The following is a 54516-nucleotide window of genomic DNA, read 5'->3' as shown; positions in this document are numbered from 1 at the left end:
GGAATTGGGCAACCACACATATTCGCACGAATCCCCCAATGCGGTGGGGGCGGCGGCTTATATCGCCGACATCGTGCGCGGCGAGCCGGTCCTGCGCGCGCTGCTGGCACGCCACAAGCGGCGGATCGTCTGGTTCCGCCACCCCTATCTCGAAACCGGATCTCCCACGCCGGTGAAGCGCGAGATCGACGACTGGCTGGCGGCGCAGGGCTATCGTGTCGCACCGGTGACGATCGACGCCGAGGACTGGGAGTTCGCCGAACCCTATGACGACGCGATCGCGCGGCGCGACGTGGCGGCGCAGCGGCATATCAAGGCATCCTATCTCGCCTATAGCGCGACGCGGATCGCCTGGGCACAGCGCAGCGCGCGGCTGCTGTTCGGGCGCGACATCGCGCATGTCATGCTGTTGCACGCCACGCGGCTCAATGCCGATACGCTTGACGACATCGCGCTGTTGCTGCGGCGCGCGGGGCTGCGCCCGGTCAGCCTGGCGACGGCGCTTCGCGACCCGGTTTATCGCGAAGCCGACGATTATGCCGGCAAGGACGGGATCGACTGGCTCGAACGCTGGGCGATCACGCGGCATCGCGACCTGCCCGACAGCGGTGACGAGGACCCGCCGGCCGACATCAAGGCAGCCTATGACCGGGTCGACAACGACCGGCCGTGAGGAAATCGCCCGGATATCCCGCCTTGCCCGTCGCCAAACCGGGTCGTGCGGCATAGAGAGGCGCGCGTTGCTGATTGAGGATATATCGTGCGCTTGTTGCTGCTTACCCTGGTCGCGCTGTTGCTCGCCGCCGCCGCCCCTGCCCCGCCGCGCGAGCCCGCCGTCGTACGGGTCCGGCTGGAAACCTCGGCCGGGGCGATCGTTCTGGCCATCGATACGCGGCATGCGCCGAAGACGGCGGCGAATTTCCTTGCCTATGTGGATGACGAGCGGCTCGACGGGACGCGCTTCTACCGCGCGGCACGGCGCGACGGGCAGCCGGGCAAGGGCTTTATCCAGGGCGGGATCGACACCGACGCGCGGCGCCGGCTCGACCCGGTCGAACTAGAGCCGACCAGCCGGACGGGGCTGCGCCATGTCGTCGGCGCGATCTCGATGGCGCGTTATGCCAGCGAGAATTCGGGGACGTGCAATTTCTCGCTGCTGACTGACCCACGCCCCGACATGGACGCGCGGCCGGGGCGTCCGGGCTATGCCGTGTTCGGGCGCGTGGTCGGCGGGATGGACGTGGTGAAGCGCATCCTGGCGCTGCCGACCAGCCCCGGCGGCGAGGGCGCGTTCAAGGGCGAATTGCTGCTGCGCCCGGTGACGATCGTCCGCGCGGTGCGGCTCGACGGGACGGCGCGGCCGACCGGGCAGGTCAAGGTGTGGAAGCTGCTCAAGGGGGTTTGAATCTCACCAGCCTGCCGTCGCGCGATGCGACGGCCTTCGCCGCGACCCCTAGCCGGCGATCGCAACCAGCTCCGGCATCTTGAGCGCCTCTGCCGCACCCGAATCGCCCTGGGCGGCGGCTTGGCGGAACAGCGCAAGCGAGCGCGGCAGATCCTTGGGAACGCCGTCGCCATCATGATAGGCCCAGGCGAGACACGCAGTGCCGCGCGCACTGCCCGCCGCCATGGCAAGGCGCGCGTAGCGAACACCTTCGGCGGAATTCTTCGCCACACCCTGCCCGGTCATCAACCGCACCGCATAGGTGCCCAGCGCATCGACATTGCCGTCGTCCGCCGCACGCTTTTGCCAGGAGACCCCGGCTGCCTCGTCCTTCGCCATGCCCTGGCCAGCGAACAGGGCGATCGCGTAGTTCTGCTCGGCATCGCCGTCATGCGATTCAGCGGCACGGCGCAGCGCGATTGCACCGGCATTGGCATCCTGCGGCACGCCGATGCCCTGTTGCAGCATGACGCCATAGATGCCTAGCGCGGCCATGTCGCCGGCATCGGCTGCCTGTTTGATCAGTGCGCCGCCACCTTCGGTATCGCGCGGCACGCCGCGACCCTCGAGCATCATCCGGCCGAGCATGCCGATCGCGCTGACGTCGCGTTGCGCCATGGCCTTGCGCAGCCACGATACCGCGAGCGCGTCGTCGCGCGGCACGCCGTTGCCGAAAATATACATGCGGCCGAGCAGCGCCTGGGCGAGCGGAAAGCCCTGCTCGGCGGCCATGCGGGTGTAATGCGCGGCCTTGTCGCGATCGACCGTCGCGCCATGGCCGAGCGCATAGACGACCGTACCCAGTGTCGCCTGCGCGAGCAGCTGACCGTGATCTGCGGCGTCGATGAGGAGCGCGACCTCCGGCGCGAGATCGACCGTGGCGCCGTCCGGGATGCCGGCGATGCGGTAATAGCCGTAGAGCGCCTTTCCATAGGGATCGCCCTGTTCGGCCGCCTTCCTGGCCCAGGCGACGCCGGTCGCGACATCCACCGGACCGCCAACGCCGTCATGAAGCATATAGGCGAATTGCGACTGCGCACCGGCATGGCCCATTTCCGCCGCCTTGCCGAACCAGCGACGGGCCGCGCCGTCGTCGCGCGGCACGTCATTGAAGCCCGTATAATAGACGCGACCGAGGTTGAACGCCGAGACGGAGTCGCCTGCCGCGGCGTCGCGCTCAAGCCGGGCTGCCAATGCGGCGGGCGTCTCCTGGCGATGAATGGTGAAGGTGTAGCTCCGCACGACGCTTTGCGGACCCGATGATGCGGACGACCCGCTGCCAGCGAAGCCGGCGCCCGCGCGCGACGGGGTCGCCGACCCACCGGAGCTCGAACCGGCACTGCGCTCACCGAGCGAGCGCGCAGCGTTGTCGTTGAAGCGTTGTTGCGATGCCTGATTGGCGCGATCGCTCGCCGCGGCGGAAGCGCGCATGTCCGCCATCATGCGTTGGCGGTTGGCCTCGTCATTCGCCTGATTCCAGTCGGCGTGCGCCGAGACGGCAATACCCAGAAGCGCGGCGAACGCCATCGTCCGGCGCAATGTCCGCAAGTTCATGATCCTGTCCCTCGACGCAATGTGTGGCCAATGATCAGAAATGCGATGGCGAAAAGCGCCGAAAGGTCCCGCGCGTACATCATCACGTCTCCGGCCGTCCCGGCGGCGTAGGCCGGCGCAAACCACCGGCCTTGGACATAACAGACCGAATTCCAGCTATTTTCGAGCCATGGCCCGGTACGCCCTAACGCAAACAGGGCGCGGCAGCTTTCGCTGCCACGCCCCGCAAAGCTGTTGGCCGAAACCCGCGCGCTTATTCGGCGGCGACGGTGCCCTTGGCCGGACGCGTGTCGCGGCGCTCGGCGATACGGGCCGACTTGCCGGTACGGCCTCGCAGATAATAGAGCTTGGCACGCCGCACGGCGCCCTTGCGGACGACTTCGATCGACTCGACGTTGGGCGAGTAGAGCGGGAAGACGCGCTCGACGCCCTCACCGAAGCTCATCTTGCGGACGGTGAAGTTGGAGCCCATGCCCTTGTTCGAGCGCGCGATGCACACGCCCTCGTAATTCTGCACGCGGGTGCGCTCGCCTTCGACGACCTTGACGCCGACCTTCAGCGTGTCGCCGGGGCGGAATTCCGGAATCTTCTTGGTCTCGTGGAACTTGGCGATCTGCTCGGCTTCGAGCGTCTGAAGCAGGTTCATATGTCGTCCTCTGACGTTGTTCGCCGCGCGCCAGAGGGCGACCCGACCCGAGCGCCCTCATGACGCTCCCAAAGGTCCGGCCGCCTTAACCGTGTATCGGTCTCGGCCATCGACTTTCGCCAGGCCGCGATCCGCGCATGATCCCCCGATCGCAGCACTTCGGGGATCGTGCGCCCTTCCCACGCAGGTGGTCGGGTGTAGTGCGGATATTCGAGGAGGCCGCTTTCGAAGCTTTCCTCGTCTCCGCTGGAAGGGGCGCCCATTACGCCGGGCAGCAGCCGAATGCAAGCGTCGAGCAGGACGAGCGCCCCCATCTCGCCGCCGGACAGGACATAGTCGCCGATCGACACTTCCTCGACGTCGCGCGCGGCGAAGATGCGTTCGTCGAATCCCTCGAAGCGGCCGCACAGCACGATCGCGCCGGGGCCTGCGGCGAGCGTGCGCACGCGGGCCTGGGTGAGCGGCGCGCCGCGCGGCGTCATGGCGAGGATCGGGCGACCATCGAATACGCTGTCGATCGCGGCGGCGAGCACGTCGACACGCAGCACCATCCCCGCCCCGCCGCCGGCCGGCGTGTCGTCGACGGTGCGGTGCTTGTCCGCCGCGAAGTCACGGATGTTGACCGCGCCAAGCGACCATTTGCCCTCGGCCAGCGCCCGGCCCGCCAGCGACGTGCCGAGCGGGCCGGGGAACATGTCCGGATAGAGGGTGAGGATGGTGGCGGCGAAGGTCATACCGTCCAGTTCTCGACCTTGAGGCCAGGAATGTCGGCAAAATCGGCGAGATTGTCTGTAACGACTGTCAGGCCTTCCGACAGCGCATGGGCAGCGATGAGCCTGTCGTAGCTGGCGCGCCGAAATGGCAACGTCGCATAAGCACGCGCCGCTTTGTGATCGAACGGAAGCACCAGTGCCTCTTCGACGAATGCCTGTAGCTTCTCGAAAGAAGGCGCTCTACCCCGAACCGAGCCATAAGCGACTTCGGCATAGGCGATCGATGACGTCACGATATCGCCCTCCTCACAGGCTGCGAGGCGCCTGCGCAAGGGATCTCCGATTCCCATCACCGCACGAATGATCATATTGCTATCGAAGAGATATTTCACTCTTCACCCACCTCCGGGACGGCGATCAGGTAGCGCGGTTTGAATAGCCGGTCTTCGGGAGCGATCAATGCGAGACCTTCAGCAGAGCCCCAAACCTTGTCGATCGCGAATTTGCGCTTCGCACGTTCGACAGGTTCAATAATATATCTGCCGCGTTCCTCGCGCAGGGTTACTTCAGCGCCAGCTTCGATGGCGAAGCTGCTGGGCAGCCGAACCGCCTTTGAGTTCCCCGATTTAAAGACTTTCGTCGTGACGGGCTTGTCCATCTACCATACTCCGTATATACGCAACGTATATACTAAATGACAAACGCCGGGTCAACGAGCAGGCGCTCGGCATTCCATTCCGGTACCGCGTCGGGGTTCATCGGGATCATGAAGCGTTTGCCGTCGGGACGCTCGATCTCGATCACGTCGCCGGCACCATAATTGTCGATCGCGACGACACGGCCGAGCGGCGCCCCGTCTGTCGAGACGGCGGGGAGATCGAGCAGGTCAGCGTGGTAATATTCGCCTTCCGCGAGCGGCGGGAGGTCGGCACGGGGGACGGTAATCTGGGTGCCGCGCATGGCCTCGGCGGTGTTGCGGTCGCCGATCTCGGCGAAGCGTGCGATCTCGCCGTTCGAGCCGTGGCGCAGCGACTTGAGCGTCAGCTTGCCATCGTTGAAACGCTTATAGGCCTTGAGGTCGTCGGCGAAGACCTTGAGGCGCACCTCGCCGGCCACGCCGTGCGCGCCGATGATGGCGGCGACGACGATCGGTTTTTCAGTCCCGCTCACGGTATCAGGAGAGTTCGGGGGAGGGCTCGTTCCAACCATATCGTTCGGGCAGCGCCCTCCCCTGGCCCCTCCCGCAAGCGGGAGGGGGACTTTTCGTTCAGGCAGCGGCCGGCGGTGTCTCTTCCGAAACGGCCTCGGCAACGGCTTCGGCTTCCGGGGTCGGCGCTTCGGTCGCGGCTTCGATCTCGGCAGCGACCACGGCTACGGCTTCCTCGTTCGAGTCAGCGGCAGGCGCTTCGGCAGCGGGGGCTTCTTCGGCGGCCGGCGCGGCTTCCTCGGCGACGGGAGCTTCATCGGCGACCGGGGCTTCCTCGACGACCGGGGCTTCCTCGACGACCGGGGCTTCCTCGACGACGGGCTCGGGTGCCGGTGCGGCAGCGGCCTCGGCGGCGGCTTCCTCGGCGGCCTTCAGCTTCTCGGCCCGCTCTTCGGCGCGCTCGGTTGCCTTCTCGCCGGGCTTGCCCTTGTTCGGGTTGCTGCGCGCGGCGCGCTCACGCACCCCGAGCACATCGAGGAAGCGCGCGACGCGGTCGGTCGGCTGCGCGCCGACGCTCAGCCAATGCTTGGCGCGCTCGCCGTCGAGCACGATGCGCTTGGCGTCGTCCTTGGCGAGCAGCGGATTGTAGGTGCCGAGCTTCTCGATGAAGCGGCCGTCACGCGGGGACCGCGCATCGGCGACGACGATGCGGTAATAAGGCCGCTTCTTGGAGCCGCCGCGCGACAGGCGAATGGAAATTGCCATTTAACTTCTTCCTTCTTTCTAAACCGGTTATTTTTTCTTGTTGATGAAATTCTGAAATCCTGGCGGCAGATTGGGCATGCCGGGGCCGGTCATGCCGGGCAGATTGCCGGTCATCTTGCCCATTGCCTCGCCGAGATCGGGACCGCCGATCGCATTGCCGAGGCCGCCCATGCCGCCACCGCCCTTGCCGAGCATCGCCATCATGCCCTTGATGCCGCCCATCTTCTTGATGCGCTTCATCGCGCTCGACATTTCAAGGTGCATCTTCATCAGCTTGTTGACGTCCTGCACGGTGGTGCCGGAGCCCTTGGCGATGCGGATCTTGCGCTTGGCGCTGAGGATTTCGGGCTTGGCGCGCTCCTTCGGGGTCATCGAGCCGATCATCGCGTCCATGCGCAGCAGGATCTTCTCGTCGACCGCACCCGAGGCCATCGCCGCCTGTGCCTTCTTCATGCCGGGGATCATCCCGGCCAGCGCGCCGAGCCCGCCCATGTTGCGCATCTGCTGCAGCTGGCCGCGCAGGTCGTTCATGTCGAACTGCCCCTTGGCGAGGCGCGCCGCCATCTTCTCGGCGTCTTCCTGCTGGATCGACTCCGCGGCGCGCTCGACCAGGCTGACGACGTCGCCCATGCCGAGGATGCGGCCGGCGACACGGCTCGGGTGGAACGCCTCGAGCGCGTCCATCTTCTCGCCGGTGCCGGCGAACTTGATTGGCTTGCCGGTGACGGCGCGCATCGACAGCGCGGCACCGCCGCGTGCATCGCCGTCCATGCGGGTGAGCACGACGCCGGTCAGCGGCACCTGCTCGGAGAAACTCTGCGCGACATTGACGGCGTCCTGGCCGGTGAGCGAATCGACGACGAGCAGGATTTCGGCCGGGGTGGCGATGTCGGCGACAGCGCGCATCTCGTCCATCAGCGCCTGGTCGACATGGAGGCGACCGGCGGTGTCGAGCATCAGGACGTCATAGCCCTGCAGCTTCGCGGCATTGAGCGCGCGGCGGGCAATGTCGACCGGCTGCTGGCCCGGTACGATCGGCAGCGTCGCGACGTCGATCTGCGTGCCGAGCGTGGCGAGCTGCTCCTGCGCGTTGGGGCGATTGACGTCGAGCGACGCCATCAGCACCTTCTTGCGTTCGCGCCCGGCGAGGCGCTTGGCGATCTTGGCGGTGGTGGTGGTCTTGCCCGAGCCCTGCAGGCCGACCATCATGATCACGGCCGGCGGGGTGACGCCCAGATCGAGCTCCGACGCATCGGCGCCGAGCATCTCGACCAGCGCGTCGTTGACGATCTTGACGACCTGCTGACCCGGCGTGATCGAGCGCAGCACATTCTGGCCGACAGCAAGCTCGGTCGCCTTGTCGACGAACTCACGCGCGACCGGCAAGGCGACATCGGCCTCGAGCAGCGCGACGCGCACTTCGCGCATCGCTGCGCGGACATCGGCTTCGGTAAGCGCACCACGACCGCGCAGGCGATCGAAGACGCCGCCAAGCCGGTCGCTCAGACTGTCGAACATCACATCACTCCGTTCCCGACCGCTGCCGCCAGACGCAAACGCAAAACACGCCGGCGGACGAAACCTCGTCGGCCGGCGTCGCCCTTGGGCGGCAGTTTCACGTGTCCTGACGGAAACGATCGCACCGGTCCTTAGTCGAGCACCGCGGAAATGGCAACCCGCGGGCGAGCGCAACCGCCGTTAACCGCCATTGTTCGCGCTGCGGGCGATCGTTTCGCAGGCGCTTAACCCCTTCTATACCGCGCTCGTGGCAAAGACGTCGCTTCGGGACAAGGCGATGGGGCAAAGCCGTGATGGCGAAAGACAGTAGCGACGACACGATCAGCACGAGCTCGCCCGCTCACCGCGACCTGGTCAGCGGGGCGATCAACGTGTCGGCGATCCTGTTGTTCGTCGGTACCGGCAGCTCGGTGCTGTCGACGTCGATCCAGCACTATTTCGCGGGTGGCCAGGGTCCGGACCAGTCGCTGGTTATCGCCCTGCTGCTCAATGTCGCGCTGATCCTGTTCGGCTGGCGCCGCCACCGCGAGCTCGCGCACGAGGTCACGGTGCGCACCGCGGCCGAAGAGCGCGCCCAGCAGCTTGCCTCGAAGGACCCGCTGACCGGCTTCCTCAACCGTCGCAGCCTCGCCGAAGAAGGCGCGGCGATGTTCGTGCGCGCGCAAAGCCGCGGCAAGGCCATGGCGCTGCTGATGCTCGACCTCGATCATTTCAAGACGATCAACGACATGCACGGCCATGCCACCGGCGACGCACTGCTGCGCGAGGTGGCGCTCAAGATCGCCGAGGCGATGCCGTCGGTCGCGCTGACCGCGCGCTTCGGGGGTGACGAATTCGCCTGCGCCTTCCTGTTCGATGCCGAGCATCCCGACACGGTCGAGCGCATCGCGGAGAAGCTGATCAGTCGGATGGCGCAGCCGCTCGCCTGCGACGGGCTGCAACTGCACATCAGCGCATCGATCGGCATCGCGCGCTCGGATTTCGACTGCGGCAGCATCGACGCGCTGATGCGCGCCGCCGATATCGCAATGTATGCGGCCAAGAATGCCGGCCGCAATCGCCTCGCCTGGTTCGATCGCTCGATGGAGCGCGAACTCCAGGCACGCAACGAACTCGAACTTGGCTTGCGCGGCGCGATCCCGCGGACCGAGATCGTGCCCTATTTCGAGCAGCAGATCGACCTGACGACCGGGCGGCTCGGCGGCTTCGAGATGCTCGCGCGGTGGGAACATCCGCAGCGCGGACTGATCGAGCCGGCACAGTTCATCCCGATCGCCGAGGAAACCGGCATCATTTCCGACCTGTCGCTGTCGATCATGCGCCAGGCGTTCCTCGCCGCCAAGGACTGGGACCCGGCGCTGTCGATCTCGGTCAATATCTCGCCGTGGCAGCTCAAGGATGTGTGGCTGGCGCAGAAGATCATCAAGGTGCTGACCGAAACCGGCTTTGCCGCGACGCGACTGGAAATCGAGGTCACCGAGGTGGCGCTGCTCGACAATCTCAGCCTGGTACAATCGATCGTCGGCAGCCTCAAGAACCAGGGCATTCGCCTCGCGCTCGACGATTTCGGTACCGGCTATTCGAGCCTCGCGCACCTGCGCGCGCTGCCCTTCGACCGGATCAAGATCGACAAGAGCTTCGTCATGTCGATCAACGAGAATAGCGAGAGCGCCGCGATCGTCACCGCGATCGCGCGGCTCGGCGAGAGCCTCAACCTGCCGATCACCGCCGAGGGAATCGAAGACCAGGCCATCGAGGAGCGGCTGCGTGCGCTCGGCTGCGCACAGGGCCAGGGCTATCTTTATGGCCGGCCGACCAGCATCACCGCGACCCGGCGGCTGTTGGCGGAACGGCGTTTGCTGCGCCAGCCTGCCACCCGGCCGACGGCGCCGACCGATTTCGGCACGGATCAGCGCCAGGCGGGCTGAGCCGCCGCGCCGTGCGAGGCGTGGACTTCGCTGCCTCCCGACCCTAGATCGCGCGCATGCATGCTCTTTCCGGTCGGCGACATGGCTGACCCCGACATCATCAGCCTGGGCTGCCGCCTAAACATCGCCGAAAGCGAGACGATCCGCACGCTCGTCGCCGGTCGCGACACGGTGGTGATCAACAGTTGCGCGGTGACCAACGCCGCGGTGGGCGAGACGCGCCGCGCGATCCGCCGCGCGCGACGCGCCCGGCCCGAAGCGGAAATCGTCGTGACGGGATGCGCCGCGCAAATCGATCCGACGAGCTTCGCGGCGATGCCCGAGGTCGACCGGGTGATCGGCAATGCCGAAAAGCTGGACCCGGCCGCGTGGTTGTCACCCGAAGCGGTCATGGTCGGCGACATCATGGCGGTGCGACAGACAGCGCCGCATCTCGCCCATGCCTTTGCGGCGCATGCGCGCGCCTTTGTCGAAGTGCAGAATGGCTGCGACCATCGCTGCACCTTCTGCACGATCCCATTCGGGCGCGGCAACAGTCGCTCGGTGCCCGCCGGCGCGGTGATCGCGCGGATCGCATCGCTGGTCGCGGCGGGCCATCGCGAGATCGTGCTGACCGGGGTCGACCTGACGAGCTATGGTCCCGACCTGCCGGGCGCACCGAGCCTGGCGTCGCTGGTCGAACGGATCCTCATCCATGTCCCGGCGCTGGAACGGCTGCGGCTGTCGTCGCTCGATTCGATCGAGATCGACGACCGGCTGTTCGACCTCATCACCGGCGAGGCGCGCGTCATGCCGCACGTCCATCTTTCGCTGCAGGCCGGCGACGACATGATCCTCAAACGGATGAAGCGCCGCCACTCGCGCGCGGAGAGCGTCGCGCTCGTCGCGCGGCTCAAGGCGGCGCGGCCCGACATCGCCGTCGGCGCCGATTTGATCGCCGGCTTCCCGACCGAAACCGCGGCGATGTTCGGCAACAGCCTTGCGCTGATCGACGATTGCGACATCGTCCACGCGCATATCTTCCCTTATTCGCCACGCGCGGGCACGCCCGCCGCGCGCATGCCGCAAATCGAGCCCGAACTGCGCAAGGCGCGCGCGGCGGCACTGCGCGATGCCGCGCAGGAGCGGAAGCGCCGCTGGTTGCGCGGCTTGATCGGCAGCACGCAGGCAGTACTGGTCGAGCGACCGGGCACGCAGGGCCATGCTGGTAATTTTGCGACCGTTCTTTTCCCCGAAACACCCGTCGGCACGATCGCACATATCGCGATTACCGCCTTCAATGACGACCAGCTGATCGGCAAAGCACTCTGATGGCATCCTGGCACGAAAAACTTCTCGGTGGCTTCAAGCGCACCTCCGACCGGCTGGTGGGGAATCTCGCCGGGCTCGGCACCGCGCGGCTCGACGAGGCGACGCTCGACGATATCGAAGAGGCGCTGATCGCGTCGGACCTGGGACCGGAAACCGCGGCACGGATCCGCACGCGGCTCGCCGAGGGCACGTTCGAGCGCGACATGGAGGAGCTCGGCATCCGCCTGATCGTCGCCGAGGAAATCGAGAAGGTGCTGGCAAAGGTCGCGCGGCCGCTCGAAATCTCGGCCTTTCCGCGGCCCCATGTGATCCTGGTGATCGGCGTCAACGGCTCGGGCAAGACGACGACGATCGCCAAGCTGGCGCACTGGCTGAAGGAGCAGGATTACGGCGTGATGCTTGCCGCCGGCGACACCTTCCGCGCCGCCGCGATCGGGCAACTCGCCACATGGGCCGAACGCGCCGGGGTACCGCTGGTCAGCGGCAAGGAAGGCGGCGACGCGGCCGGGATCGTCTATGAGGCGGTGAAGCAGGCCACGGCACAGGGCATCGACGTGCTGATCGTCGACACGGCGGGCCGGCTGCAGAACAAGCGCGAGCTGATGGACGAGCTGGCCAAGATCCGGCGCGTGCTGGGGCGCATCAATCCGGAGTCGCCACACGACGTGGTGCTGGTGCTCGACGCGACGACGGGACAGAATGCGCTGAGCCAGATCGAGGTATTCCGCGACCTTGCCGGGGTGACCGGGCTGGTGATGACGAAGCTCGACGGCACCGCGCGCGGCGGCGTGCTCGTCGCGGCGGCGGAGAAATTCGGTTTACCGATCCACGCCATCGGCATCGGCGAAGGCATGGGCGATTTGCGGCCGTTCGATGCGAACGAGGTTGCGCGGATCATCGCCGGTGTGGAAAGGCCGCGCTGATGGCCAGCAATCCCAACCCCAGCCGCACCAAGGGCAGCCCCGGCTTGCGCATGGCGATCGATTACGCGCCGCTGCTGACCTTCTTCGCGGTAAATTTCTTCGCGCCCGGCGCACAGCTCGAACGACTGCTCGCGGCAACGGCGGCATTCATGGTCGCGAGCGCCATCGCGATGATCGTATCGCGCTGGAAGACCGGGCACATCTCGCCGATGCTGTGGATCAGCGGTGTGCTGGTGCTCGTGTTCGGCGGCCTGACGCTCTATTTCCACGATCTGCGCTTCATCAAGATGAAGCCGACCTTCGTCTATGCGATCTTCGCGCTGACGCTGATCTTCGGGTTGGTGACGGGTCGGCCGCTGCTGCGGCAATTGCTCGAAGCGAGTTATCCGGGCCTGTCGGACAAGGGCTGGCGCCAGTTGACGATCAACTGGGCACTGTTCTTCATCGGCATGGCGGTGCTCAACGAAGTGGTCTGGCGCCATTTCAGCGACAATGTATGGGTCAATTTCAAGGTGTTCGGGGCGATCCCGCTGACGGTGCTGTTTGCACTGGCCAATATCCCGATGCTGATGAAGCACGGTCTCAGCGTCGAAGCACCCTTAGAGGTCCCACCCGAGGGTTGACACTTTCTTTCCTCCCCATGCTTGCATGGGGAGGGGGACCGCGCTTGCGCGGTGGAGGGGGATGCCACGGGTGTAGCGCTCGTGGCCTTTCCCCTCCACCAGCTTCGCTGGTCCTCCGCCCCATCTGCGATGGGGAGGAATGAGGTTAGGCGTCGACGTTCTCGCGTTGCTCCGCCAGCGCCGCATCGTACAGGCGGCCCGCTTCTTCCCAGTTCACCACGTCCCACCATGCCTTGAGATAGGCGGCGCGGTCGTTGCGATAGGTCAGGTAATAAGCGTGCTCCCACACGTCGTTGGCGAGGATCGGCGCGCCCTTGTCCTTGGCATCATCCATCAACGGATTGTCCTGGTTGGGGGTGCTGACTACCTTCAGCTTGCCGTCGCTGTCGGCGATGACCCAGGCCCAGCCAGAGCCGAACTGGCCTGCGCCCTTGGTGTTGAACTCTTCCTTGAGCTTGTCGAGGCCGCCGAACGCCTCGATCGCTTCGGCCAGCGCACCCGATGGCGCGCCACCGCCCGGGGTCATCAGCTTCCAGAAAAAGGCGTGGTTCCAGAAACCGCCGCCATTGTTGCGTACCAGCGGCGGCTGCGAGGAGATCATCGCGAAGATCTCCTCGATGGTCTTGCCGGCGAGCGCGGGATCCTTGTCGACGCCTTCGTTGAGCTTGTCGGTATAGGCCTTGTGGTGCTTGTCATGGTGGAGCTTCATCGTCTCCTCGTTGATGGTCGGCTCAAGTGCGTCATAGGAATAGGGCAAGGGAGGCAGTTCGAACGCCATCACGGGTCTCCTTTTGAGGGTCGGCACAACAACGTGCGAACGGCCGATCGGTTCACCCGTCTTGCAACGCTTCACCGCATCAGGTCGTTTCGTGTGACAAACGATTTGCGCCGGATTATGCAGCGCCCAACGGGACCGTGGGGGTCGCAGGGGAGCAAGAGTGATGGACAAGTTTTTCGGCAATCTGAACGCGGTGCTCGGGGTAGGTTTCCTGCTCGCGGTGGGGCTGATGTTCGCACCCTATTTCGAGCGCGACGTCGCGCTGTCGGCGGCGCAGTGGGTGCACGTGTTCTTCGGCATCCTGTGGATCGGCCTGCTTTATTATTTCAACTTCGTGCAGATCCCGACCATGCCGTCGGTGCCCGCCGAGCTGAAGCCAGGCGTGACCAAATATATCGCGCCCAAGGCATTGTTCTATTTCCGTTGGGGCGCCTTGTTCACCGTGCTGAGCGGCCTGGTACTGGCCTATATGTACGGCGAGCTGCATGAGGCGATGACCCTGCAGCCCAGCGCGCGGCTGATCGGCGTCGGCATGTATCTCGCGCTCGTCATGGCGTTCAACGTCTGGTTCGTGATCTGGCCAAACCAGAAGAAGGCACTCGGGATCGTCGAGGCCGATGCCGACACCAAGGCGAAGTCAGCCAAGACCGCGATGATCTTCTCGCGGGTCAACACCTTGCTGTCGCTGCCGATGTTGCTGTGCATGGTGAGCATGCGTTGACGCTTTTGTTCCTCCCCGCGTCGGGGAGGAACAACATTGCAAGGCGGGATCAGCCCGGCATCAGATCATGCTTGCGCAATGCGTGGCGGAACTGGTCGTAACTGAGCCCCAGGGCCTTGGCCGCGGCGCGCTGGTTGAAGCGCGCATCGGCCAGGGCCTTTTGCAACAGATCACATTCGAACCGCGCGATCGCGGTCTTGAAATCGCTCGGTCCTTCGGGCTCTGCGCGCTCAACCGCCTCCTCGCGATCAACCGGGGCGGCGGGCAAGGCGGCCGGTGCGGTCGCGCTCGCCGGCCGATGCGGCGACTGAAACGGGTCGAATTCGATCGCATCGATCGGCCCCGATTGTTCCCAGCGATAGACGGCGCGCTCGACGACGTTACGCAGTTCGCGGACATTGCCGGGCCAGTCATAGGCCACCAGCGCCTCGGCCGCCGCGCGGCTGAACCCTTCCCAATCATCGCGGCCCATCTCTGCCGCCATGCGCCGCCCGAAATGATCGGCCAGCACCATCACGTCGCCAGGGCGCGCGCGCAGCGGTGGCAGCGTGACCACCTCGAAACTGAGCCGGTCGAGCAAGTCGGCGCGGAACTGGTGACGCGCAACCTTGTCGGGCAAATGCTCGTTGGTCGCAGCCACGATGCGCACATCAACGCGCAGCGGGCGCGACGAACCGATGCGGGTGATCTCGCCATATTCGACCGCGCGCAGCAAACGGTCCTGCGCGGCCATCGAAAGCGTCCCGAGTTCGTCGAGGAACAAGGTGCCGCCATGCGCTTCCTCGAACCGCCCGGTACGTGCCTTAGTCGCGCCGGTGAAGGCACCGGCTTCGTGGCCGAACAGTTCTGCCTCGATCAGCGTCTCGGGCAGAGCGGCGCAATTCATGATCACCAGCGGCTGGTCCCAGCGCGGCGACAGGCGATGAAGCCGCTCGGCAACGAGTTCCTTGCCGGTTCCGCGCTCGCCGATCACCAGCACCGGGCGGTCGAGCGCGGCCGCGCGGCTGGCACGCTCGAGCGCGTCGAGAAACGGACCTGACTCGCCGATGACCTGGGAAGCGCGCTGCATTCCCAACGATTGGCGTAAATTACCAAGCCTTGGCAACGAAAAAGTTGCGCCCCGGACCTACCTTATCGAAGAAAACCCCAGAAATCCGCCATTTGCTGCATTTGGCACGGTCCGTGCTGAGTACCGAACAACGCCGACATGGCGCGACACACAACCAGCACTGACGGAGCCTAACAATGACCTCGACCACCAACCTCTTCGCCCGGACCTTCGCCGCCGCTGCCGCGATGGCGATCAGCGCCGCGCTCGTCGTGGTGGCGGTCGGGCCGATCGCTCCGGCTATCCAGGCCCCCCTCACGCAGGTTGCGTGAGGCCTACCGCCGGGGCGGGAATACCCTTGCCCGCCCCGGCACCCCTCTTCTCTTCCCAACTTCGCCGTATCCTTCAGGAGTATCACCATGGGCATCTTTTCCCGAACCCGCGACATCATCGCCGCCAACTTCACCGACCTGCTCGACAAGGCAGAAGACCCCGCCAAGATGATCCGCATGATCATCCTCGAGATGGAGGAGACATTGGTCGAGGTGCGCGCGTCCGCCGCCCGCACGATCGCGGACCAGAAGGAAATGCGCCGCCACATCGCCAAGCTCGGCGCGCTCCAGGAGAGCTGGACCGAGAAGGCCGAACTGGCGCTGTCCAAGGGCCGCGAGGACCTCGCCAAGGCCGCGCTGGTCGAGCGCCAGAAGGCGGTCGACATGGCCGAGCAGCTCTCGTCCGAGATCACCGTGCTCGACGATGCGCTGAAGGGCGCCGAGGAGGACATCGCCAAGCTGCAGAACAAGCTGCGCGAGGCACGTACCCGCCAGAACTCGATCGTCACCCGGCTCGAAAGCGCGCATAACCGCGTCAAGCTGCGCGAGATGTATGCCGGCCCGAAGATCGCCGATGCCTTCAGCCGCTTCGAGATCATGGAGCGCCGTGTCGATCTCGCCGAGGGCCGCGCCGATGCGCTGGGCCTGGGTCAGCCGACCAAGAGCCTCGAAGAGGAAATTGCCGAGCTGCGCTCGAGCGAGAAGATCGACGCCGAGCTGGCCGCGCTGAAGGCGCGCGTCGGCAGCACCAAGGCCTGACGCGATGGGCGACATGCTCCCCGTCCTGGTCTGTGCCATCCTGTTTATCGGGCTGCCATGGATCATCCTGCACTACGTCACCAAGTGGAAGCAGGCGCCGAAGATCACCAACGAGGACGAGAAACTGCTCGACGAGCTCTACTCTCTCGCCCGTCGCCTGGAGGATCGCCTGGGAACCGTCGAACGGATCATCGCCGCCGACAACCCCGACTGGCGCACCAGCCTTCCGCTCGCCGAACCCAACAACAACGACCTCATCCGGAGGAACTGAAATGTCCGCCAGCCGCACCAAATTCTACCTCGACAAGAAGAACGCCAAGCTGATGGGCGTTTGCGCGGGGATCGCCGATTACACCGGCGTCGACGTCACCTGGGTCCGGGTCGGCACCGTGTTGCTAACCTTCGCCACCAGCGGATGGGTATTGCTCGCTTATTTCATCACCGGCTGGGTTGCCAACAACCAGCCCGCCGGCCTGTACGAAGACGCCGATGATGCCAAATTCTGGCAGGGCGTGCGCACCAACACCCGCCGCTCGACCGCCGAAGTCCGCTCGGCCTTCCGCGACATCGACCGCCGGCTGGCCGACATCGAGATGATGTACACCAGCCGCAACAGCCGCCTCGCCGACGAAATCGACAGCCTGCGCTGAGACGCCGACTGCAACAGGGAAGAAAGCAATGTCGAACCTCGGAATTCTGATCCCGGTCGCGGCGATCACCATCGGCCCGGCGAGCTGGGCCTTCACCACCTGGGTCCGCGCCAAGCACGGCTATCCGCTGAGCGATCGCAAGGGGCGGATGCTGGTGACGCGCGACGGCGACCTGACCGTCAACCGCCAGACCGAATTGCTCAAGAGCGAGAATGATCGCCTGACGGGCCAGGTCTCGCGGCTCGAGGAGCGGATCGCGGTGCTCGAACGCATCGCTACCGACCCGGCCGAGCGCACCTCGCGCGAAATCGAAGCCCTCCGGACCAGGGATTGATCATCATGGAACAGCCCAACGGCTTCGCCATCTTCATGGTTTCCCTCGTCGTGGTCGGCATCCCCGTCATCTTCGGCGTCGGCTATGCAATGCTCAAGACCGTGCTCAAGCACAAAGAGAAGATGGCCAGTGCGCTCAATGCCCAGGCGGCAGAAAAGGCGGCGCAATATGCCGCCCATACCGAACGTCTTGAACAGCGGATGCGGGTGCTGGAGCGCATCGTCACCGACCGAGGCATCGACCTCGCAACCGAAATCGAAACGCTGCGCGACGAACCGCTGCAGCTCAACTGAAGGACTTGTTTGAAATGATCGTGATCTTCGTCGTGCTGGCCGTGATCGCCGCCGTCGGCACCTATCTTACCGAACGCGTCGACCGCCCGCGCCGCCGCCTCGAGCGGATGGCACAGCACCCGGCCGAATAACCCCTCCCCCATCGCTTACGGAGAAGTTCAGATGAACCCGTTCGAAATGGTCGTTGCCATCGTAGTCATCGTCACCATCGGCGGCGTGCTGCGCGCCCGCTACGGTGTCGGCAAGGACTGGCGCGGCAACGATGTCCGCTTCGCCGACGACGCCGGCGCCGCCGAGAATGAAAGGCTGCGTGACGAACTCAAGAGCCTCAAGGAACGGCTCGCCGTTCTCGAACGGCTCGCCACCGACAACAACACGAGCAGCGCACAGCTCGATCGCGAGATCGAGAAGCTGCGCGACCGTAGCTGAACGAAAGGACTGGGATCATGACCGACCCGACCTTCTACATGACGATGGCGAGCGCAGGGCTCGCCGGCCTGGGGATGCTGGTGTTTGCCGGCCTGACCGGATGGCGCGGCTGGCTCTCGCTCAAGGAACAGGAACTGCACGTCGCCGGCGAGATGCACAGCGGCCCGTCGCTCCCCAATGCCAGCGCGCGGATCGAGATCGCCGACCTCAAGGAGCGTATCCGCAAGCTCGAAGCCATCGCCGCCGGGGTGGACCTGTAGGGCCCACCCGGCTAGCGGGCTGGCGATGACCAGCCTTACCGACCTGCAAGAAGAATATGGCTTTCTCGATCCGGACGACCGTTACCGGCTACTGATCGAACTGGGCCGCGACCTCGAACCGATGCCGGAAGCGCTCAAAACCGATGCGACGATGGTCAGGGGCTGCTCCGCATCGGTTTGGGTCTATCCGACTACCCGGGATGACGGCACCTTCCATTTCCTCGCCGATTCCAACGCCGCGATCACCAAGGGTATTATCGCGCTGGTGCTGCTGACGGTGCAGGACAAGACGCCGGTCGCGATCCTGGCCAGCGACATCGACGCGGCGCTGGCGCCGTTCGATCTCAAGAAGCAGCTCAGCTCGAACCGTACGCAGGGCATTCCCAACATGATCGCGCTGATCCGGGAGACCGCCGCACGCTATGCCGACTGAAGCCGATCCCGCGCTGGTCGCGATCTGGGCGCAAGGCTGGGCGTTGACCCGGGAGGTTGCGCCGCCGGTCGCGATACCCGGTGGGTGGCGCATCGAGGTGGGCCTGCCCGATCAACGTCGCCGCTTCGTTTATCCGCATGCCGGCGACGCGGTCGCGGTGCGCGCCAAGGCAATCGACCAACCTTTCGAATTCATCAAGGTCGCCAGCTCGGACGACAAGGTGCGACCGTTGCTCGGCGCGGCTTGGGCGATCGGGCCGCCAGGCTATATGATGACCTCCGCGCCCGTCGATACGGTGCCTTTCGATCATGCGCCCGCCTATCGGATTGTCCTCGAAAGCGTTGTTGATCACGTCACGGTCGCAACGATCCTCTCGGCGGCGGGCGAGCTTGCCGCCACAGGCCGGGTCGGTCTCGTTGGCGACGTCGCGATCTATGATCGTATCCGGGTGCAGGACGCCCATCAGCGGCGCGGCCTCGGACGCGGGTTGATGATGGCGCTTGGCGGCATTGCGAACCGCGCGGGCGTATCGCGCTGGGTGCTGGTCGCGCCGCCCGAGGGTCGTGCTCTCTATGAGACGCTCGGTTGGACCGTGCATGTTCCCTACACGACCGCGTTCATTCCGCCGGTTTGACAGCGTCCAGCCCGAGCGCGTCTGCTACCTCGGCCATGGCAGTCCCTTCGCGGACCAGGATCCATGCGCGCGGCGACGCACCGTCGATTACCGTCACGGCGCCGCGCGGACACACGCCGAGGCAACGTGTCTCGACGATGCCGATCGTCGCCTTGCGATTCCGCTTCACGCCGAGAAACGTGCGCAGTGCCTTGGCGAGCGCTGTCCGCCGCTTCTCACCAAAGCCGCCACCAAGTCGTTTGGAACATTTGCCGCACACCAGGATGGAGCGCTCCCACCCTGCCCTGACGGTCGGGGTCACGCGCCCGGTTTCCAGCTCCGTGCTTCTTCGGCGGTCCTGAGCACGTCATAGGCCGCCTGGATCGCCTGGAACCGCTTCGCAGCCTCGGCATCACCGGGCCGCAAATCGGGATGATGCTCCTTGGCGAGCCGACGCCACGCCACGCGCACCGCGTCGAAATCGGCATCGCTGTCGAGTTCGAGCATTTCCAGCGCGCGCATCTCGTCGCGCGACCGCGTGCCGTCGCCCGGGCCGCCCCAGCTATAATGCTTCGCTTCGGCAAAGCCGTTCGCGGCACGCGTTTCGTTCGCCTCGCGTTCGGCGGCTTCCTCGGCGGTCAGGCCTTCGAAATAATTCCAGCCGCGATTATATTCGCCGGCATGTTCCTGGCAGAAATACCATCGCTCGGGGCTGTTGGGGGATTTGGGTGCCGGGCAATTGCCGGGCTGGTCGCAGCCATGGCGATCGCACATGCGCACCTGCACCGCCTCGCGCGCGCTGCCATAGCCACGCCAGCGGGGAAAGCCCCAGTCTGCGGATCGGGTCGAACGCGTCATCGCGCCCGAGATAGAGACCATGCCGCGCGAAGCAAGCGCGCGATGGCATTTAGGGCAGGAGAAAGCGAACGCGATTGGTACTGCCCCCACAGGCCAACGCACCATTCGGGCGGTAGGTCGATTCGAAACGCGCCCCGCCGATCACCCCGGTTCCCGCCTTGGTGAAGACGAAGGGCGGATAGGCAATTACTGCCCGGGGTGCGAGTACTTTGCCATCCGCTGCGATATCGAACTGAACCTGGGTCCAACCTTCGAACCCCCAGCGCATTGCTTCCATCGGGAAACTGTCGCCACCACCGGCGTGCAGCAGGTGCGGCGGCGAATCGATCAGCGCGCATTGTTTGGCGTCCAGACCGGATTTGTCGAACGTCGCCCGCGCGGCGGCAACATCACCCGTCCGAACTTCGAGCGAGGCAAGCCGCATCAGCGCCGCTGCCCGTAACGGCGACGTCTGCTCCAGCGCGGAATCGCTGGCCACCGCCTCGAGCGCGCCACGCGCCGCGGCCCGATCATGTCGCCCGACCGCGCTGGCGATCGCGAGGCGGATCGCGGCCCGCGCCTCGGGGCTGGCGTTGAAGCGAGCGTCGCCAAGGGCGCGATTCGCCTGATCGACATAGCCATGCCAACCCGAGCGCGAATCATATTCCTCACCCCATAACAGCCGGGCAAAGGCAAGCCGCGCGAGCGGCGGCGCGTCGGCGCCGTCGAGCAATGCGAGACCACGCCGTGCCGCTGCCACAGCCTCCTCGTTCGGCACGACCCGATTGGTCGCGATGGCATATAACAGGGGTACCGGCGCCAGGGTGTTGGCGCCCTTGCCGCTCTCGACGGCGGCGAGCCGGACGCGCAGCTTGGGCAGGATGGCAGCGTCAGATCCGCTCACGTCCATGACTTCCTCGGCGTTGCGGTCGGCCAGCCAGGCGGCAAGACGACCCGCGACATGCGTCGCGACCGAAGGCGCAACGAACGCCGTCGAACAACGCATCTCCACCCGCACACGATAGCGAAAGAAGGACGGCAGGCCCTTGGTCTGTTCCGGTGTCCAGGACCAGTCGCGTACGGCGCGGGCGAATTCCAGCGCCGCCGCGCCGCCGCCTGCCGCATAGATCGGTGCAACGTCGATGACGGCACCGTCGTCGCGAATCGAGAATTGCACGACGGCGGCATCGTCAGGCTTCAAGCCCGCATCGCCGCCACAAGGCGGCGGCAGCATCTGTACACCGGGGTCGAATTCGCCCTTCGGCAACCGCCCGGCACCCGTCATCGCCATATATTCACGCGCCGCATCGGCATTGCCGAGCAGCAAGGCGGCGATCGAATAGTCAGAGCGCGCCGCGACATCGTAGAGATCGGTCTTCGCGGTCAAACCGCCGAGCAATTTCACCGCTTCGCCCGCCTTGACCCGTGCCGCCTTATAGTCGCCGCGGTTGAGCATCAGTCGGCTTTCCGCCGACCGGACGATCGCAATGCTCTTGGCGTCGAACGCGCCGGCCGAGATCACGGCCTCGGCACGCGTCATGTCCGCTACCGCCGCATCGCTATCGACGAACGTGCCGGTCGTCACCGCACCCCGCAGCGCCGCCAGCGTCGCGCTGGGCGCGGTCGTGAGCGAGACCGCCTTGCGATAGGCATCGACGGCGGTGGCATAATCGAGCTGCGACTCGGCGATCTGCCCGATCGTGAACCATGACCAATAACGATCCTCATCGAGGCTGTTGTCGCCGGTCGGCAGCGCGGCCAACCCGGCACGTGCTTCGGCCGCCGCCTCCTCGGGCCGCCCGAGATGGAACAGCGTGCGGCTCTTGCGCAACCGCACCAGCGCGAGAGTGCGTCGCGACACACCGGGCCGCTTTTCGAACGCGAGCCACGCCGCGAGCGCACCGGCATGGTCGCCATCGCTGTCGAGCTTGGTCGCCGCGTCGAAATCCTGCTGCAACGTAGTCGCGGGTCGGGTCTGCGCCGTGACCGGTGCCGCCAGCACCAGCGCCACCCCGGCGACGCATCGTCCAAACCGTTCCATTGCCCGCCCCTAAATCATATGATTGCAGCAACATGCGGTACGGACGGGGAAAATACCAGAGGGCCTGTAAGCCGGGTTCTGTGCCGCCCTTGCGGACGGCGGCGACCATTCCTCTAGGCCGGCATTTGCATGCCGGCTCAAGCAACCAACCCGGGCGACGAGCTGAAACGAAGCCCATATGCCGCCCCTATTCGGTCTTGCTCCCGGTGGGGTTTGCCATGCCGCTTCCGTTACCGGTCGCGCGGTGCGCTCTTGCCGCACCCTTTCACCCTTGCCGCACCCCGAAGGGCGTTGGCGGTCTGCTCTCTGTGGCACTTTCCCTAGGGTCACCCCCGCCGGGCGTTACCCGGCACCGTCGTTTCGCGGAGCCCGGACTTTCCTCGCGGTGCCGAAACACCCCGCGGCCGCCCGGCCCTCTGGTGAGATCCGCTTACGCGTCACCCTGGGGTTTTGGCAACAGCAGTGCGAGCAGGATACAGCGGCACTCGCCGTCAATCGTGCCATCGATCAGCTCGGGGCGGTAGCGGCGCTGGAACGCGACGATCGCGGCGAGCTTGTCGGTGACGTCGTAGCCGAAGCGTTCGAGCGCGACGAGAAAGCCGGCGTCGCTCCAGCCCGGATCCATGAGGTTCTTCGTTGGGCGCGGCAGCGCGAGGCGCACACGGGCAAGCCGGTTCCAGGGAAACAGCTCACCCGGATCCTGCTTGCGCATCGGCGCGATGTCGGAATGGCCGACAACATTGCCGCGGGTAATGCCGTGCCGTTCCTTGATCGCCGACAGCAGTGGCACCAGCGCGTCGATCTGTTCCTCGCTATAGGGGCGATAGCCGAATTCATGGCCGGGATTGACCAGCTCGATGCCGATGCTGGCCGAATTGACGTCCTCGATGCCGCGCCAGCGCGATTTGCCGGCATGCCAGGCGCGCTTCTCCTCGGCGACCAGGCGGTGGATCGTGCCGTCCTCATCGATGAGGTAGTGCGACGACACTTCGGCGACCGGGTCGCACAGACGCTCCAACGCAGCGCCGCCGTCGACCATGCCGGTATAATGCAGCACGATCATCGACACCGGCAGCCTGCGCTCGTTGAAATTGGGCGAGGGCGTCTCGATGATCGTCATGGCCCCCTTCTCGTCCGGCATCGCGCGACAATGGGCGGCGTCGCGACGAAACACAACGCCGACGTGCGTCCAAGCCCCGCTCAGGCGGCCGCCGCGTCCTTGTCGATCACCCCGGTCGGCTCGTACAGGCCGCGATAGGTCGGGCTCGGGCGGAACGCCTCAGTCTGGCCGATCACCGTCTCGCCCGCGCCGAGCACGAGCAGGCCGCCTGGCCGCAGCACCTCGGCAAGCCGCGCAAAGACATGGCGGCGCATCGCCGGGCCAAAATATAGCAGCACGTTACGACACAGGATGACGTCGAAGCGCCCGATCGGCAGCGGGTCGGCGACGAGATTGAGCTGACGGAACTGCACGCGGCGCACCAGCTCTGCGCGCGCGACCCAGTCATCGCCGACCGTCTCGAACCAGCGCATCATGCGCCGTACAGACAGGCCGCGCTGAATCTCGAACTGCGAATAACGCCCGGCCCGGCCACGCGCGATCGAAGCTTCCGAAATATCGGTCGCGATGATCTCGGGAAGCTGGTCGTCGTCGCCCGTCTGCTCGGCGAACAGCATCGCCAGCGACAGAGGCTCCTGACCGGAAGAACAACCCGCCGACCAGATTCGGATACGACGATTGAGGTCGGTGCCACGCAGCGTCGCGACAGCCTGTGCGACGAGGTCCAGCACAGCCGAATCGCGGAAGAACGAGGTTTCCTGGTTGAGCAGCGCATCGACGATCTGATCAGCAACCGCCTTGTCGGGCGCCGCGAGCAGCGCTGCGGCAAGCTGATCGAGCGAATCGAGGCCGCGTTCGCGCAGTACCGGTTTGAGTGCGGTTTCGATGCGCCATTCGCGACCCGCATCGAGCTCCTGCCCGGTACGGGATTCGAGCAGCGACGCGAAGACACTGGCGCCACCGCCGGCGCGCGGACGCGGAACCGGATTCAACATCCTGGCCGCCGGCGCGCCGCGATGAGCTTGCCGATATCGACCGGGGCGAGAATGGCGCTTGCCGCGCCGCTCGCCGCGACCGCGCCGGGCATGCCCCACACGACCGAGCTCGCCTGATCCTGCACCACGACGCTCGCGCCGCGCGCGATCATGCGCTGCGCGCCTTCCGCCCCGTCGCGTCCCATGCCGCTCAGCACCACCCCGAGCGCGCGCGCGCCGTAAACTTCGGCCAGGCTGTCGAACATCGGGTCGACTGAAGGAAGACAACCGCTCCGGACGGGCTCGGTCGAAAGACGGATCGCCGCGCCCTCGCCGCTCGCCACGACGCGGATATGCGCGTCGCCGGGGGCGATCACCACGCGGCCCGGTCGGATCCGCATATGATCGGTCGCGACATCGCACGGGCGGGCCGCGAGCACCGACACTTGCGCCGCAAAATAAGGCATGAAGCTCGCCGGCAAATGCTGGGTGACGAGGATCGGCAACGGAAAGCCGGCGGGAATTTCGCGCAGCAACAGGCTCAGCGCGTGGATCCCCCCGGTCGAAGCGCCGATCGCGACGATGTCGAAGCTGGTCGCGGGGCTCCCGGCGACCGCTGACATGATTGCCACGCCGGTCGGCGCGGCCTCGAACAACCGCGCGAGCTTCTCGCCGATCGCGGCCGAGAAGCCGCCGGTGAATCCGCCCGCCTCGGGCTTGACCAGCGTATCGGCCGCGCCGAGCGCCAAAGCCTCGATCGTCGCAGCGGCACCTTCGCCGCACGACGATGAAACGATCAGGACCTTGGCGCCCGCACCGGCCTCGATCAGATCGGGCAGCGCCGCCAGGCCACTGATGCCGGGCATCTCGATATCGAGGATGATCGCATCGACGCGGTGCTGGCGCAGAAAGCCGAGTGCAGCGTCGGCGTTCGGCTCCGCGCCGGCGACCGCGAATCGGCCGCTGCTTTCGACGGCACGCGCAATGACCGCCCGCGCAACGACCGAGTCATCGACGATGAGGATGCGTGGACTGTCCTGGCGGCTTCGTGCCGGCGCGTCAGCCCTGAGCGAGATCAATGACATGGCGACGCGAGCCGATCAGGCCATTCCGACGATCTGCAACTTGCTTTCCAGCGTCTCGCGATCGAACGGTTTCATGACATATTCGTCGGCGCCGGCCTCGATCGCCGCCCTGATGTGCGCCATGCCGTTCTCGGTCGTGCAGAACACCACCTTCGGTCGGCTGGCGAGTGCGCTCTCACGCAGGGCACGGAGAAAATCCATCCCGCTCATCACGGGCATGTTCCAGTCGAGCAGGACGACGTCGGGTGCCGAGGCGAGGCACGCGTCGAGCGCCTCGCGACCGTCGCCCGCCTCGCTGACCTCGAAATTGAGCGTCTCGAGAATGTGGCGCGCCACCTTGCGGATCACCTTGGAATCGTCGACCACGAGGCACGTCTTCATCGTTCAACATCCTGCTACACGGACTATCGGGCGGGTTTGCCGCAAATGGGTGATGTTCTCGTTAATGGCGGTTGATTATGCCGCGACCGCGACGGCGCCCGGGATGAGCGCACGCAGGTCGATCACGAGCACCGGTTCGCCGTCGCGTTCGACGATCCCGCAGCCGGCGGCACGCCACCCGGCATCGAGCACGATGCCCGACGACAGCGGCGCATGGTCGAACGGTGCGACATCCTCGAGCACGTCGACCAGAATCGCATAATTGTGCCCGTCATGCTGCGTGATGACGGCGCGGGTCGCATGGCTGGCGGCATGGTCGAGGCCCAGCGCAACGCGCGTGTCGATCACCGTGACCACGCGGCTGCGCAACGCGGCAAGGCCATGAATCTGCCGACCGGCACCGGGCACGGGGACGATCGTACCGATATCGACGACCGATTCGACCTGGGCGGAATCGATCGCCACGGCGCGGCCGGCGATCTGGGCGATCAGAAAGAGTCGGGACATTAGCGGCCTCCCGCCGAATGCGCGAGCGCGGCCAGCAAGCCTGGCCGATCGTAGCGATAGATGCTGGCGTCATTCGCCGAAGCGTTGGCGTCGCGACGCAAACGAATGACCGGCGCCGTCGTCGCGGCATCCGACGGCGCGCTATCCATCGTCAACACGACCGCCGCGCTCTCGTTCTTGCGCAACTTTGCCGCCACGCGGTAGCCGGCGCCTTCGAGAACGGGCTTGAGGAACGTCATCATCCAGGCCTGATCCGCACCGTCGATCAGGCAAACCGGCGGCGTCGCGGGCGATCGGTCGGCGCCGTGATGGGCGAACAACCAGTAGAGATCGAGCAGCTCGACCTGCTCGCCATCGAGCGCAACCACGCCGGCAACCGGCCCAGGTTCCGCGGCGGGAACGAGCTCGGTCGGCAGATCGAAGATGTCGAGCGCCTCGCCAATCGCATAGCCGATCTCGCATTCGCCATCGCGCAGGCGCAGCACGGCGACCGCGCCGCGATCCTGCCAGGTGCCCATCGCCACCAGCGGCACGATCCCATTGTCGGTGGTGAGCCGCAGGCGGCCCGCCGAGAAGCGGATGGCGTCGGTCGGAACCAGCTCGATCCGGTCGATGATCGCCAGCGGCACGAGCCGGCGCGCGCCATCGAGATCGACGAACAGCAGCGCCGCCGTCTTGTCCTCGACCTCCGCGACCTCGACTTCTTCGACATTGGCGGTACGCGTGAAGTGCAGGCCGGCAACGGCGGCGATGCCGGCGCAATCGAGCAGCAGCATTGGCAGCCCGCTGTCGGGCAGTGTCTGGCCGGCATAGACGCCCGCCGCCATCACGGCCGGCGCCGCCGGCTTGATGACCAGCTCCTCGGTGTCGAGCACGTCGTCGACCGCCAGCGCATAGCTGCCGCCCGAAATGCTGACGATCGCGAGCATCGGTACGGTATGCGCGTCGCGCTTGAAGCCGAGCACCTTGCCGAGATCGACAAAGGGCAGACGGCGATCGCGCACCGTCGCGGTAGGCGTGTCGCCGAGCATGTCGATGCGGATCGCGTCGCCACCGACGCGCACGATTTCCTCGATCGACTGGCGTGGCAGCGCGAACCGCTGTCCTTCCACGCCGACGCCGATGGTCGAAATGATCGATAATGTCAGGGGTACGTGGATCGCGATGCACAGCCCTTTGCCGGGCGTGTTGAACAGATCGATCCGCCCGCCAATCTGTTCGACATTGGCGCGCACCACGTCCATCCCGACGCCGCGCCCCGAAATCGCGGTGACGACGTCCTTGGTCGACAGGCCGGCCTCGAACACGAGGTCGAGCTTTGCCTTATCGCTCAGCGCGCGAAGCTCGGCCTCGCTGCGCAATCCTTGCGCGGCTACCTTGCGAACGAGCCGGTCGGTATCGATTCCCCGCCCGTCATCGGTGATCTCGATGATGATCTGATTGCCCGACTGACGCGCGGCAATTTCGAGCCGGCCGGCCTCGCGCTTGCCGGCGGCGCGGCGCTCGACCGGCGCCTCGATGCCATGGTCGATCGCGTTGCGGACGATGTGGACCAGCGGATCACGCATCATCTCGATCATCTCGCGATCGAGCTCGACATCGGCACCTTCGATGTGGAGCGTGACGCATTTGCCGACCTCGGCCGCGGTATCGCGGACCATCCGCGGCAGCGCCGAGAACAGCGCGTCGATCTTCTGCATGCGCGTGCGGGTAACGGTGTCGCGCATCTCGGCGACGGTCAGCGACAGCCGTTCGAGCGCAGCTTCGACGCCGGGATCGACATCGTCGTCGCGCAGTCGCCGCGCCAGCTCGTTGCGCGCCAGCACCATGTCCGACATGCCGCTCATCATGCGGTCGAGCAAATCGACGTTGAGCCGCACGCTGCGGCTAGCGTTGCGGGCGGCGGTTCCCTGGCTGGCCGAGAGGGCGGGCGATGGAGCGAGCGGACCCGCGTCCTGACCGCCGCCATTCGCTTCCCCAACATCCTTGTCGAGCGCGGCGATCAACAGATCCTCGCCCGAATCGTCGAGCGCCGTGCCGACGTCGATCGCTTCGACGATCTCGCCGATGCGATCGACGATCGCCAGCACGGCGTTGACGAGTGCGGTATCGGGGGTGCGGCGCCCATCGCGCACGGCGGCGAGCACATCCTCGGCGGCATGGCTGAGGCGGGCGAGGCGCGGCAGGTCGAGAAAACCGCAGCTGCCCTTCACCGTGTGGACGAAGCGGAAGATCGCATCGAGTCGGTCACGGTTTTCCGGCGCCGATTCCCACGCGACGATCTCGCCGGAGAGCGCTTCGAGCGTCTCGCGCGTCTCGGCGATGAATTCCTGTAGCAGATCGTCCATGGTGCCCCGCCAGAGCATCGTCCTGAAAATGGGTACCGGTTTTCAGCGATAACGATGCGACCACAAATGCCCTGCCACGCCGCGCCCGACCGAGATCGGGTGCGATGCATCAGGGCGCAGGTCAAAGCATGGACAACAAAGCGTTAAGGTGGCGTTTAAGCCTTGAAGGTTGCGCCGAACAGCAACACCGGCTCGCCGGCCTCGGAAACCTGCACGGTGCCGCCACCCTCAGCGACCAGCGCATGGACGAGATAGGCCGCCGCCGCCCGTGGCGTGACGACGGCGTCGCCGGTTTCACCGAGCAGCGCCTGCCGCAGTTCCGCATCGAGGATGATGCGCGGGCCTTCGGCCCGCACGACGATCTCGACCTGACCATTTTGATATTCGGCGCCGATGTCGAGTTGCCCGCCGCGAATCAGCGCGTCGCCGGCCAGCAGCGCGAGATTGAGCAGCACCTTGATCCCGCCCTTGGGGAGCGTCGGATCCTCGATCAGCCAGCCGAGATTGACGCGGTGGTTTGCGCCGAACAGCCCCTCGATCGCGGCGCGCGCCTCACGCGTATCGATCGTCTCGCCGAAGCCGCCGGCGGCACCGAACGCGAGACGGAAGAATTTCAGCTTGTTGGCCGAAGCCTTGGCACTTTCGCCAAGCAATTCGAGGCAGCGCTGGCGCATCTCGGGATCATGCTCGTCGGCGAGCAGTTCGAGCCCGTTATTGAGCGCGCCGACCGGGCTGAGCAGGTCGTGGCACAGGCGCGAGCACAGGAGGCTGGCGAAATCGACGGGACTGATGGACATTAAGGACGGGTCTTTCTAATTATCGGCCGCTTCTGACGCAGCGAAGCGCGGCTCGCAACATGCTATGGGCCTTATTTGTCCAGAGCGGCCAGAATTTTCCGCGCCTCAACATTGACCTCTTCATCGCGATCGTCTTCACTCGGTCGCTCGGCCAATCTCCGCAGGTCGTCACGAAGCCGCGCTTGCGCGCTTCGCGGAAGCTCCGGGACCATACCTTTCAGACACACCGACTTGTGACCGCCATCGTCGCCGCGCAGCACAAGTCGGATCGGTTCGACCATCGGCGCGCCCAACGTCACCAGATAATCGATCAGTGGGACGCAGATTGGCCAGTTCGGATCGGCAGTCCATGCTAACAGGTCGTTGAGAATGGGTGCAATCGCGGGATAACCCGCTTCGGCGATCGCCGGCAGCAAATCCAGATCCGATTTGCTCCGCGGAACCAGATGGCGAATTTCCCCGGTCAAAAGCGGAACATGCCAAAAGCCCTTGCTGGTGGCTCCGCTCGATATCATGTTCCAAGTGGTGCCTTCCTCGACTGTGTCGAATATCTCACTGATCACCACGTGCCACGCCGCGACATCTTCGCCCGCGACAATTACCCAGAATCTGCCATCGTCCTCCGCCGCGGCTAGATCGCGTGAAGAGGGCCAGACGTTGCCCGACGGATGCGAGTGCCAATAGCCTATCAGGCGCGGACCGTTCGCCCGCTCGGCACGCTGAGCCGCGAAAAGCGCGGCAGGATCAATTTCAAACTCGGTTTCAGGATGCGTCGCGACATTGTTCGCAACCTGCCAGCCATTTATCCGGTCCGCATCACCGAACAAGAGACCACAAGCTTCCAAGGGAAGAGCGGCAGCAGCTTCAGCGCGAATTCCCGCTAACGCGTCTCTTGAAATTTCCAGCTTCATTCCCATTTCTCTAGCCGAATGACCCGGGGGGTTTCCACTATCGAAGCGCGGATTTCGGACGAGGCCAAGGGCTGGCGTCTGGATCGCGCACTAGCCGACGCCGTGCCGACCATGTCGCGCGAGCGATTGAAGGCGCTGATTTCCTCAGGTGCGGTTAGCGATCCTGCCGGCAACCTCGCCCGCGATCCCGCGCGCAAGATCGATGGCGGTCTGCTGTTCACCATCGTCGTGCCCGAACCGACTCCGGCGCATAACGAAGCGCAGGACATTGCGCTCAACATCGTGTTCGAAGACGAATATCTCATCGTCATCGACAAGCAGGCCGGGCTGGTGGTGCATCCGGCGGCGGGCAATTTCGATGGTACGCTGGTCAACGCGCTACTGCACCATTGTGCGGGTAACCTTTCGGGCATTGGTGGGGTAGCACGGCCGGGTATCGTCCACCGCATCGACAAGGACACGTCAGGCCTGATGGTCGCCGCCAAGACCGACCGTGCGCATGAGGGCCTCGCCCGGCAGTTCGCCGCGCATTCGATCGATCGTCGCTACAAGGCAATCGTCTCGGGCCGGCCGATCCCTTCCGAAGGAAGCGTCGATGCGCCGCTCGCGCGCAACCCGCAGAACCGCAAGAAGATCGCGATCGTCGCCGGCGGCAAGCGCGCGATGACGCATTACAGCACGATCACCCGACTTAAGGATGCGACTTTGGTCGAATGTCGGCTGGAGACCGGCCGGACTCACCAGGTGCGCGTCCACATGGCTTCGCTCGGCCACCCCTTGATTGGCGACCCGGTTTATGGTAGAACAAAACCAGTCCACAAGCCGATTCTCGAAACGATCGGTTTCCGCCGTCAGGCCTTGCACGCCGCGCGGCTGGGGTTCATCCATCCTGTGAAAAGTAACGCTTTGGCGTTCGATAGCGAAATGCCTGCGGACATGCAGGAACTGTTCAGTAGACTCACGGTATAGGTATCGGCGCGGACGTCGCTAGGAAGCGGCAACCGGGCCAAGGAAAGGGAGACACGATCATGGCAAACCGCAGCAACGTCCCCGCGACGATCCCTGCTCTTGGCGGCGAGGCAAGCCTCAACCGCTATCTGTCCGAGATCAAGAAATTTCCGATCCTCGCGCCCGAGCAGGAATATATGCTCGCCAAGCGCTTCGAGGAACATGGCGACACCGATGCGGCAGCGCAGCTGGTGACCTCGCATCTGCGCCTCGTCGCCAAGATAGCGATGGGTTATCGCGGCTATGGTCTTCCCGTGTCCGAGCTGATTTCCGAGGGCAATATCGGGCTGATGCAGGGCGTGAAGAAGTTCGAGGCCGATCGCGGCTTCCGCCTCGCGACCTATGCCATGTGGTGGATCCGCGCCTCGATCCAGGAGTTCATCCTGCGCTCGTGGAGCCTGGTGAAGATGGGCACCACCGCGGCGCAGAAGAAGCTGTTCTTCAACCTGCGCCGGATGAAGTCGAAGCTCGATGCGTTCGAGGACGGCGATCTGAGCCCCGAGCATCTCGCCAAAATCGCGACCGACCTTGGCGTGACCGAGGACGAGGTGACCAGCATGAACCGCCGCATGGCGATGGGCGGCGACACCTCGCTCAACGTGCCGATGCGCGAGGACGGCGAGGGCCAGTGGCAGGATTGGCTGGCCGACGACTCGCCGCTGCAGGACACGGTCGTCGCCGAGGCGCAGGAAGCCGATGTCCGCCACGACATGCTGGTCTCGGCGATGGACGATCTCAACGAGCGCGAGAAGCACATCCTCACCGAGCGCCGCCTGACCGACGACCCCAAGACGCTGGAGGAGTTGAGCCAGGTCTATGGCGTCAGCCGCGAGCGCGTCCGCCAGATCGAGGTCCGCGCCTTCGAGAAGCTGCAAAAGGCGATGATGCGCATTGCCGGCGACCGCCGGATGCTCGTCGCGGCGTAACGCCGACGGCCGCGTCGTCCTGTTCGCGACGGCGCGGCCCGCCGCCCTGCCCGCGCTTGTGGACATGTATGACGCGAGCGCGATACGATGCCCGTCGATGATGGGACCGGAGATCTTGGTGCGGCGCTCGATTGAACTTCCCGGCCGCAAGGTGGCGCGCTGATTTGGCGACGGTAGGATCAATGGCGAGCCCGCCCCGGCGCCGATCGCTTGCCGTGCGCATTGTCCGCGGCGTCCTTGCGTCGTTGCTATGCTTTGTCCTGGGTTCGATCCTGTGGGTCGCGCTCTATCGCTTCATCCCCCCGCCGATCACGCTGACGATGGTAGGTAACGCGATCGAGGGCAACGGCCTTACCAAGAGCTGGATGCCGCTGTCGCGGATCGACCCCGACATGGCGCGCGCCGCCATCGCCGGCGAAGATGCGCGCTTCTGTATCCACCATGGCTTCGATTTCGACGCGATCCAGCAGGCGTTTCAGCGCAATGCGCGCGGCGGACGGATTCGCGGCGGTTCGACGATCAGCCAGCAGACCGCCAAGAACGTCTTCCTGATCCAGGGCGGCGGCTATCCGCGCAAGGCGCTGGAGGCGTGGTTCACCGTGCTGATCGAGACGATCTGGGGCAAGCGACGGATCATGGAAGTCTATCTCAACGTCGCCGAGACGGGCATCGGCACTTACGGCGCCAACGCCGGCGCGATGCGCTATTTCGGACACGACGCCTCCACGCTGTCACCGGCCGAGGCGGGGCGCATCGCCGCGATCCTGCCGCTGCCCAAGAAGCGCGATGCTGTCGATCCACACGGCTTTACCCGCCGTCACGGCAACGCCATTACCCGCTGGGTGGGCGTGATCCGCAACGACGGGCAGGACAGCTGCCTACGCTAGAGAATCGAGCGATAAACCTCGACCGTTCGTGCTGAGCTTGTCGAAGCACTGTTCTTCCTGTCTACGGTCGAAAAGAAGAACAGCCCTTCGACAAGCTCAGGGAGAACGGAAATAATAAGACGATCCCGACTTAACGCGCGGAGCTTTAAACGTCAGTTCTTGGTCGCGCCATCAGCCGCTTTCTGGGCCGAATCGCCGACCTTCTGGGCTCCGTCACCGACCTGCTTCGCAACCTGGGTGACCGCGTCCGTTCGCAGATTGTCGTTCTTGCCCTGATTGAGCAGGAAGTAACCGCCGATAAGCACAGCAAGCAGCAAGACGATGCCAATGAGCACGGCACCACCGCTGCCGCGGCGCTCGATAACGGTGGTGTGCGGGGTTTCGGTGATCTGATCGGCCATGGTGTTTCTCCTCTTGATGAGGAGCGAAAACGAGGCGATCGGCCAGAACGTTCCGTCAGAAGGGCAGCTTGAACCCCGGCGGCAGCGGCAAGCCGCTGGTCATCTTGGCCATTTCGGCGCTCGATGCGGTGTCGGCCTTGCCCTTGGCGTCGTTGAACGCGGCGACGACGAGATCCTCGAGCATCTGCTTCTCGCTGGGCACGAGCAGCGAATCGTCGATCGAAATGCCGATGATCCGGCCCTTGGCTGATGCGGTGACCTTGACCAGACCGCCGCCCGCAGCGCCCTCGACCTCGATCGTGTCGAGACCGGCCTGGGCCTTTTGCAGCTCGTTCTGGACGTTCTGCGCCATGGCCATGATGTCTTCGAGGCCCTTCATGATGCTTTGCTCCTCAGCGAGACCAGACGGTCCCATTCTTCCTTGGGGATTTCGGCGTCGGGGAAAGCCTCGAAGGCCGCCCTTACCACCGGGGTGGCGAGTATCTGCTGCTTGATCGCCTCGGCCCCGGCTTCGAGCCGTTCGCGGATCGTCGGGTCGCCGGGCACCTGTTCGGTGGTGATCCGCCACACGCGATCGGTCAAACGCTTGAGCGTGACGCCGAGTTCGGCGACGAAATCGGCGGGCAGCGGCCGCATTGCGCTCAGCACCAGTTCGCTACCCGACAACCGTACGAGGCTGGCGTGATAGGCGAGACGCGAGGCCAAGGCCTGCTCGGCCGAATTCTCCAGCAGCTCGGCGATTTCGTGAATCGAAGCCGGCAACGGTGCTTCGCCCGGCTTGGCCACGAGTGCCGGCGCCATCGGCGCGGCAGCGGCCGGCATGCCGTTGGCGAGCATCCGCGCCAGCTCGCCCGGGTCGGGCAGCGTCGCCGCGTGAACGATGCGCAGCAGCACCATCTCACATGCCTCGATCGGCATCGCGGCACGGGCGACCTCGTCATGACCCTTGAGCAGCAACTGCCACAGGCGGTGCAGCGCGGCGAAGGACAGCGACGCGGCCCAGCCGGTCAGTGCCTCGCGCTCCTCGGCGGCATGACCCGGATCGGGCGCCGCGCCGAGCTTGATCAGTGTCGTCGCGTGGATCGTCTCGAGCAGCGAGCGCAGCACGCTGAGCGGGTCGACCCCTAGATCATATTGCCGTCGCAGGCCGGCAAGAGAACCCTGCCCGTCGCCCGCCAACAACCGCCCGAGAAGGTCGCGCATCGCGCCGCGATCCGACAGGCCGAGCATCTCGCGCACCGCCATGGCGGTAACGCCGCCGCCCTCGATCCCGGCATGGGCGATCGCCTGGTCGAGGATCGACAGGCCGTCGCGCGCCGAGCCTTCCGCCGCGCGCGCGATCAATGCGAGCGCCTCGGGCTCGGCCGTCACCTGTTCCGCCCCGGACACGCGCGCGAAATGCGCGGCGAGCGTCTCGGCCGAGATGCGGCGCAGGTCGAAGCGCTGGCAGCGCGACAGCACGGTCACCGGGACCTTGTTGACCTCGGTGGTGGCGAACAGGAACTTCACATGCGCCGGCGGTTCCTCGAGCGTCTTCAGCAGCGCGTTGAACGCGTTCTTAGACAGCATGTGGACTTCGTCGATGATGTAGATCTTGAAGCGCGCCGACACCGCCGAATAGCGCGACGCGTCGATGATTTCGCGCACGTCGTCGACGCCGGTATGGCTCGCCGCGTCCATCTCGATGACATCGATATGGCGACCTTCGGTGATCGCGCGGCACGGCTCGCACACCCCGCACGGATCGATCGTCGCGCCGCCATGCCCATCGGCGCCGATGCAGTTGAGCGCCTTGGCGATGAGTCGCGCCGTCGAGGTCTTGCCGACCCCGCGCACGCCGGTGAGCAGAAAGGCATGCGCCAGCCGGCCGCGCTTGATCGCGTTGCCGAGCGTGGTGACCATGGCATCCTGCCCGATCAGCTCGCCAAAGGTCTGCGGGCGATATTTGCGCGCCAGCACGCGATAGGCGTCGCCGCGCGGCGGCTGGGGCGGTTCGCCAAGATCGAAGGAGTCGGACATTGTCACCCTATCTAGGGTGCGTCGGTCGGATTGTCGAAGCCCGTATCGCTTGCCGATCGCAAAGCGCGAGATAGAAGGGAAGGCCGCGAACGCCGCTTGCTCGGGCGCCGCGATATCGGGGATCAGACAATGAAGCGACTTTGCATACTGGCACTGCCGGTCTTCGCTGCCATCTCCAGCCCGGCGAACGCGCAAGCGGTCGATGCCGCACTGCTCGCCAAGGTCGATGCGTTGCCGATCGAACGCATGTGCAGCAAGGACGGCGTCTATCAGTACCGTTTCGGCAGCACCGATTTACCCCCAAGTCTGATATCGATGCCCGGCTTCGATCAGCGCCCTTTGCCAGAAAGCGCCCGGCCGTTCGAACGCGTTGCTCTCAGCGCCACAAAATGGTCGAATCGCTTTTACGGCGCGGACTTCGAGGCGCATTTCGCAAACCAGACCACGGCGCTTTCCGTCATCGACCATCTCGCGAAACGGTTCGAGGCACTCGGCTGGACGGCCAGGCGGCGTGTCGCGGGGAGCGAGATGACAGCCGAGGACATCTCGCTCCTCGACCCCGCGCCAGCGGAGGGCGACGTGCATCTCTATGCGGACGCGGCGAGCATGAAAGCGGACCCACCGATGGGGGTTCGCGCCAATTTCGATCGCCTCGGCACCGCAGTGACCTTCTCATGCGATAATGTCGCCCTGCTCTCGATTCAAATCCATGAGGCGCTGGGAGACCTGCCGCCTGGCACGCCGAAGCCCTTACTCCCTGCAATGCCGCGCCCAGTCGCCCTCAACCCCGCCTTGTGCGCCACGGCGGCAGGGCAAAGCCAAATCGACGGAATCGCAGGCGGCACGCCCGACGCCGCGACCCGCTTCGTCGCCTCGGTGATGGGGTATCACGAACGCATTGTGGTATGGAAATCCGATCGCCTGACCAAGTCCGGGAAAGTTTCCGCCGCGCGCATGGCGGACATCGCGATGTCCGGCCTCACCGCTGGCGGCAACCTCATGCAAGGCCTCACCTCGGCAATGAAGATGCTCGACGACGCTAACCGCTATTCGAGCAAGTTAGCGGCAGGCGACAAGCCAGGCGCGTGCCGCGCGATCGTCACGATGATGGGCAGGCTGGCAACAGTCGAAGCCGCCACGCGACCCCAATGGCACAGCATTGAAGCTGCGCTTGACGCCGAAGCGAAGCGCATCGGCGTCTCGTTCAATTGATGTAATCAGCGCGGTGCGACCATGGGCAAGTCGCACCCATGAACGACCAGGGGTGGGAGCCGGGACGACCCGCGGCGAAATCGTTGCGGCTGCTTCCTTCCGGATCTGACCGGGTTGGCGACGACCACGTCCGCCCGACTCCCGCGCCGCATATGGCGGTGCCGGGCGACGCGATCAAGTCAATGTTGGCGATGTACGCGCATGTTGCGGCACCATGTGCCCTTATGGCCATGATAATAGCGGGTCCGACAGACCTTCTTCCACTTCCAGGCATGGGACTTTGCATAGGCGTGATGGCGGCCGCCATGCCAGCGATCGGCGGTGGCCGGCGTCGCGGTCAACGCGGCCGTAGCAACGAGCGCGGCGGCAACAAAAGCGATGAGTTTCATGGTCCTCTCTCCTGCGAGCAATCCTGGATCAAGTCGCCTCGATGATCGAGGCTACCATGTCGCAATCGAAAGCCAAGCCCCGGCGAGGCTAGCGACCCTGCATGTTGCGGACATCGCCCGGGATGCGGACGGTAAGTCCGTTTAGCGCATCGTCGAGCCAGATCTGGCACGCGAGCCGGCTGGTCCGCGTCGCCCCGGTGGCGAGGTCGAGCATGTCCTCTTCCATCTCGCTGGCCGGGGGCAGGCGTCCGAAATCCTCCGCCGCGACGATGACGTGGCAGGTCGAACAGGCCATCTGCCCCTCGCACGTGCCTTCGAGCGCCTGGCCATCGGCCTGGGCGATGTCGAGCAGTCGATCGCCAGCATTCGCCGTGACCTCGCGGATCGAACCGTCGGTGGCGATGAAACGTACCAGCATCAAGCCGCAAGCCCCTGTATTGCCGTCGCGGCGACGATCAGGTCGATCGCGCGCGCCAGTTCGTCCTCGCCGGTATAACGACCAAAGCCAAGCCGCAGACTCGACCGCGCCGCCGAATCATCGAGCCCGATCGCGCGCAGCACGTGACTCGGACGCCCCGAGCCGCTGGTGCAGGCCGACCCGGCGGAGAAGGCGATATCGCGCAGGTCGGACATCAGGCGCGCGACGTCGAGCTCATCGTGGCGGATGTTGAGATTGCCGCGATAGCGCTGCTCGACCGAACCGTTGATCGTCCAGCCAGGGCCGAGACGCGACACGATGATGTCCCACAACCGCGCGACATGGGCGGCATCCGGATCATGCTGCTCGCGCATCAAGGCCGCCGCCACGCCGAAGCCCGCGCACAGCGCCGGCGAAAGTGTGCCCGAGCGGCCGGCTGTTTCCTGCCCGCCCCCGTGCAGCAGCGGCGCCAGCGTGACGCCGCCTCGCGCCCACAGCGCGCCGATGCCCTTGGGCCCATGAATCTTGTGCGCTGACAACGCGACGAGATCGCAGCCATCGGGCAAGGCGACGCGGCCGATCCCCTGAACGGCATCGCACAGCATCAGCGCGCCGGCCGCATGGGCGAGTTCGGCAAGTTCGGCGATCGGCTGGATGACGCCGATCTCGTTATTGACCAGCATTGCCGCGACCAGCCCGGTGCCGGGGATGATCGCCTGTCGCGCGCGATCCAGATCGACGATGCCGTCGCGCTGCACCGACAGGGTCGTCACCGCGCGGCCGGCGCGACGCTCGGCTTCGACGGTGTCGAGAATAGCGGCGTGTTCGGTGGCGAGCGTGACGATCGGCCCGGTCGTGCCCTTGATCGCCCAGTTGAGCGCCTCGGTCGCGCCGCTGGTGAAGCTCAGCGTTCCCTCGGCGGGCAGCAGCGCGGCGATCTGGTCACGCGCATATTCGACTGCGGCGCGTGCAGCGCGGCCCTCGCGATGCGCCGAGTGCGGATTGGCATGCTGGCGTTCAAGCCAGGGCAGCATCGCGGCCAGCGCTTCAGGCGCGAGCGGGGTCGTCGCCTGATAATCCAGATAGGTCATGCCGCCCGGGCCCGCGCTTCGCGCGCAATCGAGCGCCACGCCGCGATGAAGGCGTCGATCTCGGCGTCGGTGGTCGACGCGCCGAAGCTGACCCGCACCACCTCGCGCAGCGCAGGCTCGACCCAACCCATCGCAGCGAGGACGTGGCTCGGCTTCATGCTCCCCGATGAGCAAGCGCTACCCGCTGACACGGCAATGCCGGCAAGGTCGAGTCTGATGAGCTGCACCGTCGAAGCGACGCCTGGCATGCGGTATGATCCAATCGCCGCGTGACGCGGCGCATCGGCGCCGACCACGACACCGCCCGAACGCTGGATGGCATCGTCGAGCCGCACGCGCAGCGCCGCCCAGCGCGCCAGATCGGGCGCCTTACCAAGCGCGGCGGCATAGCCGAGTACGCCGGGGACATTCTCTGTGCCGGCGCGATAGCCACGCTCCTGCCCGCCGGTCGGTTCGATCGTGGCGAGATCGCGCACCAGCAGCGCGCCGACGCCGGGCGGCCCGCCGCGCTTGTGCGACGACAGCGCGATGAAATCGGCCTGATCGGCAAGCGACTCGTCGGCGCCCGGTGGCATCTGTGCCGCGTCAACCAGCAGCAGCCCACCGGCGGCATGGACGATCGCGGCGATCGCGGCGATCGGCTGGCGCACGCCGGTCTCGCTGTTGGCCCATTGCACCGCGACCAAAGCGCGCGGCTGGTCGCTCAGCAAAGCACCGAGCCGATCGAGGTCGATCACACCCGAATCGAACACCGGAACGACATCGGCACCCGGCGCGGTGCGGATCACCGCATCATGCTCGGTCGCGCCGATCAACCGGCGCGGCAGCGTGGCCCGACCGAGCGCGATGGCCAATGCCTCGCTCGCGCCGCTGGTCAGCAGTGTCTCGCCCGGCCAGCCATAGGCGGCGGCGATCTGCGCGCGCGCCTGTTCGAGCGCGGCGCGCGCCGCGCGCCCCTCGCTGTGCGGCGACGACGGGTTGGCCCAGTGCCGCATGCCCGCGTCGACCGCGGCGATCGCGTGCGGCAGCATCGGCGTCGTCGCGGCATGATCGAGATAGATACGCGTGGCCAAGTCCAAGGTCATCCCGGCAGAATGATTGCGCCGAAGCGCGGCGTGCCTATATAGCGCGCAATTCCGCGGCGTGCGCGCTCCCAATCCATTTTCGTCAGCAGGTCCGATGCCAGAAGTAATTTTCCCCGGCCCCGACGGTCGTCTCGAAGGCCGTTTCGCTCCCGCACCGCGCCCGCGCGCACCGGTTGCGATGATTCTTCATCCGCATCCCTCGTCGGGCGGCACGATGAACAATCGCATCGTCCAGGAACTCTACAAGACCTTCCAGCGCCGCGGCTTTGCAACGCTGCGCTTCAACTTTCGCGGCGTCGGCAAGAGCCAGGGCACGTTCGACAATGGCGTCGGCGAACTGAGCGATGCCGCGAGCGCGCTCGACTGGGTGCAGAGCTTTCACCCCGAGGCCTCGACCACCTGGATCGCCGGCGTCAGCTTCGGCGCGTGGATCGGCATGCAGTTGCTGATGCGCCGGCCCGAGATTCGCGGCTTCATCTCGATTGCCCCGCCGGCCAACATGTATGACTTCACCTTTCTCGCGCCCTGCCCGGCCTCGGGCATCATCATCCAGGGCGAGGCCGACGAGGTCGTGACGCCCGGCGCGACGCAGAAGCTCGTCGACAAGCTGCGCACGCAGAAGCACATCACGATCCATCACGATACGATCCCCAAGGCCAACCACTTTTTCGAGCATGAGATGCCGGAGCTGATGGGCAGCGTGGACAAATATCTGGATATGCGGCTCGATCCCAACTCACCGATCAGGTGAGGCCAGCCGCGCGAGATTGGCGTCTGTAAGCAGCATGACCGGCAGCGACAGCAGTGCCGGTCAACGCTGTCTGCTATACTGGCTGTGCCCGGGGCTTGGCGCGTGCACGAGCTCCGTCACCAAACTTACCCCTTATAGTGTCCAGATCGCGACATTGGCGACCAGCACCACCGTCATCACCAGCATCAGCGTGCCCTTGCGCCGCTCGCCGCGCCTGATCATTGCACCGCCGCCGATCGCACAGGCAAAGGCGGCGATCATCGCGATCGCCAGGATAGCAGGGTTGAGGTCGGTCATGTCTCGAGCTGGCTGAGCGCCGGGCGCTCCCGCTCGGCCGCGGGCTCGTTCGCCAGCACCCTGGCATAGGCCGCGCGATCGACATTCCCACCCGACAGGATGCAGAGCGTGCCCGGCTCGATCGCCACCTTGCCGGCAAGCAGCGCGGCGAGTGCAACCGCGCCGCCCGGTTCCACGACGATCCGCAGCCGCTCGGCCGCCCAGCGCTGCGCCGCCGCGATCTCGGCCTCGCTGACCGCAACGCCGGTAGCATCACGGCGCGACAGCACGTCGAATGTCAGCGGCGAGACACGCGGCGTCTGCAGTGAATCGCAGGCGGTCGGCGGCGGATTGGGGCCGACGGGCTCGATCCACGACGCTTCGAGGCTGCGACGCATATCGTCCCAGCCCTCCGGCTCGACCACGGTGATCGCCGCGTCGGGCAGTGCCAGCGCGATGCCGGCGGCAAGCCCGCCGCCGCCGCACGGCACGACGACGCGAATCGGCTTGCCGAGCCCCGCCGCGGCCATCTGCGACGCCGCCTCGATCCCCGCACTGCCCTGCCCTTCGATCACCCAGGGATCATCGAAGCTCGGCACCAGAGTGGCGCCGCGCGCCTCGGCCAGCGACGCGGCGATCTGTTCGCGGCTTTCGGTCGCGCGGTCATAAGTCACGACTTCGGCCCCTAGCGCGAGCGTCCCCTCGCGCTTGGCCACCGGCGCGTCGGACGGCATGACGATCAGGGCGGGCATGCCGAGCCGCTTCGCCGCCCAGGCGACACCCTGCGCATGATTGCCGGATGAGAAGGCGACGACGCCCTTCGCGCGCATTTCCGGGTCGATCGCGGTCAGCCGATGCCATGCGCCGCGCAATTTAAAGGCACCGATCGGCTGCAGCGACTCCGCCTTGAACGCGACGGGCACTCCTTTGATTTCGCTTACAAATAGCGGCGATGGCGGCAGGATCGCGGCGATCTTGGCAGCCGCGTCGCGTACCCCGGCCCGGGTCGGCTGTCGTAAAATCGTCACGGAACACCTCCTGCCGTCGCTATTCCCTTTACATAGAGGAAAGTCGATCCTATTTCGCCCGTCCGCTGCCCCATGGGACTTCCAACCGCAAGGCAGCTTTTTTCACCGTAGGCGCAAGCCACTTGGAGGTCCCTTGAGTTGCACAAGCATCATAACGCGCTGGGGCTAGCGACGGCCCACACGAACGCAGCTGGCGGCGTTGACATCGCCAGGCAGGGTCCGGTTCAGCCGGTCACCCTCGTTCGACCGCACGCCGCACGGCGCGCGGCCCGTTTCTTCGTGGAGAAGTTTCCGGGTCGCTCGATGTATGCGGTGAAGGCCAACCCTTCGCCCGACCTGCTCCGCATTTTGTGGGACAGCGGGATCACGCATTACGACGTCGCCTCGATTGCCGAGGTACGGCTCGTTGCGCGCACGGTTCCCGGCGCGACCCTGTGCTTCATGCACCCGGTCAAGGCCGAGGAGGCGATCGAGGAAGCCTATTTCACGCATGGCGTGCGCACCTTCAGCCTCGATTCGATCGAGGAACTGGAGAAGATCGTTCGTGCAACGCGTGGGGCGGAAGACCTTACGCTGTGCGTGCGGCTGCGCGTCTCGTCGGAACATAGCAAACTGAGCCTCGCGTCGAAGTTCGGCGCGGCGCCGGGCGAGACCAAGGAACTGCTGTTCCGCACCCGCCAGGCGGCGGATGCGCTCGGCATCTGCTTCCATGTCGGCAGCCAGGCGATGACGCCCGAAGCCTATGCCCAGGCGATGGAGCGCGTGCGCACCGCGATCGTCGAGGCGGCGGTCACGGTCGACGTGATCGACGTCGGCGGCGGATTCCCGTCGAGCTATCCGGGCATGGAACCGCCCCCGCTCGAGCATTATTTCCAGACGATCCACCGCGCGTTCGAAAGCCTGCCGGTGAGCTACTCGTCGGAATTGTGGTGTGAGCCGGGTCGGGCGCTTTGCGCGGAATATTCGTCGATCGTCGTTCGCGTCGAGCGGCGTCGCGGCACCGAACTGTACATCAACGACGGCGCCTATGGCGCGTTGTTCGATGCCGCGCATATCGGCTGGCGTTTCCCGGTGACGTTGCTGCGCGAGCCCGATAGCCGGGCCCGCAACATCGACTTCAGCTTTTACGGCCCGACCTGCGACGACATGGATCACATGGCAGGCCCGTTTGCCCTTCCGGCAGACGTGCAGGCCGGTGACTATATCGAGATCGGCATGCTCGGCGCCTATGGCTGCGCGATGCGCACCGCGTTCAACGGCTTCGGTTCGGACGAGACGGTGATCGTCGACGACGAACCGATGGTGTCGCTCTATGTTGCCGACGAGCGCAAGGTCGCGTCGAACGTCGTCACGCTGTAACTAATGACCAGTATCGCCTTCTTCCTCCCCTTCCGCTTGCGGGAGGGGACGGGGGAGGGACTGTATTCAATCGGAGTGGCAGACCGCCCTCCCCTAACCCCTTCCGCTAGCGGGAGGGGAATGGAGAAGAAATATGACCGAAGCCATCAACGACACGCGCAAGGCCGAGCTGCTCTCGACCACCGTCGAGCATATCGACATCACCAGCTTCGACGCGCGCCCGATCGTCGACGCGATGAAGAAGATGAGCTTCACCAGCCGCGATCTCGGCCGCGCGACCGACATCTACAACCAGATGCTCGCCGACCCCGATTGCTCGATCTTCCTCGTCATCGCCGGCTCGACCTCGGCCGGCGGCTGCATGGACCTCTATGCCGAGCTGCTGCGCAACAACATGATCGACGGCGTGGTCGCGACCGGCGCGTCGATCGTCGACATGGATTTCTTCGAGGGCCTCGGCCACAAGCATTATCAGGCGCTCGAAGTGCCCGATGACGACACGCTGCGCTCGCTGCTGATCGACCGGATCTATGACACGTACATTGACGAAGAGCAGCTGCAGGACTGCGACCATACGATCTACGAGATCGCCAATGGCTTGGAGCCGCGCCCTTATTCGAGCCGCGAGTTCATTCGTGCGATGGGCAAATATCTCGTCGAACATGGCAAGAAGGACAACAGCCTGGTCAAGCTCGCCTATGAGCATGACGTGCCGATCTTCTGCCCGGCGTTCGTCGACAGCTCGGCCGGCTTCGGGCTGGTCAAGCATCAGGTCGACCGCGCCAAGGAAGGCAAGCCGTACATGGTGCTCGACGCGATCGCCGATTTCCGCGAGCTGACCGACATCAAGATCAAGGCCGGCACCACCGGCCTGCTGATGATCGGCGGCGGCGTGCCCAAGAACTTCATCCAGGACACCGTGGTCTGCGCCGAGATCCTCGGCCATGACGATGTCCAGGTGCACAAATATGCCGTGCAGATCACCGTCGCCGACGTGCGCGACGGCGCCTGTTCGTCCTCGACGCTGCAGGAAGCGGCGAGCTGGGGCAAGGTCAACACCGGGATCGAGCAGATGGTCTTTGCCGAGGCCGGCTCGGTGATGCCGCTGCTTGCCAGCGACGCCTACCATCGCGGGCTGTGGAAGAACCGCGTCAAGCGCCGCTGGGGTGCCAGCTTCGACTGAAGTTAAGGTGCGATTGCGATTAACGCTTGCGACGCGCTGAAAATTGACGATGTTCCCCCCGGTTGATTTCCGGGGGGAATATCGTGTTTGGGCTGCTTCGTCTTCTGTTTGGCTTGCCGTGGTGGGCCTATATCCTTGCTTCGCCGGTCATCCTCGCAGCCGGCATTTTCGGCTATTTCAGCGACCAGGATAACGAAGCGGCGAAGATGCTGGCGCGCCATCGGCCGCCGCCCGCTGCCGTCGCGATCGAGCAGTTCGATGCCAAGCGCAATGTCGGCCCGGCCAATGAGATTGTGCTGGTCGGGCAACTCGACATGGCCCGCGCGATGGAACTGACCGAGACGAAAAGCGGCCGCGAGATCCATCACTGGACGGTTGCAGCGGTCTATCCAGCGACGGCCACCGACACCTCGCAGCCGGCGCTCGGCGCAATGGTCAAGGACGGTGCGATCAGCGATCGTGATCTGGCCGCTTTCGTCGTGGGCGATGGCGCGTTCGGCCCGATCATGAAGCTGGACGGGCTGCAGAAGACCGAATTCGCGGCGCAGGAGGCGGTGCGCAAGACGGTCGAGGGCAAGGTCACCATGGCACCCTCGCCGGTGCTGATCGATCCGTTCGACAAGGGCCGCAAGGCCGGGCTCGCGGCGAGCGACGATGGCAAGGTCTTCGCCGGCGTCGTTGCCGCCATCGCTCTGCTGTGCCTCGGCTTCGGCCTGTACCGGCGGTGGATGAAGCGCTCTAGCGAGGAGCCCTACATCTAGGCGGGGATCGTTCAGGGCTGCGCGGCGCCACGACCCTATTTGCGGTTTGGTTGCGCGGTCACAGGCGCCGCGTTATAGCCTCGCGCGTGATGCCGCCGGGGCGCGGCAAACAAAGAAAATCGGGGGCCAATGCCATCTTTGCTGCTGCCTTTGGGCGTACTGCTGACGACCTTCTGGGTCAGTCGCGGTTTCCTCGCACTTCTCCGTCGAACGGGTCTCAACGCCCTGCAACGCCTGCTGCTCGCTCATGCGGCGTCGATCGTGCTGCTTGCGGCGTTCCTGATCTATATCAAGGTTAATGCCATTTTCTCGCCCATCCCCTATGTCCCCGCGCAAATCGCGTGGCTGAGCTTCGACTGGTTGCGCGAGAAATATGCCTCTCCGCAGCCCGTGACCTCGCGCAGTCGGCGACGTAACTCACGCAAGCTGCCGCAGATCGTCATTCCCGAATGGGTCGTGCTGGCAGCGCTGGGCGCGGTCACGATTACGCATGTCACGCTCGGCTGGCTCACCTATCGTTATGATGTTGCTACCTATGACAATATCCTGATCGGCGACCCTTTGCAGAACGTCATCTACGCGGTCGGCAACCCCGAGATGGTCCGCGACAGCGACACAGCGCCCTGGGTCCATGCCCAGGGGGCTCCGCATAGTGCCCAGTGGCTCTACACCAATCCGTTCATGGTGGTGAGCTTCACGCCCGAGCAAACCGCCAAGAACATCGTCTGCAGCAATGTCGACAAAATATCTCACGGCGCGTGCGGACCGACGCTGAGGGTCAACATCGGTGACTATCAGACGGCCGTATTCCATAAACTCGGCTTCCCGACGAGCTATCTGACGACCGACAGCGGCAAGCGGATCTACAGCTATCCCGAGATCGGCCATGATTTCGTACTTGAGCAATTTTCGGTGCGGACGATTCGCGTCTATGCGACCAACGGTGACGAACTGGGTTGGTGGTGGCGCTTTTTCCTCTGGCTGCTTCCCTGACCCCAGAACGTAGACCGACGGTTCGACGTTAGGCGCCTTCCTGCGGAAGGCGCGGACCGCTCCAGACGACCCGTTGCCAAACGCAACGCAATACGGCAGCCTGCTCCGACAATGTGGAGGGGGATAGCCGATCATGACCTACAGCCCGATTTTGCAGCCCGTCGTCGTCCTCATCGCCTGGTCGCTGGTGATGCTCATATGGATGGTGGCGGTGCGCTTGCCCGCGATGAAGAAAGCCGGCATCGACCTCGGCAAGGTCGTCGGGGGGCGACCCGGCGGGCTCGACGGTGTCGTCGACGAAAAGGCGCAGTGGCCTGCGCATAACTATATCCACCTGATGGAACAGCCGACGCTGTTTTACGCCGTGGCACTGGTGTTGGCGATCATCGGCCTGGGGGGCGGTCTCAACGCCACCATCGCCTGGGGTTATGTCGGCCTGCGCATCGTCCACAGCCTGATCCAGGCGACGTACAACAAGGTCAGCATTCGCTTCCTGGTGTTCGCGCTTTCGACCCTCTGCCTGGTGGCGCTGACGCTACACGCCGCGATGGCGGTGTTCGGCTGGCATCATTAAGGAAACAACCGCGCCACCGCGCGATCGAGCATGACGAGCTGCCACAGCGTCCGGCCGTGCTCGGCGCGGCCGGCGCGGTGGTCGGCGGCGAGCGTCGCGATCGTTCCAGGATCGAACCAGCCGGTGTTACCCAAGGTGCGCGACGTCGCAAGGCGCGCGGCTTCATCGGCGAGCGGGCCGCGAAACCATGCACTCACCGGCGTGACGAAGCCCATTTTCGGCCGGTAGAGAATGTCACGCGGCAGATAGCGCTCCATCGTCTTCTTGAGCAGCCATTTGCCCTCCCCGCGTCGCAGCCGGAAATGGTCGGGCAAGGTGGCGGCGAATTCGACCAGCCGGTGGTCGAGTAGCGGCTCGCGGGCTTCGAGTCCGACCGCCATGCTGGTGCGATCCGACTTGGTCAGGATGTCGCCCGGCAGCCAATGCTGGAAGTCGGCATATTGCGCGCGATCGAGCGCGTCGCGCGCCGGCGCATGGCGCATCGACCGGACATAGCGATCCTCGGCGCGGTGCCCGGCAATGGCGCGCTTCGCCGTATCGCTGAACAGCGCCGCGCGGAGCGTGGGGGTAGTCACACCGACCGCGCGGGCATAAGCCTCTGCGCCATCGTCCGCGAGGGCAAGCAAGGTCGTCTTTGCACGCAAGGGGCGCGGTGCCCAATCGGCCTTGGGATACCAGCGACCCAATGTGCCGAACACGCGCCCGCGGACATCGCTCGGGAGCAGCGCGCGAATGCGCTCTTCTGCGGCCTGGAACTTGTAGCGTCGATACCCCGCAAAGGCTTCGTCGGCGCCGTCGCCCGACAAGGCCACGGTAACCTGTTCGCGCGCCAACTGGCTGACGCGATAGGTCGCCAGCGCCGAGGCATCGGCAAAGGGCTCGTCGAACGCCGCGACCAGCGTGTCGATCAGCGAGAAATCGTCCGCCGCGACGACGCGTTCGCGGTGATCGGTGGCAAAGCGCGACGCGACGATCTCGGCATAGCGGCGCTCGTCATGCCCGGTCTCGTCGAAGCCGATCGTGCAGGTCTTCACCGCTTGCTTCGAGGCCTCGGCCATCAATGCGACAACCGCCGAGCTATCGACACCGCCGGACAGGAAGGCCCCGAGCGGCACGTCCGACACCATTCGCGACGTCACCGCGTCGCGCAACAATGTGAGCAATTGCTCTTCCAGCGCCTTGGCCGACCCGGTCGCGCGGCGCGAGAAGTCGATGTCCCACCAGCGCGATGGCACGGCCAGCGGCTTGCCACGCTCGATCAGCAGGGCATGACCGGCGGGCAATTTTCTCACGCCGGCGACAAGGCAGGTGTCGTCGGGGACATAGCCGAAGGCGAGATAGTCCTCGACGGCGCGGAGGTCGGGCGTACGACGCAGCAAGGGGTGCGCGAGCAGCCCCTTGAGTTCCGACGCGAAGGCGATGGCGCCGTCCGACAGTTCGACATAGTGGATCGGTTTGGTGCCCATCCGGTCACGCGCAAGGAACAGGCTCTGGCGGCGAGAGTCGTGCAGGGCGAAGGCGAACATGCCGTTGAGCCGGTCGAGCATCGCCGGCCCCCATGCCGCCCAGCCATGCAGCAGCACCTCCGTATCCCCGGCGGTGACGAAATGCGCGCCCATCGCGCTCAACTCGGCGCGCAGCTCGCGAAAATTATAGATTTCGCCATTGTAGACGACGGTCAACGCCCCGTCGCTGGTTGTCATCGGCTGCGGCGAGCCGGCAACGTCGATGATCGACAGCCGGCGATGGCCCAACCCTACCCCCGGCGCGGTCCATACGCCCGACCCATCGGGGCCACGATGGGCCTGGACGTCGGTCATCGCGACGATGCGCGACGGATCGACCGGTTTCGGTGTGGCGGGGTAGAAGATCCCGGCGATACCGCACATCAGCGCCGCCCGGACGCGGCGTCGGCAATGCGCGCGACGGGTCCCGCTGCGGCGAGGAAGCGAGTCATCGCCGCGCGTGGATCGCGCCCCGGGGTCGATTCGACCGAAAGGTGGACGGCAACGGCGCGCTGATCGCCGCCGAACAGCCTGGTCTTGAGCGTTTCGAGTTTCACACTTGTATCGCTTCGGGTCACGGTCTCGCCGAGGCGATACCATGTCGCGATCTGCCGCTCCACCCGCCCCGGCGCGGTCACGCGGATGACGCTGCCGCCGGCCAGCTCGGGCAGATCCTCGACCCGGACCCAGCGGTCGTCCTGACGCAGCGCACCGACGCCGAACGACACCAGCTCCTTGCCCTCATGCTGGCTGCCATAGACCGCGATGGCGAGGTCGACGGGATCGCCCTGCCCGTCGGCATAGCGCCCGATCAGATAATGGTCGGCGCCGGGATAATAAGGCGACCATGGTGCGCGCTCGCTCATCGCGACGCGGTGCCAGCCCGGCACCTCGGGCAAGGTGACGTGGTCGGGAAGGACCATAGCGCGACCCGCAATTGCTGCCGACCAGGCCGGAAAGATCGCGGCGGCGGTCAACACCAGCATCGCCGCGATCAGAACATCGCAATGCCGGGCGACCGGGCGCTGCAGGCGCGAGACGTCGATCACGGGCGCGTCGGGTGCGCGATCGAACCAGCGCCAGCCGATCGCAAGCACCGCCGCCATCACCAGGCCGAAAAAGACCCAGCCATAGACGATATGGTCCATGCCGGTGGCGCGCTCGACCGAGGTAAGGTGGGCGGCGTAGATCGTGCCGAAGGCGCGCAGGCCATTGGCAACGACGGGCACGACCAGTGCGGCGACCATAAACAGCGCGCGCCGGCGCCACGACACGAAACAGACATGCGCGACAAGCGTGCCATAGGCGACCATCGCGATGACGAACTTGGCGCCGGAACAGGCCTCGGCGACCTCGAAATAGCCATTGGGAATGGTGATCAAGACGCCATCGACCTGCGCCGGCACCCCGAACAGATGGAGCAACGGCATCGTCATCGCGACCGTGACGGTCTGCAACGGCCCCTCGATCCCCTCGCCGAACGGGACGAGAAAGAAGGCATAAGCGAGCGGGAAGAGCAGCGCGCGCGCGACGTTCGGCCCGAGGATCGTTACCACCGCGCCCTGCAGCATCATGACGAGCCCGAGATGCCGGGCCAGCGCAACGCCGCCGGCGTCACCCAATAGCCATCCGAACCCGCCTGCGCCGACCAGCAGCAAACCGGGCCACCACCCGACCGGCGCGACCTGCGCCAGTTCAACGCGGCGCTGCCACACCAGCCAGGCGATCACGGGCGCGATGAAGAGGCAGTGGCCGAAAGTGGTACTCGTCCACCAGATCGTCGCAAGCGCCTGCGCGTCGGCGCGGAACAGGGCGGTGAGGAGCAGCGCGGCACGCAGCAGGATGGCCGCATGCTTTCGCCAGCGGGCGTCGAACCCGCCCGCTTTGGTCCCGGCCGCGAATTCGGCCGCCGGGACGGCCATCGTCATGCAGCGCTGCGCCGCGGCGGCGCCTTGATGCTGATGCCGAGCAGCGCATCGAGTGGGGCAAGACACGCCTCCCAGTCGTAGCGCGCCTTGACGCGTGCACGCGCTTCTTCGCCGAGTGCCGCGGCGGCGGCGGGATCGGCCAGCAAGGCCATCACTTCCTCCGAAATCTCGCCGACGGTCTCGCCGACGCGAATCGTCCCGTCATGATCTATGCCTTCGGCGGCAGCGCGCGACGCAACCACCGGCCGCGCCATCGCCATCGCCTCGAGCACCTTGTTCTGAACGCCGCGCGCGAGCTTGAGCGGTGCTACCACGACCGAGGCAGCGCTCAGCCAGCCGCGCACGTCCGCGACCGCGCCGGTAACCATGACACCGGGCTGCCGCGCGAGCGCCTTGACCGCCTCGGTCGGATTACGCCCGACGATCGCGAAGCGCGCATCGGGATAGCGCACCCGGATGTGCGGCAGGATCGTCTCGACGAACCAGGTCACCCCTTCAATATTGGGGCGATAATCCATCTGGCCGGTGAATACGATCAGCCGTCCGGTCGAATCGATCCGCTTGAAGCTCGCGACGGGATCGAAAAACTCGGTGTCGATACCATTCTCGACGACATGGACGCGCGGCAGTCCGGTGCGCTCCCGAAACAACCTTGCCTCGGCCTCGCTGACGAACAGGCTGGCATGGGCACGTTGCGCGATGGCCTTTTCGTGCGCGAACAGCAGCTTCGCCTCGCGGTTCATGAACCACGCCATCGGGCCTGACGTCTTTTTTGCGTAATCGGCGAACTTGGCCGAATCCATATCGACGAAATCCATGATGACGCGCTGGCGCGGCCGCGCCGGGAGATATTGCGCCATCTGACTGGAAAAGACGTAGATCGTGTCGATCGAATGCCGGGCGAGGATGTTCTCGACCGCCTCGCGCAGGGGCTTGTTGTCGAAGGCCGTAAGCGACACCGGTTTGCGACCGAGCAACGCCTGCATCGCGGCGACGGCACGCGGTTTAGAGCGCCAGACGATCGAGCGGTTGCCGGTGAACTTGGCCAGCCCGGATTTCTGCTTCATGTCGCGGCTGTCGTCGGCGAACGCGATCAGATGCACCCGCCGGCGGGCCGACAGATATTTCAGGATGTTGAAGCCGCGGATCTTGTCGCCGCGATCGGGCGGGAAAGGCACGCGATGCGCCAGGAAAAGGATGTCGCCCATCAGCCAAGTCCCCTGGAGATCATCGGACCAATCCGGTTGGCAGCCCATAACGGAAGCCGCTTCCACGCCGCGACCTTCAGTCGATAACGCGGGTTCAACGGATTGATGTCGCGCGGCGTGCCCCCCGCCGCTGCGCGCCGATGATACACGAGCGGCGCCGGATCGAAACCCCAGTTCTTCTTGAACGCGGCCGCGCCGGTACCGTTCTTCGAGCGACCGAAATCGAAGTGTTTGCAGCCGCGCGCACGGGCATGCGCCATCAAGGCAAAGTACATGCGATCGTTGGCGCGCAACGCCCGCGCCGCTTGGGTGCCGCCACCCCAATAGGGGTAGACAATGTCGTTGAAATAAAGGCTCAGAACGCTCGCCACCGGCGTGGCACCGTTGAAGACCGTAAGAATATCCGCATCGTCGCCAAAGGCGCGCAGGACTTCGACGAACAACCTGGCCGGGAAGACGGGTGTGCCGAGATTGCGGACGGATTCGGCATAGACGCGATAATGGTGGCGCGCATGCTGCCGGTCGTTGCCGACCGACACGGTAAGATCGCCGGCAAGCGCCTTGCGGACCTCGGCGCGTTGCTTTCGCGGAATGGCGAGCAACTCGGCCTCGTCATCGTCGGCAATTGCCCGGATGAAGCCGACATAGGTCGTGTCATCGACCACCCACCCCTCGCCGGCCACCGGCCCCCCACGAAGGTCGAGCGTGGGGCAGCGCAGGCGTTCGGCCAGTGCCCATGCCGCCGACCCGAGCGACGCGACCGCCGCCGCGTCGGCAGCGAGGATGCCGCCGCCGACCGCGAAACCGGTCGAGACGAGCGCGCGGCCGAACAGCGGCGAGAGCGTCGCGGTAAGCGGCAGGACGCCGGCCAGCGTGCCGTCGGCGCGCTCCGCCAGGAGCATGTGCGCGGTCTGGCCGCAGCCACGTTCGACGGCGAGACTCCAGCCGGTCAGATGGAAGGGCGTCGCGTCGCGATGCGCGCGCACAAAGGCGTCGATCCGCGCACACTCCGCCGCATCGCCGAGATCGGCCGAGCGTACCCCGAGCGGGGTCGAGACGAGCGGCATGGTCATGCGAGCGCCGCGCGTTCCGTCGCGACGACGGCATCCATGCGACCCCAGTCGTGTCGGCCGATCAGCGTGCGCAACTTGCCTGCCATCGCGCCAAGCCGGCTGTAATGACGTAGCCTGGAACGTGCCGGCGCGTTCGCGACGCGTGGCTGATCGGGGTCGATCTCCCAGGGGTGGAAATAGAAGATCGCGGCATGCCCCTCGCCCGTCACCTGGCGGATCGCAAAATGGGTCAGCGCCGCCGGCAACAAGCGGAAAAACCCGCCGCCGGTGGCCAACGTGCGCCCGGCGACATTGGCGACCGTCACCGGCAGTTCGATAAGATCGGCATCGGCAAGCGGCCGAAACGCGAAACGCGGCGCCTCGGGCCAGCCATAATGATCATGACGGACCGGGGCGACGCTCGACGAATAGCCATAGCCTTGCTCGGCAAGCACCTGGTGCGCCCATGGCGTCCGCTGGTCGATCGAGAAACTGGGCGCACGGTAGCCGCTCACCGACACGCCGCCGGCATCCTGCAATGTCTCGCGTGTCCGGGCGAGATCGGCGGCGAAGCTGCGCGCGTCCATGGTGAAGACGCGCCGATGGTCCCAGCCGTGGCTGGCAAGCTCATGCCCCTGCTCGACGATCCGGCGGATCAGCGCGGGATAGCGTTGCGCCACCCAGCCGAGCGTGAAGAAGGTCGCCTTGACGCCGCTCTCGGCAAACAAAGCGAGCACGGCATCGGTATTGCGCTCGACCCGCGAACTGAGCGAATCCCAGTCGTCGCGATCGATCACCTTCTCGAAGGCGCCGACCTGGAACCAGTCCTCGACATCGACGGAGAGCGCATGGCGCATGGCGCGGCCTTGCCTCAGCCCGTCACGCGCCGCAGCGCGGCGGCATCCGGGCGCTGATCGCCCTCGATCCAATCGATCATCAGGGTCAGCACACGGCGCAACGCGGCATCCTGTTCGTCGACGCGCGCCTCCAGCGCAGCCAATCGCGCCGTGGCATCGTGAACAGCCGGCGCGACGTCCGAAACCGTCGCAACCGACGGCGCGGCCACAACGGGCTCCTGCATGCCGCGAATCGGCAAGGGCGGTGGTGCGTTAACCTCGGCTTCCGACGCAGAGAAGGGTGTGGGCGGCGCAATCGGTGCGGGGTCCGCAATCGGCGCGACTGGTATCGCCGCCGCTGGCGGGGCATCCGCGCTCGGCATATCGCCCGACACATCGTCGATCACCGCATCGACCACCCTGGCATCGAGCGTATCGAGTTGCTCGATCGCGCCGTGGAGCATGACGCGCGCGGCAAGCTGGTTGAGCCGCCGCGGCACGCCTTCCGAACCGCGATAGAGCGCATCGAAGGCATCGGCGGTGAAGCGCGGCCGACCGCGCCAGCCGACCAGCAAGAGCCGGTGGAACATGTAGGGCTCGACCTCCTCCGGGCCCATCGGCTCGAGGTGATGCATAGCGATGACGCGCTGGCGCAATTGCTCGAGCCGCCCCGCACCCTGCAAGCGGGCGCGAAATTCCGGCTGGCCGAGAAGAAAGATCTGCAGCAGCGCGTGACCGCCGGCCTGCAGGTTGGACAGCATGCGCAATTCTTCGAGCGCGGCGATGTTCAGGGCCTGAGCCTCATCGACCACCAGCAGCGTGCGCCGGCCGGCACGCGCGGTTGCGTGAAGACCTCGCTCGATCGACGCGAGCAACTGCGATTTGGTCATGCCGTCAGGGTCGAGATCGAGGCCGTTCGCAACCATGCGTAGCAAGTCGTCGGGTTCGATCTGGGTCGAGGCAATGCGGATCGCGAGCAGTCGTTCGCGGTCGATCGTCGCCATGAGATGGCCGACGAGCGTGGTCTTGCCGGTTCCGACCTCACCGGTGATGACGATGAAACCCTCGCCCTGCGCCAGGCCATAGCCGAGATAGGCCATCGCCTTTTTGTGCGTGACGGTGTCGAACCAGAAACGCGGGTCGGGCGTCAACTGGAACGGTCGTCCGCTCAACCCATAATGCTCGTCGTACATATTACGGTCCTCAACGCCGCCATAGGCGGCAGTTGTTTCAGAATTGATAGCGCATCCCAAGCTGGGCCTGGCCGGAAACCTGATCGCTGACGCCTTCCTGGCTGAACGAATAGACGCCAAGCGAAGCGCTCGTGCCGAGCCGACCGAAATTCAGATAATAGAGCCCGGTCGCGCCGACGCTGGTCACCGGCTTGGCCCCCGCGATGCCGCTGTCGTAATAGTTGCCGAACACATTGGCGCTGACGCCCGAACGGCGCGTCAGCGCAGCGT

At 65.6% G+C, this 54516-nt stretch carries 64 protein-coding genes, 2 other RNA genes and 1 pseudogene (2 of these 67 cut by a window edge); 28 read left to right on the top strand and 39 right to left on the bottom strand.

The window, feature by feature from the left end; genetic code table 11:
• On the top strand, nucleotides 1-673 hold the 3' portion of the coding sequence (locus U1839_RS15895) for a polysaccharide deacetylase family protein (RefSeq protein WP_332804573.1). Its footprint begins 299 nt before the window's first position; the window shows 673 of its 972 coding nt (coding positions 300-972); its start codon lies off the left edge, out of view; the stop codon is at nucleotides 671-673.
• A gap of 87 nt (nucleotides 674-760) precedes the next feature.
• Nucleotides 761-1405 (top strand): peptidylprolyl isomerase, encoded by a 645-nt coding sequence (locus U1839_RS15890; protein ID WP_443030626.1) that lies wholly within the window; start codon nucleotides 761-763, stop codon nucleotides 1403-1405.
• 48 nt (nucleotides 1406-1453) lie between these two features.
• Here U1839_RS15890 and U1839_RS15885 read toward each other — a convergent pair whose 3' ends face one another.
• The 8 genes and pseudogenes from U1839_RS15885 to ffh form a co-directional block, all read right to left on the bottom strand.
• Entirely contained in the window at nucleotides 1454-2998 is a 1545-nt protein-coding gene (locus U1839_RS15885) for an SEL1-like repeat protein (RefSeq protein WP_332804572.1), read from the bottom strand.
• A gap of 253 nt (nucleotides 2999-3251) precedes the next feature.
• Nucleotides 3252-3644, bottom strand: a complete 393-nt coding sequence (gene rplS / locus U1839_RS15880) for a 50S ribosomal protein L19 (protein WP_281126213.1) — start codon at nucleotides 3642-3644, stop codon at nucleotides 3252-3254.
• Nucleotides 3641-4378, bottom strand: coding sequence for a tRNA (guanosine(37)-N1)-methyltransferase TrmD (gene trmD, locus U1839_RS15875; protein ID WP_332804571.1), 738 nt, complete (start codon nucleotides 4376-4378; stop codon nucleotides 3641-3643). The genes rplS and trmD overlap by 4 nt, the downstream gene beginning before the upstream one ends.
• Nucleotides 4375-4749: a type II toxin-antitoxin system VapC family toxin gene (locus tag U1839_RS15870; protein ID WP_332804570.1), complete on the bottom strand. Its 375-nt coding sequence runs from the start codon at nucleotides 4747-4749 to the stop codon at nucleotides 4375-4377. The genes trmD and U1839_RS15870 overlap by 4 nt, the downstream gene beginning before the upstream one ends.
• Nucleotides 4746-5015, bottom strand: a complete 270-nt coding sequence (locus U1839_RS15865; RefSeq protein WP_332804569.1) for an AbrB/MazE/SpoVT family DNA-binding domain-containing protein — start codon at nucleotides 5013-5015, stop codon at nucleotides 4746-4748. Before U1839_RS15865 ends, U1839_RS15870 begins: the two co-directional genes overlap by 4 nt.
• A gap of 32 nt (nucleotides 5016-5047) precedes the next feature.
• On the bottom strand, nucleotides 5048-5566 hold the full coding sequence (gene rimM, locus U1839_RS15860) for a ribosome maturation factor RimM (RefSeq protein ID WP_332804568.1): 519 nt from the start codon (nucleotides 5564-5566) through the stop codon (nucleotides 5048-5050).
• Nucleotides 5567-5774: 208 nt separating this feature from the next.
• Nucleotides 5775-6269, bottom strand: a pseudogene (gene rpsP, locus U1839_RS15855) (30S ribosomal protein S16); the annotation flags it as partial.
• Nucleotides 6270-6296: 27 nt separating this feature from the next.
• Nucleotides 6297-7787, bottom strand: coding sequence for a signal recognition particle protein (gene ffh / locus U1839_RS15850; protein WP_332804567.1), 1491 nt, complete (start codon nucleotides 7785-7787; stop codon nucleotides 6297-6299).
• 293 nt (nucleotides 7788-8080) lie between these two features.
• On the opposite strand from ffh, the gene U1839_RS15845 reads away from it, so the two are divergent.
• The 4 genes from U1839_RS15845 to U1839_RS15830 all read left to right on the top strand — a co-directional run bounded on the left by U1839_RS15845 (nucleotide 8081) and on the right by U1839_RS15830 (nucleotide 12572).
• On the top strand, nucleotides 8081-9715 hold the full coding sequence (locus U1839_RS15845) for a putative bifunctional diguanylate cyclase/phosphodiesterase (protein WP_332804566.1): 1635 nt from the start codon (nucleotides 8081-8083) through the stop codon (nucleotides 9713-9715).
• 81 nt (nucleotides 9716-9796) lie between these two features.
• Nucleotides 9797-11026, top strand: coding sequence for a tRNA (N(6)-L-threonylcarbamoyladenosine(37)-C(2))-methylthiotransferase MtaB (gene mtaB, locus U1839_RS15840; RefSeq protein ID WP_332804578.1), 1230 nt, complete (start codon nucleotides 9797-9799; stop codon nucleotides 11024-11026).
• Nucleotides 11026-11949, top strand: a complete 924-nt coding sequence (gene ftsY, locus U1839_RS15835; RefSeq protein WP_332804565.1) for a signal recognition particle-docking protein FtsY — start codon at nucleotides 11026-11028, stop codon at nucleotides 11947-11949. The genes mtaB and ftsY overlap by 1 nt, the downstream gene beginning before the upstream one ends.
• On the top strand, nucleotides 11949-12572 hold the full coding sequence (locus U1839_RS15830) for a septation protein A (RefSeq protein ID WP_332804564.1): 624 nt from the start codon (nucleotides 11949-11951) through the stop codon (nucleotides 12570-12572). The genes ftsY and U1839_RS15830 overlap by 1 nt, the downstream gene beginning before the upstream one ends.
• Nucleotides 12573-12717: 145 nt before the next feature.
• Here the strand turns inward: U1839_RS15830 and U1839_RS15825 are convergent, their stop codons facing one another.
• Complete coding sequence (locus tag U1839_RS15825) at nucleotides 12718-13350, bottom strand: superoxide dismutase (RefSeq protein ID WP_332804563.1); 633 nt, start codon at nucleotides 13348-13350, stop codon at nucleotides 12718-12720.
• Nucleotides 13351-13513: 163 nt separating this feature from the next.
• Here U1839_RS15825 and U1839_RS15820 point away from each other — a divergent pair, with 163 nt between their 5' ends.
• On the top strand, nucleotides 13514-14071 hold the full coding sequence (locus U1839_RS15820) for a urate hydroxylase PuuD (protein WP_332804562.1): 558 nt from the start codon (nucleotides 13514-13516) through the stop codon (nucleotides 14069-14071).
• Nucleotides 14072-14120: 49 nt separating this feature from the next.
• On the opposite strand, the gene pspF is transcribed toward U1839_RS15820, so the two are convergent.
• The gene (pspF, locus tag U1839_RS15815) at nucleotides 14121-15140 is read right to left on the bottom strand and encodes a phage shock protein operon transcriptional activator (protein WP_332804561.1); all 1020 of its coding nucleotides are present in this window, start codon (nucleotides 15138-15140) and stop codon (nucleotides 14121-14123) included.
• A gap of 176 nt (nucleotides 15141-15316) precedes the next feature.
• On the opposite strand from pspF, the gene U1839_RS15810 reads away from it, so the two are divergent.
• The 10 genes from U1839_RS15810 to U1839_RS15765 all read left to right on the top strand — a co-directional run bounded on the left by U1839_RS15810 (nucleotide 15317) and on the right by U1839_RS15765 (nucleotide 19243).
• Complete coding sequence (locus U1839_RS15810) at nucleotides 15317-15451, top strand: hypothetical protein (protein WP_281126226.1); 135 nt, start codon at nucleotides 15317-15319, stop codon at nucleotides 15449-15451.
• An 87-nt stretch (nucleotides 15452-15538) separates the two neighbouring features.
• Entirely contained in the window at nucleotides 15539-16210 is a 672-nt protein-coding gene (gene pspA, locus U1839_RS15805) for a phage shock protein PspA (RefSeq protein ID WP_281126227.1), read from the top strand.
• Between the two features lie 4 nt (nucleotides 16211-16214).
• Entirely contained in the window at nucleotides 16215-16481 is a 267-nt protein-coding gene (gene pspB / locus U1839_RS15800; RefSeq protein WP_332804560.1) for an envelope stress response membrane protein PspB, read from the top strand.
• 1 nt (nucleotide 16482) lies between these two features.
• On the top strand, nucleotides 16483-16860 hold the full coding sequence (gene pspC / locus U1839_RS15795; RefSeq protein ID WP_281126229.1) for an envelope stress response membrane protein PspC: 378 nt from the start codon (nucleotides 16483-16485) through the stop codon (nucleotides 16858-16860).
• Nucleotides 16861-16888: 28 nt separating this feature from the next.
• Complete coding sequence (locus U1839_RS15790; protein WP_332804559.1) at nucleotides 16889-17194, top strand: hypothetical protein; 306 nt, start codon at nucleotides 16889-16891, stop codon at nucleotides 17192-17194.
• 89 nt (nucleotides 17195-17283) lie between these two features.
• Nucleotides 17284-17487 carry a hypothetical protein gene (locus tag U1839_RS15785; protein WP_443030627.1) on the top strand — a complete coding sequence of 68 codons (204 nt, stop codon included), beginning with the start codon at nucleotides 17284-17286 and terminating at the stop codon, nucleotides 17485-17487.
• Between the two features lie 162 nt (nucleotides 17488-17649).
• Entirely contained in the window at nucleotides 17650-17916 is a 267-nt protein-coding gene (locus U1839_RS15780; RefSeq protein ID WP_332804557.1) for a hypothetical protein, read from the top strand.
• 17 nt (nucleotides 17917-17933) lie between these two features.
• Nucleotides 17934-18176 (top strand): hypothetical protein, encoded by a 243-nt coding sequence (locus tag U1839_RS15775; protein ID WP_332804556.1) that lies wholly within the window; start codon nucleotides 17934-17936, stop codon nucleotides 18174-18176.
• A gap of 25 nt (nucleotides 18177-18201) precedes the next feature.
• Nucleotides 18202-18609, top strand: a complete 408-nt coding sequence (locus tag U1839_RS15770) for a SufE family protein (protein ID WP_332804555.1) — start codon at nucleotides 18202-18204, stop codon at nucleotides 18607-18609.
• A complete protein-coding gene (locus tag U1839_RS15765; RefSeq protein WP_332804554.1) occupies nucleotides 18599-19243 on the top strand; it encodes a GNAT family N-acetyltransferase in 645 nt (214 codons plus the stop codon). Before U1839_RS15770 ends, U1839_RS15765 begins: the two co-directional genes overlap by 11 nt.
• On the opposite strand, the gene U1839_RS15760 is transcribed toward U1839_RS15765, so the two are convergent.
• The 12 genes from U1839_RS15760 to U1839_RS15705 form a co-directional block, all read right to left on the bottom strand.
• A complete protein-coding gene (locus U1839_RS15760) occupies nucleotides 19227-19544 on the bottom strand; it encodes a hypothetical protein (RefSeq protein WP_332804553.1) in 318 nt (105 codons plus the stop codon). The two genes, U1839_RS15765 and U1839_RS15760, sit on opposite strands and share 17 nt — an antisense overlap.
• Entirely contained in the window at nucleotides 19541-20080 is a 540-nt protein-coding gene (locus U1839_RS15755) for a J domain-containing protein (RefSeq protein WP_332804552.1), read from the bottom strand. Before U1839_RS15755 ends, U1839_RS15760 begins: the two co-directional genes overlap by 4 nt.
• 49 nt (nucleotides 20081-20129) lie before the next feature.
• Nucleotides 20130-22100: a hypothetical protein gene (locus tag U1839_RS15750; protein WP_332804551.1), complete on the bottom strand. Its 1971-nt coding sequence runs from the start codon at nucleotides 22098-22100 to the stop codon at nucleotides 20130-20132.
• 51 nt (nucleotides 22101-22151) lie between these two features.
• Nucleotides 22152-22520: RNase P RNA component class A (gene rnpB / locus U1839_RS15745), an RNA gene on the bottom strand.
• A 10-nt stretch (nucleotides 22521-22530) separates the two neighbouring features.
• Nucleotides 22531-23220, bottom strand: coding sequence for an N-acetylmuramoyl-L-alanine amidase (locus tag U1839_RS15740; RefSeq protein WP_332804550.1), 690 nt, complete (start codon nucleotides 23218-23220; stop codon nucleotides 22531-22533).
• 80 nt (nucleotides 23221-23300) lie between these two features.
• Nucleotides 23301-24155, bottom strand: a complete 855-nt coding sequence (locus U1839_RS15735) for a CheR family methyltransferase (RefSeq protein WP_332804549.1) — start codon at nucleotides 24153-24155, stop codon at nucleotides 23301-23303.
• Complete coding sequence (locus U1839_RS15730) at nucleotides 24149-25219, bottom strand: chemotaxis protein CheB (protein ID WP_332804548.1); 1071 nt, start codon at nucleotides 25217-25219, stop codon at nucleotides 24149-24151. Before U1839_RS15730 ends, U1839_RS15735 begins: the two co-directional genes overlap by 7 nt.
• 15 nt (nucleotides 25220-25234) lie before the next feature.
• A complete protein-coding gene (locus U1839_RS15725; protein ID WP_281126242.1) occupies nucleotides 25235-25600 on the bottom strand; it encodes a response regulator in 366 nt (121 codons plus the stop codon).
• A gap of 75 nt (nucleotides 25601-25675) precedes the next feature.
• Entirely contained in the window at nucleotides 25676-26107 is a 432-nt protein-coding gene (locus U1839_RS15720; protein WP_332804547.1) for a chemotaxis protein CheW, read from the bottom strand.
• The gene (locus U1839_RS15715) at nucleotides 26107-28455 is read right to left on the bottom strand and encodes a chemotaxis protein CheA (protein WP_332804546.1); all 2349 of its coding nucleotides are present in this window, start codon (nucleotides 28453-28455) and stop codon (nucleotides 26107-26109) included. Before U1839_RS15715 ends, U1839_RS15720 begins: the two co-directional genes overlap by 1 nt.
• Before the next feature lie 155 nt (nucleotides 28456-28610).
• Nucleotides 28611-29252 carry a histidine phosphotransferase family protein gene (locus U1839_RS15710; RefSeq protein ID WP_332804545.1) on the bottom strand — a complete coding sequence of 214 codons (642 nt, stop codon included), beginning with the start codon at nucleotides 29250-29252 and terminating at the stop codon, nucleotides 28611-28613.
• 71 nt (nucleotides 29253-29323) lie between these two features.
• A complete protein-coding gene (locus U1839_RS15705; protein ID WP_332804544.1) occupies nucleotides 29324-30163 on the bottom strand; it encodes a DUF5071 domain-containing protein in 840 nt (279 codons plus the stop codon).
• Nucleotides 30164-30181: 18 nt separating this feature from the next.
• Between U1839_RS15705 and U1839_RS15700 the strand changes: the two genes are divergently transcribed.
• From U1839_RS15700 to mtgA, 4 genes are read left to right on the top strand one after another with little or no spacing between them, the layout of a single operon-like run.
• Nucleotides 30182-31132: an RluA family pseudouridine synthase gene (locus tag U1839_RS15700; protein WP_332804543.1), complete on the top strand. Its 951-nt coding sequence runs from the start codon at nucleotides 30182-30184 to the stop codon at nucleotides 31130-31132.
• Nucleotides 31133-31191: 59 nt separating this feature from the next.
• Nucleotides 31192-32097, top strand: a complete 906-nt coding sequence (rpoH, locus tag U1839_RS15695; protein WP_281126248.1) for an RNA polymerase sigma factor RpoH — start codon at nucleotides 31192-31194, stop codon at nucleotides 32095-32097.
• Entirely contained in the window at nucleotides 32063-32260 is a 198-nt protein-coding gene (locus tag U1839_RS15690; protein WP_332804580.1) for a hypothetical protein, read from the top strand. The genes rpoH and U1839_RS15690 overlap by 35 nt, the downstream gene beginning before the upstream one ends.
• 19 nt (nucleotides 32261-32279) lie before the next feature.
• A complete protein-coding gene (gene mtgA, locus U1839_RS15685; protein ID WP_332804542.1) occupies nucleotides 32280-32984 on the top strand; it encodes a monofunctional biosynthetic peptidoglycan transglycosylase in 705 nt (234 codons plus the stop codon).
• Nucleotides 32985-33136: 152 nt separating this feature from the next.
• On the opposite strand, the gene U1839_RS15680 is transcribed toward mtgA, so the two are convergent.
• Genes U1839_RS15680 through U1839_RS15670 form a run of 3 tightly spaced genes read right to left on the bottom strand, consistent with a single transcriptional unit; the run spans nucleotide 33137 to nucleotide 35404 of the window.
• Nucleotides 33137-33385 (bottom strand): hypothetical protein, encoded by a 249-nt coding sequence (locus U1839_RS15680; RefSeq protein ID WP_332804541.1) that lies wholly within the window; start codon nucleotides 33383-33385, stop codon nucleotides 33137-33139.
• Nucleotides 33386-33440: 55 nt separating this feature from the next.
• Nucleotides 33441-33764, bottom strand: coding sequence for a YbaB/EbfC family nucleoid-associated protein (locus tag U1839_RS15675; protein ID WP_332804540.1), 324 nt, complete (start codon nucleotides 33762-33764; stop codon nucleotides 33441-33443).
• Entirely contained in the window at nucleotides 33761-35404 is a 1644-nt protein-coding gene (locus U1839_RS15670; protein ID WP_332804539.1) for a DNA polymerase III subunit gamma/tau, read from the bottom strand. The genes U1839_RS15675 and U1839_RS15670 overlap by 4 nt, the downstream gene beginning before the upstream one ends.
• 30 nt (nucleotides 35405-35434) lie before the next feature.
• On the opposite strand from U1839_RS15670, the gene U1839_RS15665 reads away from it, so the two are divergent.
• Nucleotides 35435-36616, top strand: coding sequence for a hypothetical protein (locus tag U1839_RS15665; RefSeq protein ID WP_332804538.1), 1182 nt, complete (start codon nucleotides 35435-35437; stop codon nucleotides 36614-36616).
• A 48-nt stretch (nucleotides 36617-36664) separates the two neighbouring features.
• On the opposite strand, the gene ffs is transcribed toward U1839_RS15665, so the two are convergent.
• The 5 genes from ffs to U1839_RS15640 all read right to left on the bottom strand — a co-directional run bounded on the left by ffs (nucleotide 36665) and on the right by U1839_RS15640 (nucleotide 39599).
• An RNA gene (gene ffs / locus U1839_RS15660) (signal recognition particle sRNA small type) lies at nucleotides 36665-36762 on the bottom strand.
• Between the two features lie 33 nt (nucleotides 36763-36795).
• Entirely contained in the window at nucleotides 36796-37005 is a 210-nt protein-coding gene (locus tag U1839_RS15655) for a hypothetical protein (protein WP_332804537.1), read from the bottom strand.
• Between the two features lie 88 nt (nucleotides 37006-37093).
• A complete protein-coding gene (locus U1839_RS15650) occupies nucleotides 37094-37426 on the bottom strand; it encodes a 2Fe-2S iron-sulfur cluster-binding protein (protein ID WP_332804536.1) in 333 nt (110 codons plus the stop codon).
• A complete protein-coding gene (locus tag U1839_RS15645; RefSeq protein ID WP_332804535.1) occupies nucleotides 37423-38514 on the bottom strand; it encodes a cysteine desulfurase family protein in 1092 nt (363 codons plus the stop codon). Before U1839_RS15645 ends, U1839_RS15650 begins: the two co-directional genes overlap by 4 nt.
• On the bottom strand, nucleotides 38511-39599 hold the full coding sequence (locus U1839_RS15640; RefSeq protein ID WP_332804534.1) for a cysteine desulfurase family protein: 1089 nt from the start codon (nucleotides 39597-39599) through the stop codon (nucleotides 38511-38513). The genes U1839_RS15645 and U1839_RS15640 overlap by 4 nt, the downstream gene beginning before the upstream one ends.
• Before the next feature lie 94 nt (nucleotides 39600-39693).
• Between U1839_RS15640 and U1839_RS15635 the strand changes: the two genes are divergently transcribed.
• Nucleotides 39694-40350, top strand: a complete 657-nt coding sequence (locus U1839_RS15635; RefSeq protein ID WP_281126257.1) for an alpha/beta hydrolase — start codon at nucleotides 39694-39696, stop codon at nucleotides 40348-40350.
• 132 nt (nucleotides 40351-40482) lie between these two features.
• On the opposite strand, the gene U1839_RS15630 is transcribed toward U1839_RS15635, so the two are convergent.
• Nucleotides 40483-40647 (bottom strand): hypothetical protein, encoded by a 165-nt coding sequence (locus tag U1839_RS15630; protein WP_332804533.1) that lies wholly within the window; start codon nucleotides 40645-40647, stop codon nucleotides 40483-40485.
• Nucleotides 40644-41654 (bottom strand): threonine ammonia-lyase, encoded by a 1011-nt coding sequence (locus tag U1839_RS15625; RefSeq protein WP_332804532.1) that lies wholly within the window; start codon nucleotides 41652-41654, stop codon nucleotides 40644-40646. The genes U1839_RS15630 and U1839_RS15625 overlap by 4 nt, the downstream gene beginning before the upstream one ends.
• Before the next feature lie 138 nt (nucleotides 41655-41792).
• Between U1839_RS15625 and U1839_RS15620 the strand changes: the two genes are divergently transcribed.
• From U1839_RS15620 to U1839_RS15600, 5 genes are all read left to right on the top strand, one after another.
• Complete coding sequence (locus tag U1839_RS15620; RefSeq protein WP_332804531.1) at nucleotides 41793-43013, top strand: type III PLP-dependent enzyme; 1221 nt, start codon at nucleotides 41793-41795, stop codon at nucleotides 43011-43013.
• A gap of 133 nt (nucleotides 43014-43146) precedes the next feature.
• The gene (locus U1839_RS15615) at nucleotides 43147-44196 is read left to right on the top strand and encodes a 1,9-bis(guanidino)-5-aza-nonane synthase (RefSeq protein WP_332804530.1); all 1050 of its coding nucleotides are present in this window, start codon (nucleotides 43147-43149) and stop codon (nucleotides 44194-44196) included.
• A gap of 83 nt (nucleotides 44197-44279) precedes the next feature.
• A complete protein-coding gene (locus U1839_RS15610) occupies nucleotides 44280-44957 on the top strand; it encodes a hypothetical protein (RefSeq protein ID WP_332804529.1) in 678 nt (225 codons plus the stop codon).
• Between the two features lie 129 nt (nucleotides 44958-45086).
• Nucleotides 45087-45950 (top strand): hypothetical protein, encoded by an 864-nt coding sequence (locus U1839_RS15605; protein WP_332804528.1) that lies wholly within the window; start codon nucleotides 45087-45089, stop codon nucleotides 45948-45950.
• 133 nt (nucleotides 45951-46083) lie between these two features.
• Nucleotides 46084-46524: an MAPEG family protein gene (locus U1839_RS15600; RefSeq protein ID WP_332804527.1), complete on the top strand. Its 441-nt coding sequence runs from the start codon at nucleotides 46084-46086 to the stop codon at nucleotides 46522-46524.
• On the opposite strand, the gene U1839_RS15595 is transcribed toward U1839_RS15600, so the two are convergent.
• The 7 genes in view from U1839_RS15595 to U1839_RS15565 are tightly spaced (at most 37 nt apart) and all read right to left on the bottom strand, a layout consistent with a single transcriptional unit that may run on beyond the window.
• Nucleotides 46521-48413, bottom strand: coding sequence for an XrtA/PEP-CTERM system amidotransferase (locus tag U1839_RS15595; protein WP_332804526.1), 1893 nt, complete (start codon nucleotides 48411-48413; stop codon nucleotides 46521-46523). The genes U1839_RS15600 and U1839_RS15595 overlap by 4 nt on opposite strands.
• On the bottom strand, nucleotides 48413-49951 hold the full coding sequence (gene xrtA / locus U1839_RS15590; protein ID WP_332804577.1) for an exosortase A: 1539 nt from the start codon (nucleotides 49949-49951) through the stop codon (nucleotides 48413-48415). The genes U1839_RS15595 and xrtA overlap by 1 nt, the downstream gene beginning before the upstream one ends.
• Before the next feature lie 2 nt (nucleotides 49952-49953).
• Nucleotides 49954-51165 carry a TIGR03087 family PEP-CTERM/XrtA system glycosyltransferase gene (locus U1839_RS15585; RefSeq protein WP_332804525.1) on the bottom strand — a complete coding sequence of 404 codons (1212 nt, stop codon included), beginning with the start codon at nucleotides 51163-51165 and terminating at the stop codon, nucleotides 49954-49956.
• Entirely contained in the window at nucleotides 51165-52238 is a 1074-nt protein-coding gene (locus U1839_RS15580) for a FemAB family XrtA/PEP-CTERM system-associated protein (RefSeq protein WP_332804524.1), read from the bottom strand. Before U1839_RS15580 ends, U1839_RS15585 begins: the two co-directional genes overlap by 1 nt.
• On the bottom strand, nucleotides 52235-53074 hold the full coding sequence (locus U1839_RS15575; protein ID WP_332804523.1) for an XrtA system polysaccharide deacetylase: 840 nt from the start codon (nucleotides 53072-53074) through the stop codon (nucleotides 52235-52237). The genes U1839_RS15580 and U1839_RS15575 overlap by 4 nt, the downstream gene beginning before the upstream one ends.
• 14 nt (nucleotides 53075-53088) lie before the next feature.
• Nucleotides 53089-54246, bottom strand: coding sequence for an ExeA family protein (locus U1839_RS15570; RefSeq protein ID WP_332804522.1), 1158 nt, complete (start codon nucleotides 54244-54246; stop codon nucleotides 53089-53091).
• Nucleotides 54247-54283: 37 nt separating this feature from the next.
• Nucleotides 54284-54516: the final stretch of a hypothetical protein gene (locus tag U1839_RS15565; RefSeq protein WP_332804521.1), read on the bottom strand. It continues 1369 nt past the right edge of the window; 233 of the gene's 1602 nt are visible here — the last part of the coding sequence; the start codon falls outside the window, past its right edge; the stop codon is at nucleotides 54284-54286.

The sequence above is a fragment of the Parasphingomonas halimpatiens genome (assembly GCF_036663795.1).
Lineage (GTDB): Bacteria > Pseudomonadota > Alphaproteobacteria > Sphingomonadales > Sphingomonadaceae > Sphingomonas.
Note: the sequence above shows the minus strand (reverse complement) of the source record. Positions and strands in the feature narration are given on the sequence as shown.

Coding starts and splice junctions, on each gene's coding strand:
- U1839_RS15730 (WP_332804548.1), bottom strand. CDS start 25,219: ATGTCATTGATCTCGCTCAGGGCTGACGCGCCGGCACGAAGCCGCCAG.
- U1839_RS15845 (WP_332804566.1), top strand. CDS start 8,081: ATGGCGAAAGACAGTAGCGACGACACGATCAGCACGAGCTCGCCCGCT.
- U1839_RS15735 (WP_332804549.1), bottom strand. CDS start 24,155: ATGTTGAATCCGGTTCCGCGTCCGCGCGCCGGCGGTGGCGCCAGTGTC.
- U1839_RS15830 (WP_332804564.1), top strand. CDS start 11,949: ATGGCCAGCAATCCCAACCCCAGCCGCACCAAGGGCAGCCCCGGCTTG.
- U1839_RS15740 (WP_332804550.1), bottom strand. CDS start 23,220: ATGACGATCATCGAGACGCCCTCGCCCAATTTCAACGAGCGCAGGCTG.
- U1839_RS15820 (WP_332804562.1), top strand. CDS start 13,514: ATGGACAAGTTTTTCGGCAATCTGAACGCGGTGCTCGGGGTAGGTTTC.
- U1839_RS15780 (WP_332804557.1), top strand. CDS start 17,650: ATGAACCCGTTCGAAATGGTCGTTGCCATCGTAGTCATCGTCACCATC.
- mtaB (WP_332804578.1), top strand. CDS start 9,797: ATGGCTGACCCCGACATCATCAGCCTGGGCTGCCGCCTAAACATCGCC.
- ftsY (WP_332804565.1), top strand. CDS start 11,026: ATGGCATCCTGGCACGAAAAACTTCTCGGTGGCTTCAAGCGCACCTCC.
- pspF (WP_332804561.1), bottom strand. CDS start 15,140: ATGCAGCGCGCTTCCCAGGTCATCGGCGAGTCAGGTCCGTTTCTCGAC.
- U1839_RS15865 (WP_332804569.1), bottom strand. CDS start 5,015: ATGGACAAGCCCGTCACGACGAAAGTCTTTAAATCGGGGAACTCAAAG.
- pspC (WP_281126229.1), top strand. CDS start 16,483: ATGTCCGCCAGCCGCACCAAATTCTACCTCGACAAGAAGAACGCCAAG.
- U1839_RS15605 (WP_332804528.1), top strand. CDS start 45,087: ATGCCATCTTTGCTGCTGCCTTTGGGCGTACTGCTGACGACCTTCTGG.
- rplS (WP_281126213.1), bottom strand. CDS start 3,644: ATGAACCTGCTTCAGACGCTCGAAGCCGAGCAGATCGCCAAGTTCCAC.
- U1839_RS15810 (WP_281126226.1), top strand. CDS start 15,317: ATGACCTCGACCACCAACCTCTTCGCCCGGACCTTCGCCGCCGCTGCC.
- U1839_RS15570 (WP_332804522.1), bottom strand. CDS start 54,246: ATGTACGACGAGCATTATGGGTTGAGCGGACGACCGTTCCAGTTGACG.
- U1839_RS15725 (WP_281126242.1), bottom strand. CDS start 25,600: ATGAAGACGTGCCTCGTGGTCGACGATTCCAAGGTGATCCGCAAGGTG.
- U1839_RS15635 (WP_281126257.1), top strand. CDS start 39,694: ATGCCAGAAGTAATTTTCCCCGGCCCCGACGGTCGTCTCGAAGGCCGT.
- U1839_RS15615 (WP_332804530.1), top strand. CDS start 43,147: ATGACCGAAGCCATCAACGACACGCGCAAGGCCGAGCTGCTCTCGACC.
- U1839_RS15600 (WP_332804527.1), top strand. CDS start 46,084: ATGACCTACAGCCCGATTTTGCAGCCCGTCGTCGTCCTCATCGCCTGG.
- U1839_RS15640 (WP_332804534.1), bottom strand. CDS start 39,599: ATGACCTTGGACTTGGCCACGCGTATCTATCTCGATCATGCCGCGACG.
- U1839_RS15765 (WP_332804554.1), top strand. CDS start 18,599: ATGCCGACTGAAGCCGATCCCGCGCTGGTCGCGATCTGGGCGCAAGGC.
- xrtA (WP_332804577.1), bottom strand. CDS start 49,951: ATGGCCGTCCCGGCGGCCGAATTCGCGGCCGGGACCAAAGCGGGCGGG.
- U1839_RS15705 (WP_332804544.1), bottom strand. CDS start 30,163: ATGAAGCTGGAAATTTCAAGAGACGCGTTAGCGGGAATTCGCGCTGAA.
- U1839_RS15630 (WP_332804533.1), bottom strand. CDS start 40,647: ATGACCGACCTCAACCCTGCTATCCTGGCGATCGCGATGATCGCCGCC.
- U1839_RS15715 (WP_332804546.1), bottom strand. CDS start 28,455: ATGGACGATCTGCTACAGGAATTCATCGCCGAGACGCGCGAGACGCTC.
- mtgA (WP_332804542.1), top strand. CDS start 32,280: ATGGCGAGCCCGCCCCGGCGCCGATCGCTTGCCGTGCGCATTGTCCGC.
- U1839_RS15585 (WP_332804525.1), bottom strand. CDS start 51,165: ATGGGCGACATCCTTTTCCTGGCGCATCGCGTGCCTTTCCCGCCCGAT.
- U1839_RS15750 (WP_332804551.1), bottom strand. CDS start 22,100: ATGGAACGGTTTGGACGATGCGTCGCCGGGGTGGCGCTGGTGCTGGCG.
- rimM (WP_332804568.1), bottom strand. CDS start 5,566: ATGGTTGGAACGAGCCCTCCCCCGAACTCTCCTGATACCGTGAGCGGG.
- U1839_RS15790 (WP_332804559.1), top strand. CDS start 16,889: ATGTCGAACCTCGGAATTCTGATCCCGGTCGCGGCGATCACCATCGGC.
- U1839_RS15785 (WP_443030627.1), top strand. CDS start 17,284: ATGCTCAAGACCGTGCTCAAGCACAAAGAGAAGATGGCCAGTGCGCTC.
- U1839_RS15825 (WP_332804563.1), bottom strand. CDS start 13,350: ATGGCGTTCGAACTGCCTCCCTTGCCCTATTCCTATGACGCACTTGAG.
- U1839_RS15675 (WP_332804540.1), bottom strand. CDS start 33,764: ATGAAGGGCCTCGAAGACATCATGGCCATGGCGCAGAACGTCCAGAAC.
- U1839_RS15580 (WP_332804524.1), bottom strand. CDS start 52,238: ATGACCATGCCGCTCGTCTCGACCCCGCTCGGGGTACGCTCGGCCGAT.
- U1839_RS15670 (WP_332804539.1), bottom strand. CDS start 35,404: ATGTCCGACTCCTTCGATCTTGGCGAACCGCCCCAGCCGCCGCGCGGC.
- U1839_RS15720 (WP_332804547.1), bottom strand. CDS start 26,107: ATGTCCCGACTCTTTCTGATCGCCCAGATCGCCGGCCGCGCCGTGGCG.
- U1839_RS15710 (WP_332804545.1), bottom strand. CDS start 29,252: ATGTCCATCAGTCCCGTCGATTTCGCCAGCCTCCTGTGCTCGCGCCTG.
- U1839_RS15700 (WP_332804543.1), top strand. CDS start 30,182: ATGACCCGGGGGGTTTCCACTATCGAAGCGCGGATTTCGGACGAGGCC.
- U1839_RS15885 (WP_332804572.1), bottom strand. CDS start 2,998: ATGAACTTGCGGACATTGCGCCGGACGATGGCGTTCGCCGCGCTTCTG.
- U1839_RS15575 (WP_332804523.1), bottom strand. CDS start 53,074: ATGCGCCATGCGCTCTCCGTCGATGTCGAGGACTGGTTCCAGGTCGGC.
- U1839_RS15755 (WP_332804552.1), bottom strand. CDS start 20,080: ATGACGCGTTCGACCCGATCCGCAGACTGGGGCTTTCCCCGCTGGCGT.
- U1839_RS15645 (WP_332804535.1), bottom strand. CDS start 38,514: ATGACCTATCTGGATTATCAGGCGACGACCCCGCTCGCGCCTGAAGCG.
- pspA (WP_281126227.1), top strand. CDS start 15,539: ATGGGCATCTTTTCCCGAACCCGCGACATCATCGCCGCCAACTTCACC.
- ffh (WP_332804567.1), bottom strand. CDS start 7,787: ATGTTCGACAGTCTGAGCGACCGGCTTGGCGGCGTCTTCGATCGCCTG.
- trmD (WP_332804571.1), bottom strand. CDS start 4,378: ATGACCTTCGCCGCCACCATCCTCACCCTCTATCCGGACATGTTCCCC.
- U1839_RS15595 (WP_332804526.1), bottom strand. CDS start 48,413: ATGTGCGGTATCGCCGGGATCTTCTACCCCGCCACACCGAAACCGGTC.
- U1839_RS15655 (WP_332804537.1), bottom strand. CDS start 37,005: ATGAAACTCATCGCTTTTGTTGCCGCCGCGCTCGTTGCTACGGCCGCG.
- U1839_RS15770 (WP_332804555.1), top strand. CDS start 18,202: ATGACCAGCCTTACCGACCTGCAAGAAGAATATGGCTTTCTCGATCCG.
- U1839_RS15680 (WP_332804541.1), bottom strand. CDS start 33,385: ATGGCCGATCAGATCACCGAAACCCCGCACACCACCGTTATCGAGCGC.
- pspB (WP_332804560.1), top strand. CDS start 16,215: ATGGGCGACATGCTCCCCGTCCTGGTCTGTGCCATCCTGTTTATCGGG.
- U1839_RS15775 (WP_332804556.1), top strand. CDS start 17,934: ATGACCGACCCGACCTTCTACATGACGATGGCGAGCGCAGGGCTCGCC.
- rpoH (WP_281126248.1), top strand. CDS start 31,192: ATGGCAAACCGCAGCAACGTCCCCGCGACGATCCCTGCTCTTGGCGGC.